The following is a 46,992-nucleotide window of genomic DNA, read 5'->3' as shown; positions in this document are numbered from 1 at the left end:
GTGTGGGGTTTCCCCATGTGAGAGTAGGTCATCGTCAAGATTAAATTCCGAAACCCCTATCTGCTGATGCAGGTAGGGGTTTTGTTTTGCCCGCCATAAAACTCTGCGAAAGCTCGTGATAAATTTGCACAGTTATTTTCGAGCTGGAGCACTAGAATAGCCCCACCTTAGCTGAGCCAGAGCTGTTTATGCCCGATCCGTCAGACACTGATAGGTTGTCAGATCTACCCCTGAGCGATCTGGTGGCGTGTCATGAATGCGACCTGTTGATGCGCAAGCCCCAATTGGCCCATGGCGAAAAAGCCGAGTGCCCCCGCTGTGGTTACGAGCTGTATGCCCACAGACACAATGTAGTCGAACGCAGCCTTGCCTTGGTGATTGCTGCCTTGCTGTTATTTGTGCCAGCCAACTTCTTACCCATCATGCAACTCAATCTGCTCGGGCAGTCCTCCCAGGACACCGTTTGGAGCGGAGTAGTGGGTTTGTTCGATACCGGCATGCAAGGCGTCTCGGTCGTCGTGTTTTTGTGCAGCATGGGCATTCCGCTGCTCAAGTTGCTTTGTCAGTTGGCGGTATTGCTGACCATTCGCTTGGATATTGGCCGTAGCTACGGTTTGTTGCTGTACCGCATTTATCACCATCTACGGGATTGGGGGATGCTCGAGGTTTACCTCATGGGCGTGCTGGTGGCCATCGTCAAGTTGGCAGACATGGCGGCCATCACCGTAGGCCTTGGCTTGGTGTGCTTCATCAGTTTGTTACTTGTTCAGGTCTGGCTGGAAGTGGTGATGTCACCGCATCAGATCTGGCAGGCGTTATCAGGAGAAGATGCCCATGCGGGCGATTGATGCCGGCATTCTGGTTTGTACGGAATGCCATGAGTTGAATCGGCAAGACGCCGAAACCGACAACCAAACCTGTACTCGCTGCGGCGCACGGGTCCATCCCCGTCGCCCGAACAGCTTGATGCGGACCTGGGCGTTGTTGATCACTGCCGCGATTCTTTATATCCCGGCCAATATGCTGCCGATCATGACCATCAACTCGCTGGGCCAAGGCGCTCCGAGCACCATCATGGCCGGTGTCATTGAGTTGGTTCAGCACGGCATGATTCCTATCGCCGCCGTGGTGTTCATCGCCAGTATCCTCGTGCCCACCTTCAAACTGGTGGGCATCGCCTTGTTACTGTTTTCCGTACAGCGGCACCAGCCCATGTCGGCGCGGCAACGCATCCTGATGTACCGTTTCATCGAGTTCATTGGGCGTTGGTCGATGCTGGATATTTTCGTGATCGCCATCCTGGTGGCGGTGGTGAATTTTGGACGACTCGCCAGTGTCGAAGCCGGTCTCGGTGCGATTGCTTTCGCCAGCGTAGTGATTTTGACAATGATTGCCGCAGTAACCTTCGATCCCCGACTGATTTGGGATAACACGGAGTCGGATAACGACCATGACTGATTTGCCTACCGCTAAAACCCGACCGGCTTCGAACTGGTCGGCCATCTGGGTCCTGCCGCTGATTGCGTTGATCATCGGCGGCTGGCTCGGCTGGCGGGCTTATAACGAGACCGGAATCGAAATCAATGTGCGCTTTGAGAGCGGTGAAGGGATTCAGGTCAACAAGACCGAGGTCGTCTACAAAGGCATGACGGTCGGCAAAGTCAAAGACCTCACGCTCGATGATGAAGGCAGCTCGAAGGGCGTTATCGCAACCATCGAGATGAACAAGGATGTCGGGCAATACCTCAAAAGCGGAACACGTTTCTGGTTGGTCAAGCCGAGCGTGAGCCTGGCCGGGATTACCGGCCTGGAAACCCTGGTATCGGGCAACTACGTGGCGATCAGTCCGGGCGAAGGCGAGTCGACCCGTAAATTCAAGGCCTTGGTCGAAGAGCCGCCGCTGTCGGATTCCAAGCCGGGTTTGCACCTGACTGTGAAGGCTGAGCGCTTGGGGTCGCTGGACCGCGGCAGTCCGGTTTTCTACAAGCAGATCCAGGTTGGCCAGGTGAAAAGCTACCTGTTGTCCGAAGACCAGCGCACTGTTGAAATCAAGATCTTCATCGAGCCGACCTACGCCAGCCTGGTGCGTAAACACACGCGTTTCTGGAACGCCAGTGGCATCAGCATCGATGCCAACCTCTCGGGCGTCAAAGTGCGCAGTGAGTCCCTGGCCAGCATTGTGGCCGGAGGCATCGCCTTCGCCACGCCGGAAAGCCGCAAGGACAGTCCACCGACGGATCCAAGCCTGCCCTTCCGCCTTTACGAAGACTTCGATGCAGCGGCAGCGGGCATTCGCGTGAAGGTCAAGCTCAGCGACTTCGAAGGCTTGCAGGCCGGTCGCACACCTGTGATGTACAAGGGCATTCAGGTCGGCAGTCTGAAGACCCTCAAGGTCGATCCGGATCTGGCCAGTGCCACGGCCGAACTGACCCTGGACCCGTTGGCTGAAGATTACCTGGTGACCGGCACGCAGTTCTGGGTCGTCAAGCCGTCGATCTCCCTGGCGGGTATCACCGGCCTGGAAGCCTTGGTCAAGGGCAACTACATTGCCGTGCGACCGGGTGACAAGGGTGGCGCGCCGCAGCGCGAGTACGAAGCCCGGGCCAAGGCGCCACCGCTGGACTTGCGTTCACCGGGCCTGCATTTGGTCCTGCTGACCGAAAACCTCGGTTCCCTGGAAGTCGGCAGTCCGATTCTCTACAAGCAGGTCAAGGTCGGCTCGGTGCAGAGCTACCAGTTTTCTCGCAAAAAGAAGCAACTGATCATTGGTGTACACATCGAGAAGGAATATGAAGGGCTGGTCAACGGCTCGACACGGTTCTGGAACGCCAGTGGCATTACGCTCACGGGCGGTTTGACAGGGGGGATCCAGGTCAAGAGCGAATCCTTGCAAAGCCTGATGGCCGGCGGGATTGCCTTCGAAACGCCGGAACCCAATGTGCCGCTGAAAAGACGCATTCCGCGTTTCCGGCTGTTTGCCGATCACGAAGCCGCACAACAGCGCGGCACCGTGGTGACGATCAAGGTCGACCGCGCCGATGGCTTGCGCAGTGGTACGCCGATCCGTTTCAAAGGGCTGGACGTGGGCAAGATCGAAGGTGTCGATCTCAGCGCCGACATGCAATCGGTGTTGCTCACTGCGCGTATCACCGAAGTGCCGGAGCGCATCGCCCGGGTCGGGTCGCAGTTCTGGGTGGTCAAGCCTGAGTTGGGGTTGATGAAGACCTCCAACCTGGAGACGCTGGTCACAGGCCAATACGTTGAAGTGCAGCCTTCGGTGAAAAACCTTGGGCCACAGAAAAGCTTCGTGGCCCTGGCCAACCCGCCGGAAAGCGCGATACCCGAGGCCGGTCTCAGCCTGGTGCTGAGCGCAGCCCGCCGTGGTTCGTTGAAGATCGGCGTGCCGGTCACCTATCGGGAAATCACGGTGGGCAAGGTCACTGGTTATGAACTCGGCCAGACGGCGGACCGGGTGCTGATCCATATCCTGATCGAGCCCAAGTATGCACCGCTGGTGCGCAGCGGCTCTCGCTTCTGGAACAGCAGTGGCTTCGGTCTGGACTTCGGTCTGTTCAAGGGCGCGACGGTGCGAACCGAGTCCCTTGAAACGTTGATCCAGGGCGGCATTGCGTTCGCAACGCCGGATGGTGAGCGGATGGGTAACCCGGCGCGACCGGAGCAAACCTTCCCGTTGTTCGACAAGTTTGAAGATGAATGGCTGACCTGGGCACCGAAGATCAGTCTCGGCAAGTAAGCTATTTGGATGTGATGCCTGTGGCGAGGGAGCTTGCTCCCGCTGGGCCGGTCCGACGCTTCGGGCGTAGCGGCCCCAAAGTCTGCGACCGCTGCGCAGTCGAGCGGGAGCAAGCTCCCTCACCACAGAGTATGCGATAACAAAAAAAGGCCGCGATCCAATGGATCGCGGCCTTTTTCACATCCAGAGATTCACATCACACCGAATCCAGCTCCGGCTCATCGGCCTGGACATTCACCGTGGCCTTCACCGCATCGTGACGACGGATGTATTTCCAGTCCGCTTCGTCGATGTAGATGCCGTTCGGGCCGCTGCCGCCTTCCAGGTCGATGGCGACACTGGCGCAGACTTGCGGCTTTACACTGGCAAGGATCGGCACGAAGCCCAGTTGCAGACTGGTTTCCAGCAGCGCGGCCTGGTTTTTCTCGTCGATGTCCGCCGCTTCGTCCAGGTAGTACGGCAGGCGCACGCGACCGGCCTGTTCGCGGTCCATCAGGTGCAGCAACAAGTACATGTTGGTCAGCGCCTTGATGGTCATGGTGGTGCCGTTGGACGCCGCACCGTCGATGTCGGTGTGGATCACCGGCTGGCCATTGACCTTGGTGATCTCGAACGCCAGTTCGAACAGGTCCTTGAGGCCGAGCTGGTTGTGGTTCGCCGCCACCAGCCGCGCCAGGTATTCCTTGGCTTCTTCGTTCTTGTTGTCCTGCTCGGCGCTCTGGCTGAGGTCGAACACCGACAGCGTCTCGCCTTCTTCGTACTGGCCGGCGCTGTGGATGATCTGGTCGATGTGCTTGAGCGCTTCCTTGTTTGGCGCCAGGACGATACGGAAGCTCTGCAGGTTGGACACCTGGCGCTTGTTGATCTCGCGGTTGAACAGCGCCAGTTGATGCTCGAGGCTGTCGTAGTCGCTGCGGATGTTGCGCAGGGTCCGGGCGATATCGGTCACGGCCGCACGACGCGCCTTGCCCAGGGTCAGGGCCTCGTCGGTGCGGTGGGCATAGGCGTTGATCAGCAGTTGCAGGCGCCGCTCCATGTCGTCTTCACTGTCGAACTTGGCCACGCCCTTGAGGCGCACTTGGGCATACAACGCTTCGATCTGGCCGTCGACCCGCAGCAGTCCTTGCCAGCTGTCCTGGTAATCGTTGAGCAGCGGCAGCAGGTTGTCCATGGAGTCATCGACCGGGTCCATGAACGGCGTGCCGAACGGCAGGTTCGCCGGCAGCAACTGACGGCGACGCAGGGCATCGTCGAGGCTGCGCTGCTTGGCTTCCATGTCGGCGATCTGCCGGCCCACCAGTTGCAACTTGGCGGACAGCTGCTGGACGCGTTCGGTGAAGGCATCGCTGGAGCGCTTCAGCTCGTCCTGGGCGGCTTCCATCTGCGCCAGTTGCTCGAGTTTCTCGCCTTCCTCGGCGCTCAAGGTCTGGGTGCGACGGAAATCCTCCAGGGCTTTCTGTGCGTCCAGGACCTGCTGGTACAGCGCCTCGGTCTGGGTCTTGCTCGCGGCGCGGTCGGCGGCCACGGCTTGCTGGGTCTTGAGCTGCTTGAGCTCTTTTTCCAAGCGCTCTTTCTGGTCCCGCAGCGCGGCACGGTCGGCCAGGGCTTGCAGGGCCGGCGGCTCGATGTGGGACAGGTCGATGGACAGGCCCGGCACTTCGAAACGCTCGCCCTTGAAGCCGTCGAGGATCAGCTCCATGGATTTGACCCACTCGCCGTTCTCGTCCAACGCGATGCCGTGTTCGCCCAGCGGCAGGCTGAACAGGGCGCTGTTGAACAAGCGCATCAGGCGTTCCACGTCCTGCTGGGAGAATTCTTCCCGCAGGCGGGCGTAGCTGTTGTTGTCGGCGTGATCGAGTTGTTGCTTGACCGACTTCAGGCGCTTTTCCAGGTCCCGCAGACGTTCTTCCAAGTCTTCGGCGCTGAACTGCCGGGACTGGGCCAGGGCGCCGGCCAATTCGTCGTGAGCGTCCTTGGCGGCGAGCAGTTGTTGCTCCAGGACCTTGACGTCATCCACCAGGGCAAAACGGTTCTTGAGCACCGACAGCTCGCCGATCCAGCGCTGGATGCCGCTGATTTCCCGCTCCAGGCGCATCAGCTCCTGGGTGCCGCCGCGCTGGTCGTTCTGCAGCGAATCCTGCTCGTTGCGGTAGTGTTCGGCCTGGATGGTCAGCTCTTCCTTGCGCGCACTGGCGTAGTCCGACCAAGTGCCCAGCAGGGAGTCGAGCAGCGGCGAGAGGCGATGCAATTTGCCGCGCAGGATATCGCGCTGCTTCACGCCATTGGCCAAGGCCTCCACCAGCGGACCGGCCGCCACGAGGGAGTTGTAGTCCTGCTCCATGCGTCGTACATCGCGGAAGGCTTCTTCGCACGCGGCGATGTAGTCCACGCTGCCGGAGCGCAGGCTGTGTTCGAACGCATCGAGGAACAGTTGCTTGAGCTTGGCCGCGGTGATTTCGCGCATGTGCAGCAGGTTGATAAACAGCGCGCGGAAGGTCTTGAGGCTTTGCTCGCTGGTGGAGCGCAGCGGGATCAGCGTCAGGTCCAGCGGGATCGAGGTGTGACCACCCACCAGCAGGCGGCGCAGTTCATCCGGCTTGAGTTCGTAGGCTTTCAGGCCTTCGCGCTCCAGGTTGGTGAACAGCTCTTTCTGGCGCAGGCAGGTGTCATTTTTCTGATAGTGGGCCAGGTCCAGTTTGCCGGCATAGGCAAAGAACTGGTGACCGAAACCACCGCCAGGGCCGCGACCGACCACACCAATCACGTGTGGGCCGTGGGGCAGGGCGACTTCCACCAGGATGTAGCTGGTGTCCGAGGCAAAGTAGAAACGTCGGGATTGTTCCAGGCTGTACTTGCCGAAGCTCATGTCCGACATGCGCGCCAGGATCGGGAACTGCAAGGCGTTGATCGAGGCGGATTTACCCAGGTTGTTCGCGCCATACACCGACAACGGTTCTTCCAGGGGGAACAAGCCCAGGCTGTAGCCGGCGGTGTTCAAAAGGGCAAAGCGGCGGATGCCGTAGCGTTCCTTGCTCATGCGTCGGTCTCCTGTTCTTCGGCAATGGCGCGGGCCAGTGCGTCTTCTTCGCTTTCACCTTCGAATTCGCTGAGGTCCAGCGGATCATCGGTCTGCAGCAGTTTTTCGTCGCTGCCTTCATCGATCAATACCGGTGCCGGTAGCGGCAGCACGCTGTGCAGGCTGGCGGCCAGGTCGCGGTCCTGCTGGACGGACAGGCAGACGTCGAGGAAGCGATGCATCGGCGGCAAGAAGCGGTACACGCCGTTTTCTTCGCTGGCAAAACCCAGTTGGGTCATGCGGCGCATGATTTTTTCTTCCAGCTCTTCCTGGGTCTGTACTTCGGCCTGGATAAACAGGTCGCGGTATTTCTCCAGCAATGAAGGCAGCTCATCGCGGCCCAGGCTGCCGCCGTCGAGCACGGCGATGGGGTCGCGGCCCTGGTCGGCCAGGTGCTCGACGAGGATGAAAGTGAACAGGGCCAGGCGCTGGGCGGTCTTGTTCACCGCCGCGGCGGCCAGGTCCGGCACGAAGTAGTAGAAACCACGGGTGTCGCAGACCAGTTCAAAGCCCAGGGCCTTGAACAGCGTGCGGTACTGGTCCTGGAAGTTCGACAACTGCGCGTACAGTTCCGGGTCGCGGCGGCTGACGTGGTAACCCTTGAACAGCTCGCGGAAGATCGGCGCCAGCTGGGACAGTTCGGATAGATCAAGATGCATGGGGAATGCTCGCAGAATCCTCGGCGGCGATGTCGCCGGCCGAGAGCAGGGCGAAGGAGCGCAGGCTGACCTGATGCTCGTGAGTGTGGTATTCGCGGCGTTCCAGACGCTCGCGCTTGAAACGTTTTTCCCGCGACAGGCGCGAGAACCAGTACAGCAATTCGTCGGTGGCGCCGTCCGGCTCCTGCTCCAGCAGCCAAGTCATCAAGTCCGGCATCGGCAGGGCGTCTTCGCAGCGCTCGACCATCTCGCGCACGGTGCGTGGCGCACGCGGCGCTTCGCCACCCTTGTGGGTCTTGTGGGACTTGGGGAAACGCGCCGGTTTCGGTTCGAAGCGGGCCAGGGCATAGACGTAGGCTTCAACCTGGCTGGCGCTGCCCAGGAAGGTGCTTTGCGGCCGGGTGAACAGCGGCATGGCCGCTTGCGGCACGGCGTCAATGCCTTTGCGGCGAATGGCCGCCAGGGCCAGGGCGGCACCACGGGTCACGGCGTTATGGCGGCGGGCCTCTTCACGCAACGGCAGAAGCAGTTCCCGGGCGTGGCGCAGGGTCAGCTGGGCGCTGGTCTGCATCTCCAGGATGCGCGCGTGGGTGCGCAGCAGCATGTCGTCGTCCACCAGGTGGCCGAGGCGCTGCTGTTCGGTGAGCATGCGCAACAGCACGTTCTCGACTTTGCGCACGCCTTGCTCGAACGCGCCATCGGCGTTCACCAACTGGATCATCGGCTCGACGTATTCGTCCCACGTCGCCAGCACTTCGGCATAGCGCTGGCGCAGCGGGATCTGCCGGTCACTGGTCTTGGCCCGTTCGGCGACGGCCACCAGCGCCTGTTCGTCGTTGGCCAGTTTCTTCAGGACGTCGCGCACGCGCATGTCGAGCAGGCGCAACTGGCGGGCCAGGTCGTTGCCGTCGCGCACATCGAAGGCATCCTGGATGTAGCCGGCCAGGCGTTCGAGGTGACGCAGGTAGGCTTCGATTTCCAAACACAGGCCCAGGCGGTGTTCGCGGCGCAGGTAGGCGAGGAAGTCATGGATCTGGGCGTTGAGCTCGAAGCGGTTCGGGCTTTTCGCCACCGGTACGAGGATGTCCAGGCGGATCCACACATCCAGCAGGTTGGTGATGTCCTGGGGCGTGCTGTCCAGTTGTTGGGCGGCCAGCTGTGAACGCAATTCGTTGAGGCTCAGGGTGCCCTGGTCGAAGTGCTCGCACAAAGGTTCCAGCAATGCCCAGTGTTCAGCGAGGGCGCGCAAGACGCGCTTGGGTTCGATCATCGCAATGGCCGTCGGGTTGGCAATTAAAAGCGGCGATTGTACTGCATCGGGCCGGTTGCGATTCACCCCTTGGACGGACTGTCGTTCCCTATTGATCGATAATTGACTCACAGGGAAGCGATCCGCGTCGAAGGGCGGTAGAATCGCTTCCACTTTCAGTTATCCACAAGTGGCCGACCCTTGCTTATCGAGTCCCGTCGCCGCGCCTATCTGACCGCCATGCAGGTGGTCAACTGGCTGCCGCGTACCGAATTGCCGTTCGCCGCCCCGTCGCGGCCCGAGCTGTTGGAAACGCCCGAGCCCGAGTACGTCGCGCCGGTCGTGACGGCGCCTGTGGCCAAGACGGTCGCCGAGCCGCCAGCGCCAGCCTCCGAGCGGCCCAAGATCGAAGTGCCGCGTCCGAGCCTGGCCTCGACCCGCACCAATGCCAAACCGGTGGAAGAGGTGGTCGAGGCACCGCCCAAGGCCCCCTATGTCGCCCCGCCGCGTTTCGCCCTGCAACTGCTGCGGGCCGGGCGTTGCCTGCTGTTGGTGGAGTTGCCCACGGGCGAGCCGTTTCAAAGCCGCGATCCGGCCTACCTGCTGCTCAAGGACATGCTGCGCGCCGCCGGTCTGCCGGACAGCCCGCAGATCATTGGCGAACCGGTGCGTTGGCCGCTGTTGTCGCGAGGCACCATGGACCAGGGGCCGGAAGCGGCGCGGGATTTCGTCCAGGGCTTCGTTTCGGCGCGGCTCGAAGACGAGCCCTGCGTGTGCCTGTGGCTGATCGGCCTGCCAGCGGTGAAGTTTGCCGGCGAGGCGGATGCCGAGGCGTTCAATCGCGAATTGCAGGTCGAAGGCCTGGGCTCGGCCTGGGCGTTGCCCGGGCTGGAATTGTTAATGGAAACGCCACAGCGCAAGGCTGATGTCTGGCAAGCCATGCGCCGGCTGATGGCGCGCTGGAAAGAATCGAATGAGTGACGCTGTATCGTTCCGCCCGATGACCGAGGCGGACCTCGACGCTGTACTGAAAATCGAATACGCGGCCTACAGCCACCCTTGGACCCGCGGGATATTTCTCGACGGGCTGGGCAAGTACCAAATCTGGCTGATGTTCGAAGGCCAGCAGCAAGTGGGCCATGGGGTGGTGCAGATCATCCTGGACGAGGCGCACCTGCTCAACATCACCGTCAAGCCGGAAAACCAGGGCCGTGGCCTGGGCTTGCGCCTGCTGGAACACCTGATGTCGATCGCCTACAAGGCCGAGGCCCGGGAATGTTTCCTGGAAGTGCGCGACAGCAACCGCACGGCGTTCCGGCTGTATGAGCGCTATGGCTTCAACGAAGTGGGCCGGCGCCGGGATTACTACCCGGCGGTGGGTGGGCGCGAGGATGCGGTGGTCATGGCGTGTACCTTGGTGGACTGAACGGCCACGACCCCTTGTGGGAGCGAGCCTGCTCGCGAAGACGGCGGCACATCCGACATTAATGCAAGCTGACCCACCGCCATCGCGAGCAAGCTCGCTCCCACAGGGCTGGTCAACGCTTGCCATCCAACGGATCGATATCGGCCATTTCCGCTTCGTCCAGCCCATCGCCTCCGCCAATATCATTTTCATTCACGACGCTCAGGTCCCAATCCGCCTGCTCGTCGTCGCCGGCCTCGGAGGCGTCCCGGGCGCCGTCTTCGCGGATGAGGGTTTCCGGGCTCATGTCGTCATCGGTGGATTGATGGTCATCCGTCGAGGCGCCGGTCATGCCCGCTTCACGCACGCGCTCACGCGGCATCAATTGCTCGCGTTCGTCATTGGGCAGTTCGTCGCCGATTTTCGCGCTGGGCTGTTCGTCGTCGAACTCCAACTCATGCATCGAGCCCATGCGATCCTCGTTGTCGTCGATGGGTTCCGGCTGCGTCGCATCGAAGGGGCGTCGTGAATCATTCATGGCAATTCCTCATACTGTGGGCCTTACTGGTGTCGACCGGCAGCGCAGCCAGGAATTCCAATGCATCACCGACGTGACCCCGACCGGCGGTCGTCTGTCACAGTTGCGCACTCTCTATCGAGGCTAGACAGCATGAACGAATTACAAGATCTGATTGATAACAACGCGCGTTGGGCCGATGCGATCAAGCAGGAGGATCCTGACTTTTTCGCCAAGCTGGCTCGTCAGCAAACCCCGGAGTACCTGTGGATCGGCTGTTCCGATGCGCGGGTGCCGGCCAACGAGATCGTCGGCATGCTGCCGGGTGATCTGTTCGTGCACCGCAACGTGGCCAACGTGGTGCTGCACACCGACCTCAACTGCCTGTCGGTGATCCAGTACGCCGTGGACGTGCTCAAGGTCAAACACATCCTGGTCACTGGCCACTATGGCTGTGGTGGTGTGCGTGCCTCGATGCAGAACCAGCAACTGGGCCTGATCGACGGCTGGCTGCGCTCGATTCGCGACCTGTATTACGAGCATCGCGAGGCGTTGGGCCAGTTGCCGACCGAAGAGGAGCGTGTGGATCGCCTGTGCGAACTCAACGTGATCCAGCAGGTCGCCAACGTCGGCCATACCAGCATCGTGCAGAACGCCTGGCACCGTGGGCAGAAACTGTCGATTCATGGCTGCATCTACGGCATCAAGGACGGACGCTGGAAGAGCCTGGACACCACGATCAGCGGTTTCGAGCAATTGCCGCCGCAGTATCGGCTGCGTCCGGTTGGCGCGCCCTGACTGAGGCTCGTCAGTCGCGGTGACATTGACGACGCCAGTGCCGTAGAAATGTCATTCCCTGCTCATTGGGCGGTTCGTCGTAGCCGGTAATCCAGCCATGACAGTTGTACGAACCACAGCGGCAGGCGAACTGCCGGTACAGTTTCTGTTCGGTACTGGCGTAGTCCATCGTCAGGCAGTCACCTTCATCGATACGGGCCAGTGACCATAACCACAGTTCGCTCATGTCGAGGAACACGTTCGGGTTGCAGGAGTGCAGCAGCAATCCGGCGAAGCGTGGGTCATACATGTGCACGTTCGGCAGGATTTGCAACGTGTCCCGGCGCCGTCGACTCACCAGCAACCCCGACACCCTGCACATCCTCGTCATGGGCGCGAAGGGCTTGCGGGCGATGATGCCGTGGCCGCGCCCGTCGGTCGTCTGATGCACTTCAAAGTCGCGCACAGAAGGGTAGCCCAGGCGGGTGCTGAGTTGTTTTTCCGGGTAGATGGAATCCCGGCGCTGTGAACAGGCGCTATCGCGGATGAACAGGCTCATGACAGTCCTTGTCGGTGATAGACACTCGACTTGTTGGCGCTGGCGATCCTGCCGGCGGTTCGTTGAAAGAAACTTTTGATAGCTTCGCCCAAGTCGGGGGCAGGATCTACTGTCGACTCTGACAGGAGCCAAAGGCGCTTTCCCGTGTCAGCGCAGGCTTACGCGGGAAAGCGCCCCGAGGTTTACACCGCCTCGGCAGGCAGCGGCATGGGCACCTTCAATTGTGGAAGTTGCGACTTGATCGCCGGTGTTTCGCATTTCTTCGCCGCGTCTGCCTCGCTCAGTTTACGCACCGAGGTGTAGAACAATTCGCAGGTCTTTTCCTTGTCCGTGACCTGCCAGGTCTGCGTGCACTGGTTCAGCAGGGTGCTTGGATCGGTGCCCGGCTTGCTGCCCATGCCGGCCTGCCAGCAGGCGGCACTCAAGTCCTGGCCCATGACTTTCAAGCCGGCGGCATCCGCCTTGGCTTCGTCGCCGTCGTAGTTTTCCTTGTCAGCGGCGTACCAGATATAGCTCGGGTGGTTGGAACCCAGGACCGGCACCTTGACCCCCGCCGTCGGCGTGATGGTTGCCAGGCCGAGCACGCCTATGGTCTGGCCGTACTGGGTCTTGATCCAGTTCCGAACGGGCGCTCCGAAGGCCACCATCGGCAATGCGGCGCCGCTGGCGGTTTGGGTAACCTCTTTGACCATGGTGGTCTGGTAATCGTTGAAGTAGCTGTAGAGCCCCTCCAAGGTGCTGCCAGCATTGGACGGCGCAGCGATGGGCGCAATGTCGATGATGGTCTGGTAAGCGGGTGTGTTTGGCGCGGCGATGCCGTTGACGGTGAGCAGCGTGGCCCAGCGATCAGTGGTCGCCGACTCCAGGTAATCCTGGGCCTGGGTCAGGGAGTAATCCGGCGGGAAGTGCAGCAACTCGACGCTCTTACGGTTCTCCAGGGCCATGCCCAGCGGCAGGAACAGGTACCAGTTGTAGGACCATTTCTTGTCGTTGTTGAGTTTGGTTGCGCCGTTGTACGCCAGGTCCCCAGCGTCGAGTAGGGCCTTCAGCGGTTGGCCATAGCTTTTCGGCACGCCGCTGATGTTGGCGTAGACGGTGCCGTTGTCGCTTTTGACGCTGACCTTGGCCGCGTCGTAGCCGTCGCGCTGGACACTTTGCGTCAGGTAATGCTCGACGGTCTGTTCCAGTGTCCAGTCGCGAAAACAAATGACGTTGCAGTTGTTGGGATAAGCGAAGAGACGGGTGACGCGTTCGGTGCTGCCAAGGTTTACGTCGATGTCGGCGGCGTGGGCGGCGGCGCTCAGGGTGAGGGCGGCAAGAGGAAGTACGGCGAGTTTGAACATGCTCAGATCCTTTTCAGCGTGGGGGCCCCAGGAAAACAGGGGTGTATCCATACTGAAACAGACCGAGCCGAAGAAGAAGTGGGCCGATGGAAATATCGGCCCTGTTTTAAGGCTTTATGGCATCACTGGCGGCAAATACGTCAATGTCGTCCCGAGCGCCCACAGCAGCGCCAGTACCAACGGCGTGTGCACCAGCAACTGCACGAAGGAAAACCCGATCAAGTCCCTGGCCTTCAGCCCCAGCACCCCCAGCAACGGCAGCATGTAGAACGGGTTGATGAGGTTCGGCAGCGCTTCGGCGGCGTTATAGATCTGCACCGCCCAACCGAGGTGATAGTTCAGGTCATTAGCCACTTGCATGACGTAGGGCGCCTCGATGATCCACTTGCCGCCACCGGAAGGAATGAAAAAGCCCAGCACCGCCGAATAGACGCCCATCAGCAACGCGTACGTGTCATGGGAGGCGATCTGGACGAAAAAGGTCGAGATGTGGTGAGCCAGGGTCTGGGCATCGCTGCCTTTGACCGTGGTCAGCAGCGCGGCGATCGAGCCGTACAACGGAAACTGGATCAACACGCCCGTGGTGGTCGGCACCGCGCGGGCCACGGCGTCGAGAAAGCTGCGCGGCCGCCAGTGCAGCAAGGCGCCGAGCATGATGAACAGGAAGTTATAGGTGTTGAGCCCGGAAATGGCGCTGATCGCAGGCTTGGTCGAAAATTCATGGAACAGCCAGCCGGCGGCCAGTAGCACCAGGGCGATGGTCAGCAGCGGGCTGTGCTCCAGCCATTCTCCCGGGCGGGTACGGGGCTGCAATGCCGGCATGCTGAAACTTGGATCGATTCCACACGCGGCGGCATCGCGGGCGCTGTTGGGGCCGGGAGCGGTGGCGTAGGCGACAATCAGCGAGATCACGATCAGCGCCAGCAGCATCACGCCGGACTGCCAGAGAAAAATGGTCTGGGTGAAAGGAATGACGCCGGTAATCGACAGGATCGAGGGGGGCAGGCTGGCCGGGTTGGCCTGTAATTGCGCCGCCGACGAAGACAACCCCAACGCCCACACCGCGCCCAGGCCCAGGTAGGCGGCGGCGCCGGCGGCGCGGTAATCCATCTTCAGGTCGGTGCGCCGGGCGAGGGCGCGCACCAGCAAACCTCCAAATACCAGCGACAGGCCCCAATTGAGCAACGACGCGACCATGGAAATCAGGGCCACCCACGCCACCGCAGAGCGACCGTTGGTCGGAATGCGCGCCAGGCGATCGATCAATTTGACGGCCGGCGGCGAGCTGGCGACCACGTAACCGCCAATCACCACGAAGGCCATTTGCATGGTGAACGGGATCAGGCTCCAGAAGCCGTCGCCGAACGCCATGGCCGCTGCCGTGGGCGTGGCGCCGATGAATTGCGTCGCCACGGCGACCACCAGCACCGCCAGCGCGGCGAAGACCCAGGAGTCGGGAAACCAGCGCTCGGCGAAACTGGAACAGCGCAAGGCGAAGCGGGCGGAACGGCTGTCTTCGATGTCAGTGGTCACGGCAATTACCTCGTTTTTATGATTATGAATATTCAAGGCTGCTTCAAAAGCCAGGCGCAACAGTAGAACAATCCAGTGACCGTGGGAGGCTGATCGGGTTCGGCGGGCGACGGTATATTTTCAGTACCGGCTCGCGGCGCTCTTTAGAAAAAAAACGCTGGGCCGATGGCAAGGGAACAGCCTATTCAATTCTTCTGCTGTCGGAGCTGCCCATGTTCAACAACCGCCTGAAGCAGGAGCTACTGGCTCTTCGCCAAGAACTGTCCAGCCTTGTGCAAGTCAAGGAAAGCCTGGATCGCGAAATGCTTGGCCTCACCCTGGATGCCGACGGACGGATTCAATCGGTCAATCAGAATTTCCTCGACGAGATGCGCTACAAGAGCCAGGACCTGATCGGCCGGGCTGTGGATGAGCTGGTGCCTGCGTACTTGAAATCCAATGAGTTCCAGGTTCGCTTCAAGTCGGCGCTCACCCGTGGCGAACACTTTTCCGGTGCCGTGCGCCTGCTGCGGGGCAATGGCCAGGAAGCCTGGCTGCGTTCAATCCTCCAGCCCGTACGGAATGCTGACGGGCGGGTCCGCTATTTTTCGATGTACTCCAATGACCTGACCCGCACCATCGAAGCGTCCCGGGAACATGAAAACCTCATCGGCGCGTTGGTGCGTTCAACGGCAGTGATCGAGTTCGATCTGGGCGGGCACGTACTGACGGCCAATGATCGCTTCCTCAACGCCATGGGTTACAGCCTCGCGCAGATCAAGGGCAAGCACCACCGCACGTTTTGTGAGCCTGAGGAATACAACAGCGCGGGCTATCAGCATTTCTGGAAACGCTTGAACAGCGGGGAATTCGTGGCCGGGCGCTTCAAGCGTCTCGACAGCAGCGGTCGTGAAGTATGGTTGGAGGCGTCCTATAACCCGGTGCTCGATGCCAACGATCGACTGTATAAAGTCGTGAAGTTCGCCACCAACATCACCGACCAGGTCAACCAGGAAAAAGCCGTCGCCGAGGCGGCCAATATTGCGTACAGCACCTCGCTGCAGACCGACAACAGCGCCCAGCGCGGCACGACGGTGGTGACCCAGGCCGTGGACGTGATGCGCGACCTGGCCCGGCACATGCAAACCGCCGGTCAAGGCATCGAGGCGTTGAATGAGCAATCCCTGGTGATCGGCACCATCGTCAAGACCATCAGCGGCATCGCCGAACAGACCAACCTGCTGGCGCTCAACGCCGCGATCGAAGCGGCCCGGGCCGGCGAGCAAGGCCGGGGCTTTGCGGTGGTGGCCGATGAGGTGCGCCAATTGGCATCGCGTACCAGCCAGGCCACCGATGAAATCGTCGGCGTGGTTCGCCAGAACCAGGACATGGCCCGCAACGCCGTGGCGCTGATGACCGACGGCCAGCACCAGGCCGAACACGGACTGGCCTTGGCCGCCGAGGCGGGGACGGTGATCGTTGAGATCCAGGACGGGGCGAAAAAAGTCGTCGATGCGGTGAGCCAGTTTGCCAATCAGCTATCGACTTGAGAAAACGGCTGAGCGAGCCGCCGCTATCGCGAGCAGGCTCGCTCCCACAGGATTTTCTGGTGCTCACAGACTGATCATTCCAGCCAAACACTCACCCTGTGGCGAGGGAGCTTGCTCCCGCTCGGCGGCGCAGCCGTCGTAAAACGGTTGACGCGGTCTGCCTGAACGATCTTGGTGATCCAATGGGGGCTGCTTCGCAGCCCAGCGGGAGCAAGCTCCCTCGCCACAGTATGCAACTCCCTAAGCTGCCTCAACTTGATCGACGAGTACTCAATCCCCCAGCGCTGCGCCTTCCCGTCGCGGATCCGCACCGCCGGCCAGTGAGGTTTTCCCCTGAGCATCACGCACCCGGACAATAGCCTGGGTGCCGCTGTTCATGTCGATTTCGCTCACCGTGTGGCCCTTGTCTTTCAGCGCCTGGACCAGCGTCGGGCTGAACTGTCCTTTCTCCAGTTCGGTGGGGCCATTGCGGCTGCCGAAGTTGGGGAGGTTGATGGCGGTTTGCGGATCCAGGTTCCAATCCAGCAGGCCGATCACTGACTTGGCGACGTATTCGATGATCTGCGAGCCGCCGGGGGAGCCGACAGCGGCCAGCAGTCTACCTTGATGATCGAAGATCAGTGTCGGCGCCATGGATGAGCGCGGGCGTTTGCCGGGTTCGACGCGGTTGGCGACTTTTTGCCCGTTTTCTTCAGGGATGAACGAGAAATCAGTCATCTGGTTGTTGAGCATGAAACCCTGGACCATCAGGTGCGAGCCGAACGCCGACTCCACCGTCGTGGTCATGGACACCGCACCACCCTGGTCATCCACCGCCACCACTTGCGAGGTGGAAATACGCAACGGTGAACGGTCCGGGGCGTAGGCTACCTGGATGCCCGGTGGTGTGCCGGGCTTGGCGACACCCATGCTACGAGGGCCGATCAGGCTGGCTCGGCTGGCCAGGTAACCTTGATTTACCAGTCCGTTGAGTGGCACGGCTACAAAATTCGGGTCGGCGATGTATTGGGCGCGGTCGGCGTAGGCCAGGCGCTCGGCTTCGGCGATCAGGTGCACCGCTTCGGGAGAGGGTTCAATGCCGGCGGGTTTATCGGTCTTGAGGGGTTTCAAGGGGGCGAGGGCGGCATTGCTGTCGCGCTGTTCCAGGGCCTGCAACGTCCCGAGGATCTGTGCCACGGCAACCCCGCCCGAAGACGGTGGTGGCATGCCGCAGATTTGCCAGCGCTTGTAGTCGGTGCACAACGCGGGCCGCTCCCGTGCGGTGTAGCCCTGGAGGTCGTTCAGCGAAAGGCTGCCGGGGTTGGCGTGACCCTGCACCTTGGCGACGATCTCCTCGGCAACCGGCCCTTTGTACAACGCATCGGGACCTTCGTTGGCGATGCGCTTGAGCACCCCTGCCAATGCCGGGTTTTTCAGGATGGTGCCAACTGCCTTCGGACTGCCATCGGCATTGAGAAAGTATGCCGCCATGTCCGGCGAGCCCGGCAAAGACGGGTCGGTCGCGATCAATGAATGCAGCCTGGGCGAAATCGCGAAGCCTTGTTCGGCCAACGCAATGGCCGGTTCGAACAACGTCGCCCATTGCAGGCGCCCATGTTTACGGTGGGCCAGTTCCAGTCCACGCAACACCCCGGGAGTGCCTACGGAACGGCCGCCAATTTGGGCGGCGGTAAACGGCATGGGTTTGCCGTCGGCTTGCAGGAAAAGTCTTTCGGTGGCGCCGGCCGGTGCCGTTTCGCGACCGTCGTAAGTGCGCACGGCCTTGCCATCCCACAGCACAATGAACGCGCCACCGCCAATGCCCGAGGATTGCGGCTCCACGAGGGTCAGCACCGCTTGCATCGCAATCGCCGCGTCGATGGCCGAGCCGCCGCGCCGCAACATCTCCCGCCCGGCTTCGGCCGCCAGCGGGTTGGCCGCGGCCGCCATGTGCTTGTCGGCGTAACGCGTCTGTACGTCGGTGCGGTAGCCGGACGTGATTTCCGGCGGGGCGGGCAATGCTGGTGTGGCGGTGGAGGAGGGCGGGGCCTTACAGGCGACGAGTGTCAGGGCGACAGCCAGCAACGAAACGGCTGACAGGCGATGAAGGTTCGGTTTCAGATCTGTAAGCACGTGTCGCTCCATCCGTGGACTGGGAGATAGAGCTCGACTGTAGCGATGGGAGGCGTGTGGCGCAAATCGACACGAGGCTGAGCAACGCCCAGTGTCGCTTTAATTTTCCGGCCTGTCCCTGATCATAGGGGCGTAAACAAATCCTGAAAGAACGGGTGTTTTTTCAAGGCATAAAAAAACGGCCTATCTTTCGATAGGCCGTTTTTAGTACTTGGTGGCTACATAGGCAATTGAACTGGTTATCTAAGTGGCTGTGTATTTTGATTTTTTTTTATGGGATACACGCGGGTATGCAGGGTGCTGTCTGCTGGGATGTTTTTTCCCTTCCCGCTCATCTAGGTATGGCAGCGGGGAGGGTGCAATCACGGGCCGACAAACGGCGTCTCAAAACGGTGAATGGCCAAGACAGCCACGACCGGATTACTGCCAGTCGTAGTGGATGCTCAGGGGTTCTCTAGGGGCTCAGGTATGAAGCCTTGCTCCCTGAGCGACTTGATGACTCCCCGAATCAGATAATTGTTGGAGAATCCAATCGTGTACTGCCTCGCTCCTGGGTTAAGCGGTAAAAGCATTCCTTGATCCACCAGTTTTTTTATCAGGTAGGTCCGTTGATTATTCGACTGCTGGGGGAGTACGGCTGCCACATCTGCAGATTTCACTATCTTCAGTTTTATTGCCGCCGAGAGCACCAGCTCCTCCGTCTCGGTGATCCACTCTCGTTCCCGTGCAAACGCGACAGCAGGGACGAGTATGCATTTGGTTAGGTAAGAATAATTCGTAAGACGGTCGACCTTTTCAAGCTCATCGCGAACGCCTTCCAGCACATAAGTACACCATTCTTCCAGCCCCTCCTTTGTTCCCTTGTCGGCTGTTGCAAGCATCGCGTAATAGCGCTCGCGGTCGTTGCAGAACACGGCTGTAGGATTCAAGACGCGACCGCCGGTGCTGACGTTGAAACCATATTTCATCAGCAGCGCGTAGGTGAGCAGCCTGACCACGCGGCCATTGCCATTACCGAACGGGTGTATCCATCCAAATCTATGGTGCGCCAGCGCGACTTTCATCAGGTCATATTTAGGGGAATCCTCCCTATTCACAAAGTCGACGAGCTCCTCCATGTACGCCTGAACTTGGATGAAGTCGGGCGGCAGGTGATCAGACTGTGAAATCTGAACCCCGCCGCTGCGGTAGGCGCCTGGCGTTTTGTCTCCTTCGCGCTGAAGGTCGTCGACGGTCATCGCGTGTAGCTCTCGAATCGTTTGCTCGGTCAGTACTGCGCCCGGCTCCATGATCTGCTCGATGTAATCCATTGCTTTCTCAATGTTTGCCACCTCCCGCAACTGATCAGTGTCCTGCGCCTTGCCTTCTACTTTGCTCTCAATGTAGTCCGCCAAGGTTGTGTGGTTGCCCTCAATGCGCGCCGAGCCGAGGCTTTCCAAGGCATGGAACAATGACTTGAGCTGGTAGAACACCTGTGGTGGCGTATCGCCTTCGAGTCTCAGTCGACGAAGGTGCTCCAGTTCGCTCAAGACATCTACTAGGTCAGAGTCAAAGGATGGATTGAGCAGCGCTAGGTCGTGATGGAAAAACTCAGCCATGATAATAACTATCTCAAAAGGCGTTATGGATTATCTGAAAACTGCTGGCGGTTGACGCCCGTGTCACCTGGCCCAAAGCCGAATAGTGAGGTTAGCATTATCTTAAATTCCATATTTACCTATGTAAAATCAGGCGAAATGCTAACTGGAAAAATGGTGATTCATGGACGGTTGCGAGCCCGTTGATCAAAAATGAACGGAGCGAACGGATAGACCCTTTTCGTAAACGAGGCGCTGACAGAATCATATGGCGAATCATCCAGGGCTGCCGAGCGTGATGCGCTGACCACCATGGAGCCACCAGAAAGCCGGCAGCTCGTTGTCGTCGATCACAGAGGCATTTCCCTGATGAGCTTCCGCTGGGCTGTTCCTTGCCTGAGTGCTCGTCGCGCGTCCTCGGTCAGTTGGTCGAGCGCCTGTTCCTCGAATGTTGCCGCCATGGCGTTGGCCTTTCTGATGATCAGCAGCGCCAGCTCGGCGGGTATCTTCACCTTTTCGGTTGGTAGGTAATCGCAATCGATCACAGACACGGCGCTGTCCTCCTGCTCGCGGGATGCTGGCGCTGGACCTGATTGACGCCAGCGGATGGTCTGCAGATGTTTATCAGCGCTCACGCGTAACTACCCCAAATCCAGGTAGTTCTCCGCTACCTACTCCGACGTGCTATCAGGAGGCTGGGCGCTCACAAAACATTAGACAGGTCAGCAGCGGTTCTCCGTCCTGTCACCGCTGGAAGCCGTGCACTACAAGGCTGCCAGGCCACGGAGCGGCATTCTACCGGCTGGAATCCGTCTAATGCCTGTCTAGAATTGGTTGGCGCGCTAGGGATTTATTTGGTCAGGCATCTCTCCGCCTCATCCCGTCAGCGTGGGCCTGGATATTGATCGGGCAAGTCACCTCGACAACTGCCTCTTAAATTTTTGACCAGAATGGTCCTGGCCTAGCTGCGCGTATGCCCGAAAAGCTTTGCCCTGCGTGGCTTCCAGCGTTCCAACTACTGGTATCGCCAGATAAATCCGTCAAGACCTGTCAAGAATTTCGTCAAGGCTCCGTCAAGGCTGGTCAAGGATTATGGCCGTGTTTGCCTGGTTCGGCGGTGGGCCACTTGTCCCTCAAGGGACTGTCGCCGCTCGTCCCTGTTTCTGGGCGAGGTAGCTTCCGGCCGCCTACTCAAGCCCCCGCCAGCCCTTGCTAGCTTTGGCCCATGGGCCGAGCTGGGTGAACTGCGGCCTTTCCAGCCGTCCAGAGCCAGTCCAGAATTTTAGCGTGCGTCACGACTGCCCAGGCTGCCGGCGACGGTCAGCTCAGCAATGCCCTGGCGAATAAACACCAAGTTGTCGTCGAGAGTTTCGAGTGCGGCTCCTACATTGGTCGCGATATCTGCAGGTCCGCGTTGCTCCACCCAGTTGAAACGCTCCTCAACCGCGGCACCGTATTTCGAGAAGCGTAGCACCGGCATCTGGAGAATTGTCAGGGGTGTGAGGCCTTTGACAGCCCTCGAGTGGGATAAGCCTCGGACGCCCACCCGGTGTGGGTTTCGTTTCATGTGTGTCTCACATTCCGTAAAAGGGTGGTCAAAATGTTCGAAGTCATTCAAACACTTGAGATCGGCAGGCTATCGCTCAAGCGGTGCGGGGATAGAAATTCACCAGGAGTCGGTATTCAGGAAAGAAAGCAGCGTAAAACCCTTCTGTTAGAACGAGCTTGGCAGTCACTTCTACCGCGTCCTTGTAACCAGCTTTTTTGAGCTCTGGCATCACCTCATCGGTAATTTCAACCAGCCGACGCTCCAAGCACTCAAGGCGATCATGCTCGATATCCATTTGGATAACTGAGAATATATTGTGCCCCGACGCCACCGTGCCGCCGCCAAGCGGGCCGTATGTGGTGTCATCTTCGGTAAGAAAGAAGGCGTTGGCGTGGATTTTCCTCAGCGCTGCTCGCTCCTCATCGGTGAGCCTTCCGCCTTTCACGCCTTGCATAACCCAACGAGCAACTGACTCGGGCCAGTTGCGATGAACGGTTTCGACTATTTCGCTGTTCGTCCACGAACGATGATCATAAACATCTATCGCATAAAAATACTCGTCAGTGATTCTGGCGAAGAGCAAAGGGCCTGCCCTTTCGACAAAACCGTTTTTGATCTGAGTTCCGAGGTGTAAGTGGTAAACCCCCCAGTCGTTCAGCATCAGATCTGTTTTTGTCGTATTTTCGATAAGTTTGCTCAGGTGCGAGGTTAGATCTTGACCATCTTTCACTTTTTGCTGAATTAGGTTCCAGCCAGCCTGGTGTTCTGCGGGGCACTGGAAGGTATCCGACACGAGTAGCGTCCTAGGTCTCGCGGATATGCGTCTTTGTGCTGCGTTGAAGTAATGAACGGGGACGTCTGTAGTAAGCCCTGTTGTGTCCATCCCCCATTCCTGGCTCATGATCTCCTTGAGTGTGTCGTGCCAGTCTGCCTTGAAGTCCATGATCAATTTCATTAGAGCGCCCTCCGGTTTGCGCATCTTGATCCTACGCGTTCGTCGGCTTTTGTGAAGGACCTGCAAGCTCGCCGCGCCACCTCCGTGGGTTTGTTCGGCAACTGGCCAGGTTGCCAGTGGAAACCACTGCAATACCTTGGAAACCTCAGTGGAAACCAGTAACTGGCAATTGCTTGCAATGGTAACTGTCAACGGGAACCAGTCTGGTAGCCAATGGCCGGGTTCGCACCAGCTTCGCGTAGGAGGGGCGAACCTCAGTGCGAATTTGCGGCCGGCACGCATCGGCGTGTGTGTACCGGTCTGCGTACCAGCGCTGCGCCGCTCGCTCCCGCAGGGATTTCGCGCGCTCCTGGGGGCGTGACGATCGTGCGTGAAGCAGTGCGCGAAGGCTCATTCATGGGGTTGGTTTTAGAGGGGCATTGGATGGCCAGGCGACCGAAGCGTCAGACTGAAACGCAAACGTTCTGGCTGCTGGCACTTTTTTCGCTGACGCTTGGTCGACCGGTGTACTGAAGCAACCGCGCAACACGCCGGCGGTGATGAGCGCGAGAAAAATTCTGTGATTTGGTTCGCCCTCAAAGTGAGATACAGAGGGAGGTAGCCAGAAACAAGAAAGCCCGCACGAGGCGGGCTTCTTGAGGTGATTCATAGACTGCTGTAGACATCTATGGATCGGTACTTGGTGGCTACACAGGGACTTGAACCCCGGACCCCAGCATTATGAATGCTATGCTCTAACCAACTGAGCTATGTAGCCAAGTGGCGCGCATTATTCGCCGGTAACGAAGATGTGTCAAGCGTAAATCTGAAATATTTCTCTGCGCTTTCAACCGCTTAACAATCCTCGCTGCAAATCCCCGTCAGCCGAGCTGAAATCTCCCTGTGTTGGCACTCAAGGCCTGGCTTCCCTGGCTCAAGGTATCGGCCGCCACGTTCACGGCCCGTGCGCCTTCGAGCAAGCGCATGGCCGCCTGGTCGACCTGTTGGATGTTGCCGCTGACTTCATCGGCGGTGCTGGCTTGTTCATCCACGGCGGTGGCGATTTGCGCCAGGGTGTCGGTGACGCTTTGCACGGCGCTGGCAATTTCGCCCAGTCGCTCGCCGAGGCCAGTGACGGCTTGGGCGTCGGTCTGGGCTTGGCCGCAGGCGGCTTCCATCAGGCTGACGGCTTCGTTGACCGTGGCGCGCAGGCTGTCGACGGTGCCGGCAATTTGTTGCGTGGAGGACTGGGTGCGTTGCGACAGGCTGCGCACTTCATCGGCGACCACCGCGAAACCGCGGCCTTGTTCGCCGGCGCGAGCCGCTTCGATAGCGGCATTGAGGGCCAGGAGATTGGTCTGCTCGGCGACGCCACGAATGGTATCGACCACCAGTTGGATCTGTTGCCCCTGTTCGCTGACCCGCCCCAGTGCGGCGGCGGTTTCGTTGAGCCGTTGGTTGAGCTGCTGGATACTCGCCGTGGTGCGCTGGCTGTCGCGGCTGCTGTCGGCGGCGATGCGCCGGGTTTGCTGGGCGCTGTCGGAAGCTTGTTCACAGCTCTTTGCCACGCCTTGGGAGGTGGCGGCCAGTTGCGTCGCGGCGGCGGCGATCTGGCTGATCTGTATTTGCTGGGCCTCGACTTCTCCCAGGGCGCCGCTGGAGTGTGTATTGAGGGTGCGCACGGCGTTGCTCAACTGCAACGTCTCGTGATCCACCCCCAGCAGGCTGTTGCGCAACTGCACCACGGCGACGTTGAGGGCGGTGCTGATCGCCGCCAGTTCATCGCGCCCTTGCACCGGTACTTGCAAGCTGAGATTGCCGTCGCGCAGGGCCTCGGCCAGTAAGGTGATACCGCTGGCGCTGCGCCGGATCGACGCTTGCAGGCAGACAAAAAGATACAGCGCGGCCAGCAGCAGGCAACCGAGGACCATCGCGACCAGGATGAACTGGCGAATCGCCGAGCCGTAGTAGTGGTCCAGTCGCGTATCCAGCGCCCCCAGCGATTGTTGCCGCAGGGTCGCCAGGTCGGCGAGGAGGGCATCCATGTGTTTTTCGAAGTCTTCCGGCTTCAGATTGATGGCGCCGCCGAACACGCCGTCATCCAGGACTTTGAGGCCGGCATCCAAGTGCTTGAGGCTGCCTTGGAATTGTCCAGCCCACGTCTGCAGGTCGCTGGGCAGGCGGGTTTCCAGCAATGTTCCGGTCTTGACCAGTTGATCCCGGGCGTCGCCGATACGGCTGCGCAGGTCCCGCAGTTGCAGGCGGCTCTGCAAGGTGAATTGGCCCGACACCACGGAGGCCTGGCCGACGCTGGCCAGACGGCCGACCCGTTCGATCAGGTCCGGCGTCTGCTGGGTGGAAATCTGAGTCAACAGATAAGTCTCCAGCCAGGAGGCGAGGGTCAGGCGGTTATCCATGACCATTTGTTCGCGCAACGCTTGCAGGGCGCTGAGCGCTGCGGTGAAGCGGTCATAGCCATCCGGCCACCAACCCACGCTGCCCAGGCTTTTCGAATCCAGGCCGTTGAGGCTGGTTTGCAGGGTTTGATAACGGGCGAGGGTGTCGGCTTCGGCCCCTGCGGTTTGCAGGGTAGAGGCCAGGTCACTGGCGGCCTGGTTGAGGGCCGGTTGCACTGCATCGTACGCCGCCATGGCGGCCAGCGTCGCGGGTGTCGGCTGCCGATTGGTCTCGGTGGCACGCCAGCGGGCGGCGCGGTTGCGCTGGGCGGTGAGCAGGTTGTCGAGGTTATCCAGGGCCAGCAATTGGCGCACCCCGGCGCGTTCCCCGGAAATCAGGCTGAGTTTGTCGCGATAATCCTGGCCGATGAGCCACAGGCTGCCCATGAGCGGCAGGATAAATAGCAGGAACAGCAATTGGAATTTGCGGGCGAAGCCGAAACGCCCCAACAACCTGATTCCCGGTGATAGAAAAGCCTGCATGCCCATACTCCCCTGAACACCCCTGCACTGTTTCTGTGCGTTTTTACACAGTGCTAAAACGGGTGCCCTTTTAAAAGGCCTCGAAAGTTTGTCCAAATCGGCTCGGTAGGCCAGCTCTGTAGCGAAACTTCCCATTCTCGGTCCCCTTTGTAAGGAGCCGCGTTGTAGCTCATTAACAAGGCAAGATTCAGACCATGGCGTTGGGCTATCACCTTGGAATTCGACAATTTTTCAAGGTCGATAGCAAGCTAAGGGGATAGCCTTGTCGCACCGAAAAATGGCACATTGACGCACCTGCCCGTGTGCACCCTCTGTCGTATGGAAACCCCATGGCTATCAGCAATACCCAGGCCGACACCTCGGCCGTTGCCGCTCCGGCGCAAAGCAGCCCGTTGGTCATGCGCATCATCGGCGCCGTGGCGCTGGCGCACTTGATCAATGACTTGATCCAGGCGGTGCTGCCGTCGATCTATCCAATGCTCAAGGACAGCTATGGCCTGACCTTCACCCAAGTTGGCTTGATCACGCTGACGTTCCAGTTGACCGCATCTTTGTTGCAGCCATGGGTCGGCTATCACACCGACCGGCACCCCAAGCCGTGGCTGTTGCCGGCCGGGACGGTGTGCACGCTGATCGGCATTGTGATGATGTCCATGGTCGGCAGTTTTGCCCTGATCCTGTTGGCGGCTGCGTTGATCGGCATTGGTTCGTCGACCTTCCACCCGGAAGCGTCGCGGGTGGCGCGACTGGCCTCGGGTGGCCGCTACGGGCTGGCGCAATCGACGTTCCAGGTGGGCGGTAATGCCGGCTCCGCCTTCGGCCCGCTGCTGGCGGCGGCGATCATCATTCCCTACGGGCAGGGCAATGTGGCCTGGTTCGGGCTGTTCGCCCTGTTTGCGTTGTACGTGCTGTACCGCATCAGCCGCTGGTACGCCAACCACCTGAACCTGTTCAAGCTCAAGCAAGGCCAGGCGGCCACTCATGGGTTGTCCAAGGGCCGAGTCTTGAGTGCCCTGGTGGTGCTGGGGCTGCTGGTGTTTTCCAAGTACTTCTATATGGCCAGTTTTACCAGCTACTTCACGTTCTACCTGATCGAGAAGTTTGACCTGTCGGTGGCCTCTTCGCAGTTGCACCTGTTCCTGTTTCTCGGCGCGGTGGCGGCGGGGACCTTTTTTGGCGGGCCGATTGGCGACAGGATCGGGCGCAAGGCGGTGATCTGGTTCTCGATCCTCGGCGTGGCACCGTTCACCCTGATCCTGCCTCACGTAGACCTGCTGTGGACCAGCATCCTCAGCATGGTCATCGGTTTCGTCCTGGCCTCGGCGTTCTCGGCCATCGTCGTGTACGCCCAGGAACTGGTGCCGGGCAACGTCGGGATGATCGCCGGCGTGTTCTTCGGGCTGATGTTTGGTTTCGGTGGGATTGGCGCCGCGTTGCTGGGGCACCTGGCGGACATCCGTGGCATCGAGTATGTGTACTGGCTGTGCTCGTTCCTGCCGTTGCTCGGGGTGTTGGCGATTTTCTTGCCGAGGACCCGGAAGGCTTGAGTGTTTGCGAACAACGAAAAACCATTGTGGGAGCGAGCTTGCTCGCGAAGGCGTCGGTATCTCCAGCATCATTTCAAACTGACCCAACACCGTAGCCCTGCATTCAAATCCAGTGATACGCCATAGCCTGGCTTTTTGTTATTCTCGCCGCCTTCTTTCATGGACGAATACCGGGACAAGCCATGGCTAACGACACCCCGTCACGCATCGGGACCCTACTGCTGGGCCTGCTTTTTTCTCTGATTGGCGTTGGCTTGTTGGGCATTGCCGTCAACCTCACCCTTGATCGACGCGACTTTCTCGCCCAGGCACAGACCGCCGATGGCATCGTCAGCCATTTGAATGCTGGTGGTTCGCATCCTGAAATCGCCTTCACCACCGTCAGCGGCGAAAAAATTTCCTATCCCCAGGGCGGTTTTATCTTCGGTTACCAGAAAGACCAACCGGTGCGCGTGCACTACTTGCCCGAGCAGCCGGCTGGCAGCGCCATCGTCGATTCCCCGTCAGCACTGTGGGGGACCTCCGGGGTGCTGGGGTTCATCGGTTTGGTGTTCACCCTTGTCGGCCTGCTAAAAGCTTTCCGTCAACGCAGCCGCGGTGCGGTTCATTCACATAAAGGACTTTGAACGTATGAGCTACAACATCCCTCTCCCGGTCAATGAAAGTCGCTGGCAGTACCAGACCGCCAGCGGTGGCGGTCTGACCGTGGTCATGGTGGCGGGCAGTGGCGGCTCGATTATCCTGCGTTCGCCCCAGGGCGAGGACGTCAGCTATCGCTATGGCGGTGTTGGCGTGGGTGTCGGGTTTGGCGCAAGGCTGCCACGCTTCGGCAAGATCAATATCCAGATCAAGGGCAAGGGTGTGGCTGCGGCCGGTGCGGCGGAGGCGTTTCCCAGCACCGGCAAGGTGTTTGTCAGCGACGCCTTGGTCAATCGCGACCTGACCAGCGACGACATCACGGGTCCTTGCATGTATACCGAGGTGGGCGTGGGCCTGGTGGTCGGCGGTTCGGCCACGGCCCTGCTGTTCGGGCTCGACCCCAAGTTGCTGGCGTTATCGGTGGCCTTGAGCGCCAACCCGGCGACTTCGCTCATTGCGGCGACCACGGTCAACCGGCAACTGGCGCGCTCGGCCAAGGGGGCGGTGGTCATGGCGGGTGTGAATGCTGGGTTGCAGGCCGGTGGTGGTGCGGCGATCTATATGGGTTACCTGTTCTAGTGAGAATGTCAGTCATTGCTTCGCTAGGGATTTTGTCGCTGATTCAAACATCGCTGTCCTTTGCGGATAATGCCAATGGGAAAAATATCTATTTGCAGCGATGTGTGATGTGCCATGGGGTGGACCTCAAGGGGACGGGGCCTTTGGCTCATAAGAGCAATCCTCCTACGCCTGATCTTACGACTTCGGCTTTCAAGGAGCGCCTTAGGGTTTATCCGGGGGTTATTGTGTCGTCGGTAATACTTCGACCCAATGGGGACTTGATTCCCAGGACGTTGAAAGAGAATGGTGTGAAGTTGGTGCCGTTTGATTGGGGGGTTAGGGACTTTCGCGATTTGAATGTATATATGCGTGGCGTGATTTTTAAAGGCCGGTGATTTTTTAGACTTTTGCTGCGTGCTGTTTATCTTGTGAGTGTCGCAGGATTTGTGTGTATATCCGTTACCTGAATAACGGATATACACACCATCACCATCACCATCACCATCACCATCACCATCACTGACACCGTCTTATGCAACTCAGACGTTAAAGCGGAAGCGCCCCTTTCCTTCGGCTTCCACAAACCACCGGTCGAACTCTGCTCGTGCCAACGCTGGGGCGGCGTGCAAATCCTTACTGCTCTACTAGAGTGACGAATCCAACACCCGTTAAAGGATTAACCCATGGCAACCAGCGATAGCACGATGGCAAATACCCATACCGTGATAACTGGCCCGGGCACTGTCCAGGTCGACCTCACCGGCCAGCTCGATAATAACCAGAGCATCATTATCCAACCGGACGGCAAGATATTGGTTGGAGGCTATACCGAGTACCTGGCATGGGGATACCCCGGAGCGCCAGGCGAAGAAAGCTACGGTTACGAACAGAAGCATTCCGTTGTCCGGCTAAACGCCGATGGTAGCCTGGACACCAGCTTCCATGAAGGTGGCATCGACATCGTACCTGCTGCGATAGCCCCGGCGTCGCGCTACGAGCTGACGGCGGTGCAGACCGATGGCAAGGTGCTTGTCGCCGTTGCGTTGAACACCGGCGTACAGGTGGAGCGCTTCAACAGCGACGGGACGCGCGATGCCAGCTTTGGCCAAAATGGCGCTATTACGGTCGACATCAGCCACGACTTCAAGGACATCGACCTGACGGCGAATACGGATGGCACATTCCAGGTCAGCGCCCGTGGATTTGATCAGGCCACAGTGACAAGGATCGGCAATGACGGCACTTTCGTCGAAGGCTTTGGCGAACATGGCGTGCTGACTGTCAAGATTCCCGAAGACGCTTACTACAACGGAGGGATTTCTACCGCGGTGCAGGCAGATGGAAGTGTTGTGGTCGGGGCTGCATACAATGCCGCCGGCGTGGGTGATCCGACGTACACCCTGCAGCGCTTCAACCCCGACGGTCAGCTGGATACCCGTTTTGGTGATGATGGTGTCCTCTCTTTGAACGCTGCCATGGGTTTTGGCGAAGACTCCGTGGTCACGGTACAGGCTGACGGCAAGATCATCGTGATGGGTCATGGCGAAGACGATACTTTGGCTACTGTCGCGCGGCTTAACGCTGATGGCTCCTTCGATGCCAGCTTTGGCTCCAAGGGTAGGGTGACCTTCGAGGCCGACACGCCTGTGGCGTTGACGGTACAAGACGATGGCAAGATCCTCGCCGCTGGCACGAGCAACGGAGATTTCAGCGTCATCCGTTTGAACGCGGATGGCAGTGTGGATACCGGCTTCGGCAGCCAGGATGGCAAGCTCCATGTGGACGGATACGCCGGCGAAGAAATCCTGCAGGGGAGCGATGCCGCTGAAATCATCCACGGCTTGGCGGGTGATGATGTGCTCCAAGGCAACGGCGGACGCGACGTTCTGCAGGGCGGCGCTGGCGCTGACATTTTCCGCTTCACCGAACTGAACGACAGTTTCCGCACGACCACGCAAAACAACAGCGACCGGGTCATGGACTTCGACGCCTCTCAGGACCGCATCGATCTGATTGGCCTGGGCTTCACTGGCATTGGCGACGGCCATGGCGGCACCTTGGCTGTCATGGCGAGCTCAGACGGCACTCGCACCTACCTCAAGAACTACGACGCGGATGCCTCTGGACAACGGTTTGAACTGATCTTGGATGGCAACCTGTCGGGGCAATTGGACAGCTCTAACGTGGTGTTCACCGCACCCACTGTCGAAGGGACGTCTGGTAAAGATACGATTACCGGTTCTGCCTTGTCGGAAATCATCTATGGCCTGGACGGCAATGACCGTATCAACGGCGGTGCTGGCGCTGATGTCATCATCGGTGGCGCGGGCGCAGACCGTCTCAACGGCGGAGATAGAGCCGACATTTCGTTGTGGACAGATAACCGTGAAAACGCCGACGTGTTCCGCTATCTCTCTACCGAGGACAGCTATCGTACGGACAGCCATAGCTTTGCCGATCTTATAGAAGGCTTTACCGTTGACGACAAGATCGATGTATCGGCCCTGGGCTATACCGGCTTCGGAGAGGGTACGGGCACTACGCTGGAGATGGTTTATAACAACGAACTGGACCGCACTTACCTGAGGGATGTGGAGGCGGATGCACAAGGCCACCGATTCCAGGTCGCGCTTGCTGGGGACTGGCGAGAAAGCCTTGATGAGAATGACATGATCTTTGCTCCCGACGCCGAGATAGGGCTGATCGGGGTAGCGCCCGAGGCCGATCCAGGGCATCTATTGACCTGACGTCGGCTCCAGAAGGTCGCGCGGCAGCGAGTAGCTGCCACGCGATGGGGTCTGAGGACGTTGATCGCCCCCAATGACCTGATATGAAAAAGCGTCAGACGTTGAAACGGAAGTGCATCACATCACCATCCTTGACGATGTATTCCTTGCCTTCCAAACGCCATTTACCCGCTTCCTTGGCGCCCGCTTCGCCCTTGTACTGGATGAAATCCGAGTAGGCGATGACTTCGGCGCGAATGAAGCCTTTCTCGAAGTCGGTGTGGATCACGCCAGCGGCTTGCGGTGCGGTAGCACCGACACGCACAGTCCAGGCGCGGACTTCTTCGACACCGGCGGTGAAGTAGGTCTGCAGGTGGAGCATCTCGTAGCCCGCGCGGATCACGCGGTTCAGGCCGGGCTCTTCCAGGCCCAGGGCCTCGAGGAACATGTCCTTCTCTTCACCGTCGTCCAGCTCGGCGATTTCCGCTTCGATCTTGTTGCAGACCGGCACGACCATGGCGCCTTCTTCTTCGGCAATGGCCTTGACCACGTCCAGGTGCGGGTTGTTCTCGAAACCGTCTTCAGCGACGTTGGCGATGTACATGACCGGCTTGGTGGTCAGCAGGTGGAAGCCCTTGATCACCAGCTTCTCGTCAGTGCTCATGTTCTTCATCAGGCTACGCGCAGGCTTGCCTTCGGTGAAGTGGGCGATCAACTGCTCCAGCAGGCCTTTCTGGACAACCGCGTCCTTGTCGCCGCCCTTGGCGTTACGGGCGACTTTCTGCAGTTGTTTTTCACAGCTGTCGAGGTCGGCGAAAATCAGTTCCAGGTCGATGATTTCGATGTCGCGTTTCGGGTCGACGCTGTTGGAGACGTGAATCACGTTCTCGTCTTCGAAGCAGCGCACGACGTGGGCGATGGCATCGGTTTCACGGATGTTGGCCAAAAACTTGTTACCCAGGCCTTCACCTTTCGACGCACCGGCCACGAGGCCGGCGATGTCGACGAATTCCATGGTGGTCGGCAGGATGCGCTTGGGGTTGACGATCGCCGCCAAGGCTTCCAGGCGCGGATCGGGCATCGGTACGATGCCGCTGTTCGGCTCGATGGTGCAGAAGGGGAAGTTCTCGGCCGCGATACCGGATTTGGTCAGGGCGTTGAACAGGGTGGACTTGCCGACGTTAGGCAGGCCGACGATGCCGCAATTGAATCCCATGGTGTTTCCCCTCGGATAAGTGTCAGGCCTTCTGGCTGTGCAGGTTTTTCATCGCACGGTTCCATTCACCGGCGAGGATATCCGGCAGCACGCCGAGGGCAAAGTCGATGCTGGCATCGAGTTTTTCCTGTTCGGCGCGAGGCGCACGACCCAGGACAAAGTTTGAAACCATACTGGCAACGCCCGGGTGGCCGATGCCGAGCCGCAGGCGGTGAAAGGTATTCTGATTACCCAGTTGCGCGATGATGTCGCGCAAGCCGTTGTGACCGCCATGGCCGCCGCCTTGCTTGAGCTTGGCAACGCCCGGAGGCAGGTCGAGTTCGTCGTGGGCCACCAGGATTTCTTCAGGCTTGATGCGGAAGAAACCGGCCAATGCCGCCACGGCCTGGCCGCTGCGGTTCATATAGGTGGTGGGAATCAACAGGCGAACATCCTGACCCTGGTGCGAGAAGCGCCCGGTCAGGCCGAAATACTTGCGATCGGCAGCCAGGCTGACGCCTTGTGCGTGCGCGATGCGCTCAACAAAAAGGGCCCCTGCGTTATGCCGGGTCTGTTCGTATTCAGCGCCTGGATTTCCCAGGCCAACGATCAGTTTAATGGCAGTCACGATAGGGGCCCTTCCTGGAGTGTGGATAACAATGTCGCAATCAGGCGTTGTTGCGACAGTGGACGAAAATGGCGGATCTACCGTTAAGTAAACTTCGCGTTCTCGCCCGCTGTCTCGCTACGTTCCAGTCCGCGATGTTTCCGGTCACTCCGGCGACAGAGTGAAATTACTCTGCAGCGCCTTCTTCAGTGGCTTCTGGAGCAACACGTGGAGCGTGGACGTTGGCAACAGCCTTGTCATCGCCGTGTGCCAGAGCAACAAACTCAACGCCTTTAGGGGCCTTGAGGTCGGACAGGTGAATGATCGTGCCGACTTCGGCGTCAGCCAGGTCGACTTCGATGAATTCAGGCAGGTCTTTCGGCAGGCAGGACACTTCCAGCTCGGAAGTCACGTGCGAGATCTCGCCGCCTTTCTTGACCGGGGCAGCTTCGTTGATGAAGTGCACTGGAACAACAGCAGTCAGCTTCTGACCGGCAACAACGCGGACGAAGTCAGCGTGCATCACGTGGCCTTTGGCCGGGTGACGCTGCAGGGCTTTGATCACAACGTTTTGCTTGGTGCCGCCAACGTTCAGCTCGATGATGTGGCTGTAGGCCGCTTCGTTTTCGAGCAGTTTGGCAACTTCTTTGGCCAGCATGCTGATGGACTCAGGGGCTTTGTCGCCACCGTAGACTACAGCTGGAACCAGGCTTGCGAGACGACGCAGGCGGCGGCTCGCACCTTTCCCCAGGTCGGAACGCACTTCAGCATTCAGAGTAAAATCGTTCATGTTGTATCTCCAAAATAGCCATTTCCGAATGACGTCTGCGACCGACGCCAAAGCGGTATGGGCAAAAAAGCCCCGCCCCAACATGAGTGTTGGGGCGGGGCGCTTTTCGTCAACGAGATCTTCTGGAAAGGGCAGGGCCCTTAACGGAACATCGCACTGATCGATTCTTCATTGCTGATGCGGCGAACCGCTTCGGCAACTACCGGTGCGATATCCAGTTGGCGGATACGCGCACAGGCTTGTGCTGCAGCGGACAGCGGGATGGTGTTGGTCACCACCAGCTCGTCCAGCACGGAATTTTCAATGTTCTCGATCGCTCGACCCGACAGCACAGGGTGTGTGCAGTAGGCAAAGACCTTGGCAGCGCCATGCTCTTTCAGGGCCTTGGCCGCGTGGCACAGGGTGCCGGCGGTATCGACCATGTCATCGACCAGGATACAGGTGCGCCCTTCGACGTCGCCGATGATATGCATCACTTCGGAGTGATTGGCTTTCTCACGGCGTTTGTCGATGATACCCAGATCCACTCCCAGGGATTTGGCAACAGCCCGTGCACGCACGACGCCACCAATGTCCGGGGACACGATCATCAGGTTTTCGAAGCGCTGATCTTCAATATCATCCACCAGGACCGGGGAACCGTAGATGTTATCCACGGGGATATCGAAGAAACCCTGGATCTGGTCAGCATGCAAATCAACCGTGAGGACACGGTCGATGCCGACTACGGTCAGCATATCAGCCACGACTTTCGCGCTGATCGCCACACGTGCGGAACGCGGACGGCGATCCTGACGGGCATAACCAAAGTAAGGAATAACAGCAGTGATACGAGTAGCCGAGGAACGGCGGAAGGCATCAGCCATCACGACGAGTTCCATCAGGTTATCGTTGGTCGGAGCGCAAGTCGGCTGAATAATGAAGACGTCTTTACCGCGAACGTTTTCATTGATCTCGGCAGTGATTTCGCCGTCGGAGAACTTACCGACAGAAATGTCACCGAGAGGGATATGCAGCTGACGTACGACACGCCGAGCCAGATCGGGGTTAGCGTTCCCCGTAAAGACCATCATCTTGGACACGCGCAGTACCTGAAGGCTGAGGGTATACCTGGATGAGTATAGGAAAATGGCAGGGGCGGCTGGATTCGAACCAACGCATGGCAGGATCAAAACCTGCTGCCTTACCGCTTGGCGACGCCCCTGTATCTGTTGCTGCGAGTGCCCAGCACTCGATTCCTTTTAGAGCAGGTCTTGCAGCTTGCGATGCAACATCGAAACGTTGCTTCCTTTTGCTACAAACCCTGTAAGGGTCTCTGTCAGAAGGGCCGAGACTTTATCAGCTTCAGCTTTGCTTGGGAAGCCCCCAAACACACAACTTCCAGTTCCGGTGAGTTTTGCTTCGGTAAATTTACCTAACAAATTCAAAGCGTTACGAACATCTGGATAACGCCTTGCTACCACCGGTAAGCAGTCATTTCGACTGTTTCCCTTGGGAACGGGGCGCACTTTAATGGGAGGAGAGTTACGTGTCAACAGTGGATCTGAAAAAATTTCTGCTGTACTTACAGAGACTTGCGGCACCAGCACCACGTACCAGGGTTCTTCGGGTTCCACTGGGGTGAGTTTTTCCCCAACGCCTTCGGCAAAAGCGGCGTGGCCACGCACGAAAACCGGCACGTCGGCGCCCAGGGAAAGGCCCAGCGCCGCGAGGCGATCGATGTCCCAGTCCAACTGCCACAAGTGATTGAGGCCCAGTAAAGTCGTCGCCGCATTCGAGCTGCCGCCACCGATGCCGCCGCCCATGGGCAGGATTTTTTCGATCCAGATATCGATGCCTAGCGCGCAACCGGATTGTGCCTGGAGTTTTTGCGCGGCCTTGACGATCAGGTTGCTGTCGTGGGGGACGCCTTCGAATTCGGTGTGCAGGCGAATCACGCCGTCGTCGCGCACGGCAAAGGTGAGCTCGTCGCCGTAGTCCAGGAACTGAAAAATTGTCTGCAACTCGTGGTAGCCGTCCGGGCGGCGACCGAGGATGTGCAGCATCAGGTTTAGCTTGGCCGGAGAGGGCAGGGTCAGGCGTGCAGCGGTCATGTCATTGCCCCAGCTTGCGCGGCTGCCATTGCTTGATCACCAGTGTGACGTCGAGGTTGCTGCCGTGCAGCTTGATGCGTTCGGGCAGCCAGTAGCCGTTCTGCTGGGCATAACTGAGGTATTCGATCTGCCAGTCGTCCTGTTCCAGGTTGGACAGGCGGCTGTCGGCGTCGAGTGTCAGGCGACTTTTACTGTCCGGTGCCGGCAATCCACGAACCCACCAGGTCAGGTGGGAAACCGGCAGTTTCCAGCCCAGTTGTTCTTCCAGCAGCGCTTCGGGGCTGGGCGCCTCGTAGCGCCCCTGGTTGGCGACTTCCAGCGAAACCTGGCCCGGTCGGCCGGTCAGGCGGGCCGCACCACGACCCAGCGGGCCCGACAGGCGAATATCGTAGTAGTCCTGGCGTTGCAGCCAGAACAGCGTGCCACTGCCCGAGTCTTTCGGGGCGCGGATGCCGATCTTGCCGTCGATCTGCCAGCCGTCCAGGCCGCTCAGTTGCTGCTTGTGCTCGCGCCACTGGGCCTGGTTGCCCTGGCCTTGGACGGATTCACGGGCGCCGAAGCCCGCGCAACCGGCGAGCAGGGCAATGAAGCTGAACACGATGAGATGGCGCAAAAACATAATCTTAAAGAGTCTCGGATCCGGTCAGGCGTTTGATGGTGCTGCGCAAGATAGGGCTGTCGGGCTGATCCTTGAGGAATCGGCTCCAGATCTGCCGGGCTTCGCGTTGTTTGCCGTTGGCCCACAGGACCTCGCCCAGGTGCGCGGCGACTTCCTGGTCGGGAAAGCGCTCCAGGGCCTGGCGCAACAGGCGTTCGGCTTCGTCGAGATTGCCCAGGCGGTAATTCACCCAGCCAAGGCTGTCGAGTACCGCCGGGTCTTCCGGATTGATCTGGTGGGCCTGTTCGATCAGCAGCTTGGCCTCGTCGTAGCGGGTGGTGCGATCCGACAACGTATAGCCCAGGGCGTTAAGGGCCATGGCGTTGTCCGGATCGCGCTGGATGATCAGGCGCAGGTCTTTTTCCATCTGGGCCAGGTCATTGCGTTTTTCCGCCAGCATGGCGCGGGTATACAACAGGTTCAGATCGTCCGGGTATTGCTTCAAGGCTTGTTGCAGTACGTTCCAGGCCTTGTCGCCCTGATTGTTGGCCGACAGGGTTTCGGCTTCGATCAGGTACAGCTGGATCCCGTAGTCGGGCTGGGAGTCACGTTGTACGGCGAGGCGACTCTGGGCATCGGCGGTCTTGCCATTGCTGATCAGGATATCGGCCTGGCGCAACTGTGCCGGCAGATAATCGTTGCCCGGGCCGACCTGGGCGTACTCGATCAGTGCGCTCTCGGGGTCGTTGCGTTCCTCGGCGATGCGACCCAGGTTCAGGTGGGCCGAGTCGACATGGCTTTCCCGGGCGATCAGGTCTTCCAGGTAACCCTTGGCCTCTTCCCAGGCCTTGGCTTCCAGGCAGACCAGCGCCAGGGAATAGCGCAACTCGTCGTCTTCCGGGTATTGCTGGACCAAGCTGGAGAACTCCACCTTGGCGTCGTCCATGCGGTTGTTTTCCACCAGCATGCGGGCGTAGGTGAGGCGCAGGCGCTTGTCGTCCGGATACTTCTTGATGCTTTTTTGCAGCAGCGGCAGCGCTTCGTCGCCACGGTTCAAGCCTTGCAGCAGGCGTGCCCGTAACAGGATCGGCGCCACTTCGCCGGCTTCCGGCGGGTTGTCTTCCAGCAGGGTGAGGGCACCCTGGGCGTCACCATCCTGTTGCAGCAGCAGGGCCTTGCCGAAAATCAGCTGGCCGTTGTTCGGGTGGCGCTGCAACAGGCGATCGAAGCTTTTCATCAGGCCGTTGCGGGTTTCCTGGTCGGTGTCGGCGGCGGACAGCGCCAGGAAATCGAAATGAGTGTCGCCCTTGCCCAGCAGGACTTTCTCCATATACACCATGGAGTCGTCGTAGCGCCCGGCCCGGGCCAGTTGCACGGCGGCGGCGCGCTGCGCTTCGAGGTCGTCCGGGGCATTCCTGGCCCAGATCAGCGCCGTATCGAGCGCGGGTTGGTCGGCGCCCAGGTATTCGGCAATGCGAAATGCCCGCTCGGAGATGCCCGGGTCCTGGGTATTGATGGCCTGGGTCACGTAGTTGTCCAGCGCAATGTCGAAGCGATTGCGCTGGCCTGCCAGTTCGGCGCTCAACAGGCTGAAGATGGTTTCTTCGCTGAAGGAGCCGTAGACCTTGGGTTTTTCAGGGGCCTGCACGCTGTCTTCGACGGGCGGCGTACCGTCCGTCGAAACGGGGGCCATGGACTGGCAGCCGCTGAGCACGGCGAGAGCGAGGAGCAACGCGGAAGATCTATTCATATAGGAAGAGGACGACTAACCTGCGGTCGGATCATCATGACACAAGCCTTGGGGCAAACATAACCGCCCCGTCGATTTACCCTCCAGGGCCGGGCGATAGAGATGGAGTAGTTGTTCTGGATCTGACGAAGTAGGACAATTGCCGGCTTCACGTCACCATCAGCGACCTTGAATGGCCTTCCTTGCACTCGGTATCAACCACAAGACTGCTTCAGTAGACGTCCGCGAGCGCGTGGCCTTTACGCCTGAGCAGCTGGTCGAGGCCTTGCAGCAGCTCTGCCGACTGACCGACAGCCGCGAAGCTGCGATCCTCTCCACCTGCAATCGCAGCGAGCTCTATATAGAACAGGATCACGTTTCGTCCGATTCAGTGTTGCGCTGGTTGGCCGAATACCATGATTTGAGCCTTGAAGAGCTGCGCGCCAGTGCTTATGTGCACGAAGACGATGCGGCCGTTCGTCACATGATGCGCGTCGCCTCGGGGCTCGATTCGCTGGTGCTGGGCGAGCCACAGATTCTCGGCCAGATGAAGTCGGCCTACGCCGTGGCCCGCGAGGCCGGCACCGTCGGCCCGCTGCTGGGGCGCCTGTTCCAGGCGACGTTCAACGCCGCCAAACAGGTGCGCACCGACACCGCCATTGGCGAGAACCCGGTGTCCGTGGCGTTTGCCGCGGTCAGCCTGGCGAAACAGATTTTCAGTGATTTGCAACGCAGCCAGGCGCTGCTGATCGGCGCCGGCGAGACCATCACCCTGGTCGCCCGCCATCTCCATGACCTGGGTGTGAAACGTATCGTCGTTGCCAACCGCACCCTGGAACGGGCCAGTACCCTGGCCGAACAGTTCGGTGCCCATGCGGTGCTGCTGTCGGACATTCCCGCCGAGTTGGTGCACAGCGACATCGTCATCAGTTCCACCGCCAGCCAGTTGCCGATTCTTGGCAAGGGCGCCGTGGAAAGTGCCCTGAAGCTGCGCAAGCACAAGCCGATTTTCATGGTGGACATCGCCGTTCCCCGGGACATCGAGCCGGAAGTCGGCGAGTTGGACGACGTTTACCTCTACAGCGTCGACGACTTGCACGAGGTGGTCGCCGAGAACCTCAAGAGCCGGCAGGGCGCGGCCCAGGCGGCGGAGGAGATGATCAGTGTCGGCGCCGAGGACTTCATGGTGCGCCTGCGCGAGCTGGCTGCGGTGGATGTGCTCAAGGCGTATCGTCAACAGAGCGAGCGCCTGCGCGACGAGGAGCTGCAAAAGGCCCAGCGCCTGCTGGCCAACGGCGGTAGTGCCGAAGAGGTGCTGGTGCAACTGGCCCGCGGCCTGACCAACAAATTGCTCCATGCCCCCAGTGTCCAGCTCAAGAAGCTGACCGCCGAGGGCCGCCTCGATGCGCTGGCCATGGCCCAGGAACTCTTTGCCCTCGGTGAGGGCTCACCGGATAGCTTTTCGGATAAAAAACCGCAATGAAAGCGTCACTGCTCAACAAACTGGACATCCTCCAGGACCGTTTCGAAGAACTGACCGCCTTGCTGGGCGATGGCGAAGTCATTTGCGACCAGAACAAATTCCGCACCTATTCCAAGGAATACGCGGAAGTCGAGCCGATTGTTACCACTTATAAACAGTTGCTTAAAGTGCAGGGCGATCTCGAAGGCGCCCAGGCGCTGCTCAAGGACAGCGACCCGGACATGCGTGAAATGGCCGTGGAGGAAGTCCGCGAAGCCAAGGAGCAATTGCTCGAACTGGAAAGCAGCCTGCAACGCATGCTGCTGCCCAAGGACCCGAATGACGGGCGCAACGTGTTCCTTGAGATCCGTGCCGGCACCGGCGGCGACGAGGCGGCGATTTTTTCTGGCGACCTGTTCCGCATGTATTCGCGTTATGCCGAGCGTCGCGGTTGGCGGGTGGAAATTCTCTCGGAGAACGAGGGCGAACACGGCGGCTATAAAGAAGTCATCGCCCGGGTCGAGGGCGACAATGTCTACGGCAAGCTGAAGTTCGAATCCGGCGCCCACCGCGTGCAACGCGTGCCGGCCACCGAATCCCAGGGGCGCATCCACACCTCGGCCTGCACCGTGGCGGTATTGCCTGAGCCGGACGAACAGGAAGCCATCGAGATCAACCCGGCGGACCTGCGGGTCGACACGTACCGTTCCTCCGGCGCGGGCGGCCAGCATGTCAACAAGACCGACTCGGCGATCCGTATCACGCACTTGCCCTCGGGCATCGTGGTCGAGTGCCAGGAAGAACGTTCCCAGCACAAGAACCGTGCGCGGGCGATGGCCTGGTTGTCGGCCAAGCTCAACGACCAACAGACCAGTGCCGCCGCCAACGCCATCGCCAGCGAGCGCAAGTTGCTGGTCGGCTCGGGCGATCGTTCCGAGCGGATCCGTACCTACAACTTCGCCCAGGGCCGGGTCACCGACCATCGCGTCAACCTGACCCTGTATTCCCTGGACGAGATCCTTGCCGGTGGTGTCGATGCGGTGATCGAGCCTTTGTTGGCCGAATACCAGGCCGACCAGTTGGCGGCGATTGGCGAGTGAGCACAGGTGAATAAATGACCATCATCGCCAGTCTGTTACGCGCCGCCGAACTGCCGGATTCACCCACGCCACGGCTGGACGCCGAGTTGTTGCTGGCCGCTGCCTTGGGCAAGTCCCGCAGCTTCCTGCACACCTGGCCGGAGCGGATCGTGCCCAGCGAGGCGGCGTTGCTGTTCTCCGAATACCTGCGGCGGCGGCGTTCCGGCGAGCCGGTGGCCTACATTCTTGGGCAACAAGGCTTCTGGAAGCTCGACCTGGAAGTCGCGCCCCATACCCTGATCCCGCGTCCCGACACCGAGCTGCTGGTGGAAACCGCGTTGGCCTTGTTGCCGGCAACACCGGCCCGGGTCCTGGACCTGGGCACCGGCAGCGGCGCGATTGCCCTGGCCTTGGCCAGCGAGCGCCCGGCCTGGAAGGTCACGGCGGTCGACCGGGTGTTGGAAGCCGTAGCCTTGGCCGAACGCAATCGCCAGCGCCTGGACCTGCGCAACGTTACGGTGTTGAGCAGCCACTGGTTCAGCGCTTTGGAAGGCGAGCGTTTCCAGTTGATCATCAGCAACCCGCCGTACATTGCGGCCAGCGATCCGCACCTGGCCGAGGGCGACGTGCGTTTCGAGCCGGCCAGTGCCTTGGTGGCCGGGCCCGACGGGCTCGACGATCTGCGCCAGATCGTGGCCGAGGCCCCGGCTCACCTGGAACCGGGTGGCTGGCTGATGCTAGAGCACGGATACGATCAGGCCGAAGCGGTGCGCGATTTGCTGAGCGCCCAAGGTTTCACGCAAGTCCACAGCCGCAAGGACCTCGGCGCTCATGAACGCATCAGTCTGGGGTGCCTGCCGTGCTGAACGATCAGGAGCTGTTGCGCTACAGCCGGCAGATTCTGTTGCAGCACGTCGACATCGACGGCCAGTTGCGTCTCAAGCAAAGCCGGGTGTTGATCATCGGGCTCGGCGGGCTCGGCGCCCCGGTAGCGTTGTACCTGGCTGCCGCTGGCGTGGGCGAGATGCACCTGGCGGATTTCGACAGCGTCGACCTGACCAACCTGCAACGCCAGATCATCCACGACACCGACAGCGTCGGCCTGAGCAAGGTCGATTCGGCGATGCGGCGCCTGGGGGCGATCAACCCCGAGGTTCGGTTGGTGCCTCACCGAGCGGCCATGGACGAAGACAGCCTGGCCGCGGCGGTCGGGGCGGTGGATGTGGTGCTCGACTGCTCGGACAACTTCTCGACCCGCGAAGCGGTGAACGCGGCCTGTGTCGCGGCGGGCAAACCGTTGGTCAGTGGCGCGGCGATTCGCCTGGAAGGGCAGTTGTCGGTCTTCGACCCGCGCCGCCCCGAAAGCCCTTGCTACCACTGCCTCTACGGCCACGGCAGCGAAGCCGAGCTGACCTGCAGCGAAGCCGGCGTGATCGGGCCGCTGGTGGGCTTGGTGGGCAGCTTGCAAGCCCTTGAAGCCTTGAAGTTGCTCGCCGGCTTCGGTGAACCGCTGGTGGGGCGTCTGCTGTTGATCGATGCCTTGGGTACACGGTTCCGTGAGCTGCGGGTCAAGCGTGACCCAGGTTGCAGCGTCTGCGGTGATCCACATGAGTGAAGCGCCGGTCGGTGTGCTCGACTCAGGTGTCGGCGGGCTGTCGGTACTGGGGGAGATCCGTCGACTGCTGCCCAATGAGTCGCTGTTGTACGTGGCAGACTGTGGGCATATTCCCTACGGCGAAAAGACCCCGGAATACATCCGGCAACGCTGCGCGATCATTGCTGACTTTCTCCTGGGCCAGGGCGCCAAGGCGTTGGTCGTTGCCTGCAACACCGCAACGGTGGCTGCCGTTGCCGACCTGCGCCGTGATTTTCCCCAGTGGCCCATCGTTGGCATGGAGCCGGCGGTCAAGCCGGCGGCCGCCGCAACCCGCAGCGGTATCGTCGGCGTATTGGCCACCACCGGCACTTTGCAGAGCGCCAAGTTCGCCGCGCTGCTCGACCGTTTCGCCAGCGATGTGCGGGTCATCACGCAGCCGTGTCCGGGTTTGGTGGAACTGATCGAAACGGGTGACCTGCAAAGCCCAGCCCTGTATCAACTGCTGCACCAGTACATCGAGCCGTTGCTGGCGGCCGGTTGCGATACGCTGATCCTGGGGTGCACGCACTATCCGTTCCTCAAGCCATTGCTCGAGAGGATGATTCCTGAACATATCAGCCTCATCGACACGGGGGCGGCGGTGGCCCGGCAACTTCAACGCCTGTTGATTGAGCGAGGGTTGTTGTCTGAAGGACCTGCCAGCGAAACGCACTTCTGGACGAGTGCCGATCCGATACATCTAAGAAAAATCCTACCAACGCTATGGCATTCGTCTGGCGTTGTGCGAAGCTTCGAGCTGTAAAAAAAACGTGAAAATTAGGTAATTCCTGCTGAACTTCTGTTTTAGCGTGGATTTCTATAGCTTTGAGTGTTTGTAACAAAATCGACTAAGTCTGTTCGGAAAAGGATGTTTCTAATGAAGCGCTTATTCTGCTTTGCCGCGTTTGCGGCTGCGTTGTTGGGGCACACTTACACTGCGCAGGCAGCGGGTGTGGAGTTTGGGGTGGGCCAGACCAGCGACTCGACCATGACCTATCGCCTGGGCATGCAGTTCGACTGGGACAAGAGCTGGTTGCAAAGTGACGTCGGCCGCCTGACCGGCTACTGGAGCGGCGCCTATACCTATTGGGACGGGGACGAAGCATCCAGCAACCACAGCCTGTCGTTCTCGCCCGTGTTCGTGTACGAATTTTCCGGCCAGAACGTGAAGCCTTACATCGAGGCAGGTGTCGGTGTCGCGTTGTTCGCCAATACCCAAGTGGAAGACAACAAGCTCGGCACGGCCTTCCAGTTCGAAGATCGCATCGGGTTCGGCCTGCGCTTCAATGGTGGGCATGAAGTGGGCATTCGCGCCACTCACTACTCCAACGCGGGTATCAAGTCGACCAACGACGGTGTGGAAAGCTACGCGCTGCATTACACGATGCCGCTGTAAAGCTCGAACCCTTGGCAATGTTGCTCACTTAAGGGTTGTTTGATTCATTGTGGCGAGGGAGCTTGCTCCCGCTGGCTGCGCAGCAGCCTATTTTATGAGCGCTTCGCACTCAAGCGGGAGCAAGCTCCCTCGCCACAGGTTTATCATCCTGCTGAGTGAATAGCGCTGCATGCCCTCAAAAGCCGAGCATCTTCTACCGATACGCCGTGGCAATGCCCTGGCGTTCTTCCAAGCATTCCGGTGCGCCCATCTCGAACTCGCGGCAGATCAGTGGGCGCTTTTCGTAGATGGTGCACATCATGCTGTCGCGATCCAGGGCAGCGCACCATCCGTCGTCAAGCCGCAGCATCACTTCCCCACCCCAATCGTCCGTGTCGATAAAACGCTCCGGGACCCCGGTGTCGGTGATCAGCATCACTTCCAACTGACAGCAGCACGCCGCGCACGTCGAGCACGTAACCGCCGGTGCCTGGATTTCATGGAGGGGGATGGTTTTCATGGTGCGCAGTGTAAGGCAATCGGCGGCTCAGGGGCGTCCCTTGATCGGACTGCCGTTTTTTGCCTGGCATGAGCCCGAGTCGGCTTGCAGGGTTTCGGTGGATGAGGGCAGGGGCCAGAGCCCGGTCATGGAGGCAATGGGGAGCGCAACTTCCCGGGGACGTTCGACCAAATGATCCAGCACCTGTCGCGCGGCTTCCTCTGGCGACCAGTGGCACGGGGCCGGGAAACAATCGTCGGGCTCCAGCGATGGGTCGTCGAACCCCGGGTGCACCAACGTCACATCGATGCCGGCGGGGGCCAGCTCTGCCCGAGCCGATTCGAACAGATGACGCATCCCGTTGCCCCCCGCTTCGATTTGCGAAGGCGGCAGGTAGGTTGCCAGGCTGGCGATACCCACCAGATGAGATTCAATCCCGGCGCGTAACAAGGGCATGGCCACTTCGATGCAGAAACTGGCGGCCAGCAGGTTGCTGCGCACGATATGCTCGATCAATGTGTGATCGGCGGGCTGCCCGTCAACGTACTCAGCCGTGCCGGCATTGAGGATCACCTGATCCAGCGCGCCCCATTGTCGAGTGATGTGTTCGCCGATCTCGCGCACGGTCTGGCTGTCGGTCAAATTGCCGGGCGCTATCAGCACCTGTCCGGGATAACGTATCGAAAGGGTTTCGCAGGATCGGGCCGAGTTCGAACTGACGGCCAGGTAGGCACCCGTCTCGAGTATCGCTTCAGCCAACGAAGCGCCGATTCCGTTTCCAGCTCCGGTAAGCCAGTAGCGCCGTGGCGGTCGTACACCCATTCCATACTCCTTTCGCTTGCGCAGGGCTCTGATACACCGCTTCAGTCGAGTTCCTGCGATTAGTAAGACTATATGTCATCGGATAAATAATGCATCCCGGAGACCGGTAATTTCATGTTCGCTAATCGCCCGTCCCTTCAAGGGCTGCGTCCTGTCGCGTCGGCAGGCTTCTGAACGCTGCCAGCGCCCGTGCCCGGGACTGGGCCAGATCAACAATCGGTGCCGGGTAGTTTGTATTGCCAAACAATTCGCCTTGCACATTAGGGCGGTGGACACTTCGTTTATCGAGATCGTTCAACTCAGGTAACCAATGTTTGATGAATAATCCTTCGCGATCGAATTTTTCCGACTGGCTCAACGGATTGAAGATGCGAAACCAGGGCGCCGAGTCGGTGCCAGTGGAGGCGCTCCATTGCCAGCCGCCATTGTTGGCGGCCAAGTCGCCGTCGATCAGGTGCTGCATGAAAAAGCGCTCGCCTTCGCGCCAATCGATCAACAGGTTCTTGGTCAAAAACATGGCCACGACCATCCGTAAACGGTTGTGCATCCAGCCGGTCTCCATCAATTGGCGCATGGCCGCATCAATGATCGGCAAGCCGGTGCGCGCCTGTTTCCAGGCCTCCAGTTCCGCGGGGGCCCTGCGCCACGCCAGCGCCTCGGTTTCCGGGCGGAACGCGCGATGACGCGACACGCGCGGATAGCCCACCAGAATATGTTTATAGAACTCACGCCAGAGCAATTCATTGATCCAGGTCACAACACCGGCACTTCCGCTTTCGAATTCTCCCTGGTTGGCTTGCAGCGCTGCATGCAGGCACTGACGCGGCGACACCACCCCAGCCACCAGGTACGCCGAGAGTTGGCTGGTGCCGGGCCGGGCCGGGAAGTCCCGTTCGTGCTGGTAATCGTCGAGGTGCTGGTCGACAAAACTGTCCAGGCGCCGCCGGGCTTCGGTTTCACCGGCGGGCCAGAGGGCGCGCAATGCTTCACTGGGCGGGGCGAATCCATCGACTTGCATCGGTACCGGGTCGCGGGCAATACCGGTGGGCGCCTGCCGCGGCGGTGTGGCGACCAGGCTCGGCAATGAGAAATGCAGGCGGTTGTAGCAGACCTTGCGGAACTGACTGAACACCTGGAAATAATTGCCGGTCTTGGTCAGCACGCTGCCGGGCTTGAACAGCAGTTGATCGAGGTGACTGTGAAACTCGATGCCCTGGTCATTCAAGGCATGGGCGACCTCGGCGTCGCGTCGCGTTTCATTCACGCCGTACTCTTCATTGACATGCACGGCGCTGATGTTCAGTTCGCGACATAGCGTGAGCAGCACGTGCGGAGCCTGGTGCCAATGCGCTGCCTCGCGGATCAAGAGCGGGACGTTCAATTCATCCAGGGCCGCGCTCAACGCGCCGAGGTTGCGCAGCCAGAAATCGATCTTGCACGGTGCGTCATCATGTGCACGCCATTGCTCGGGGCTGGTCAGGTACACCGCCACGCAAGGCCCTTGGGCTGCGGCGGCCGCCAGGGCGGTGTTGTCGCGCAGGCGCAAGTCGCTGCGCAGCCAGATCAATCGCATGCTGTTCTTCATCTAAAGGAGTTCTCGGCGACTCAGTTCGCGGTGAGCCGATAGCGGGTCTTCGGCCCAGGACACCTCGATCATCGAGACGCCTGTGGATAGCCGGGCGTGGTGGATCGACGCGGCTGGGCCGGCAATGATGATTGGGCAATCAATTGCGCCCAATAGCCTGGGCAGTTGGGACAGGTTGAGGGCGTGACTGGAATACAACAGGACGCCACGGGCCTTGAGACGTTCGACCGCCAGGGCCAGCTCGCCCGCCGGGAGCGGGCTGTCGAGCACTTCCACTGGGCAATCGGCGCTGCTGGCCAGCCAGGCGGTGAGCCACAGGTGCGGCTCCAGGGGCAGGTCCGATTGATTGACCAGCAACAGGGGCGCGCCGCGCAGTTGGCGGTTGTTGTGATAGATCCGGCTGCCGAACTTGCTGCGCAGCCACGAGTACAGGAAGACGCGTTCCAACTGCGCACCGAACTGGCCTTGCCAGCGCAGGTGCAGGTCGGCCAGCAATGGCAGGAGTAATTGCTCGCACACGGTCCAGGGTGGATACAG

The 46,992-nt window shown here is 60.0% G+C and carries 43 protein-coding genes and 2 tRNA genes (1 of these 45 running past the window's edge); 19 read left to right on the top strand and 26 right to left on the bottom strand.

The genetic code is table 11. The features are described from left to right. Positions 1-188 precede the first annotated feature (188 nt). Genes HU767_RS14420 through HU767_RS14410 form a run of 3 tightly spaced genes read left to right on the top strand, consistent with a single transcriptional unit; the run spans position 189 to position 3,754 of the window. Positions 189-848 (top strand): paraquat-inducible protein A, encoded by a 660-nt coding sequence (locus HU767_RS14420; protein ID WP_186729802.1) that lies wholly within the window; start codon positions 189-191, stop codon positions 846-848. Further along, positions 835-1,458 (top strand): paraquat-inducible protein A, encoded by a 624-nt coding sequence (locus HU767_RS14415; RefSeq protein WP_186704986.1) that lies wholly within the window; start codon positions 835-837, stop codon positions 1,456-1,458. Before HU767_RS14420 ends, HU767_RS14415 begins: the two co-directional genes overlap by 14 nt. After that, positions 1,451-3,754, top strand: a complete 2,304-nt coding sequence (locus HU767_RS14410; protein WP_186729801.1) for an MlaD family protein — start codon at positions 1,451-1,453, stop codon at positions 3,752-3,754. The genes HU767_RS14415 and HU767_RS14410 overlap by 8 nt, the downstream gene beginning before the upstream one ends. A gap of 196 nt (positions 3,755-3,950) precedes the next feature. Here the strand turns inward: HU767_RS14410 and mksF are convergent, their stop codons facing one another. Genes mksF through mksB form a run of 3 tightly spaced genes read right to left on the bottom strand, consistent with a single transcriptional unit; the run spans position 3,951 to position 8,759 of the window. Beyond that, entirely contained in the window at positions 3,951-6,791 is a 2,841-nt protein-coding gene (gene mksF / locus HU767_RS14405; RefSeq protein ID WP_186729800.1) for an Mks condensin complex protein MksF, read from the bottom strand. After that, positions 6,788-7,489, bottom strand: a complete 702-nt coding sequence (gene mksE / locus HU767_RS14400) for an Mks condensin complex protein MksE (protein WP_186729799.1) — start codon at positions 7,487-7,489, stop codon at positions 6,788-6,790. The genes mksF and mksE overlap by 4 nt, the downstream gene beginning before the upstream one ends. After that, positions 7,479-8,759, bottom strand: coding sequence for an Mks condensin complex protein MksB (gene mksB, locus HU767_RS14395; RefSeq protein WP_186704989.1), 1,281 nt, complete (start codon positions 8,757-8,759; stop codon positions 7,479-7,481). The genes mksE and mksB overlap by 11 nt, the downstream gene beginning before the upstream one ends. A gap of 180 nt (positions 8,760-8,939) precedes the next feature. Between mksB and HU767_RS14390 the strand changes: the two genes are divergently transcribed. Both HU767_RS14390 and rimI read left to right on the top strand, forming a co-directional pair. Then, a complete protein-coding gene (locus HU767_RS14390; RefSeq protein WP_186704990.1) occupies positions 8,940-9,719 on the top strand; it encodes an energy transducer TonB in 780 nt (259 codons plus the stop codon). Beyond that, positions 9,712-10,164 carry a ribosomal protein S18-alanine N-acetyltransferase gene (rimI, locus tag HU767_RS14385; protein WP_047229376.1) on the top strand — a complete coding sequence of 151 codons (453 nt, stop codon included), beginning with the start codon at positions 9,712-9,714 and terminating at the stop codon, positions 10,162-10,164. Before HU767_RS14390 ends, rimI begins: the two co-directional genes overlap by 8 nt. A gap of 112 nt (positions 10,165-10,276) precedes the next feature. Here rimI and HU767_RS14380 read toward each other — a convergent pair whose 3' ends face one another. Continuing rightward, positions 10,277-10,681 carry a serine kinase/phosphatase gene (locus tag HU767_RS14380; RefSeq protein WP_186704991.1) on the bottom strand — a complete coding sequence of 135 codons (405 nt, stop codon included), beginning with the start codon at positions 10,679-10,681 and terminating at the stop codon, positions 10,277-10,279. On the opposite strand from HU767_RS14380, the gene HU767_RS29085 reads away from it, so the two are divergent. Continuing rightward, the gene (locus HU767_RS29085; RefSeq protein WP_264083867.1) at positions 10,680-10,808 is read left to right on the top strand and encodes a hypothetical protein; all 129 of its coding nucleotides are present in this window, start codon (positions 10,680-10,682) and stop codon (positions 10,806-10,808) included. The two genes, HU767_RS14380 and HU767_RS29085, sit on opposite strands and share 2 nt — an antisense overlap. Positions 10,809-10,813: 5 nt before the next feature. Continuing rightward, on the top strand, positions 10,814-11,458 hold the full coding sequence (gene can, locus HU767_RS14375) for a carbonate dehydratase (protein WP_186704992.1): 645 nt from the start codon (positions 10,814-10,816) through the stop codon (positions 11,456-11,458). Positions 11,459-11,468: 10 nt separating this feature from the next. Here can and HU767_RS14370 read toward each other — a convergent pair whose 3' ends face one another. From HU767_RS14370 to HU767_RS14360, 3 genes are all read right to left on the bottom strand, one after another. Next, positions 11,469-11,996, bottom strand: coding sequence for a lysine methyltransferase (locus tag HU767_RS14370; RefSeq protein WP_186729798.1), 528 nt, complete (start codon positions 11,994-11,996; stop codon positions 11,469-11,471). A 182-nt stretch (positions 11,997-12,178) separates the two neighbouring features. Further along, positions 12,179-13,339, bottom strand: coding sequence for a hypothetical protein (locus HU767_RS14365; protein WP_186704994.1), 1,161 nt, complete (start codon positions 13,337-13,339; stop codon positions 12,179-12,181). Positions 13,340-13,453: 114 nt separating this feature from the next. Continuing rightward, a complete protein-coding gene (locus HU767_RS14360; RefSeq protein WP_053125223.1) occupies positions 13,454-14,872 on the bottom strand; it encodes a TIGR00366 family protein in 1,419 nt (472 codons plus the stop codon). A 212-nt stretch (positions 14,873-15,084) separates the two neighbouring features. On the opposite strand from HU767_RS14360, the gene HU767_RS29080 reads away from it, so the two are divergent. Beyond that, positions 15,085-16,401, top strand: coding sequence for a PAS domain-containing methyl-accepting chemotaxis protein (locus HU767_RS29080; protein ID WP_186704996.1), 1,317 nt, complete (start codon positions 15,085-15,087; stop codon positions 16,399-16,401). Positions 16,402-16,671: 270 nt separating this feature from the next. Here the strand turns inward: HU767_RS29080 and ggt are convergent, their stop codons facing one another. From ggt to HU767_RS14320, 7 genes are all read right to left on the bottom strand, one after another. Then, positions 16,672-18,525 carry a gamma-glutamyltransferase gene (gene ggt / locus HU767_RS14350; RefSeq protein WP_186729797.1) on the bottom strand — a complete coding sequence of 618 codons (1,854 nt, stop codon included), beginning with the start codon at positions 18,523-18,525 and terminating at the stop codon, positions 16,672-16,674. Between the two features lie 431 nt (positions 18,526-18,956). Continuing rightward, positions 18,957-20,111, bottom strand: a complete 1,155-nt coding sequence (locus HU767_RS14345; protein WP_186729796.1) for a Fic family protein — start codon at positions 20,109-20,111, stop codon at positions 18,957-18,959. Positions 20,112-20,440: 329 nt separating this feature from the next. Next, a complete protein-coding gene (locus HU767_RS14340; protein WP_189674332.1) occupies positions 20,441-20,725 on the bottom strand; it encodes a hypothetical protein in 285 nt (94 codons plus the stop codon). A gap of 647 nt (positions 20,726-21,372) precedes the next feature. Beyond that, positions 21,373-21,570 (bottom strand): hypothetical protein, encoded by a 198-nt coding sequence (locus HU767_RS14335; RefSeq protein ID WP_186729795.1) that lies wholly within the window; start codon positions 21,568-21,570, stop codon positions 21,373-21,375. A gap of 163 nt (positions 21,571-21,733) precedes the next feature. Next, positions 21,734-22,594, bottom strand: a complete 861-nt coding sequence (locus HU767_RS14330) for a hypothetical protein (protein WP_052311126.1) — start codon at positions 22,592-22,594, stop codon at positions 21,734-21,736. Positions 22,595-23,274: 680 nt separating this feature from the next. Continuing rightward, positions 23,275-23,351 (bottom strand) — tRNA-Met (locus HU767_RS14325). A 103-nt stretch (positions 23,352-23,454) separates the two neighbouring features. Beyond that, complete coding sequence (locus HU767_RS14320; RefSeq protein ID WP_186729794.1) at positions 23,455-25,512, bottom strand: methyl-accepting chemotaxis protein; 2,058 nt, start codon at positions 25,510-25,512, stop codon at positions 23,455-23,457. 329 nt (positions 25,513-25,841) lie between these two features. Between HU767_RS14320 and HU767_RS14315 the strand changes: the two genes are divergently transcribed. The 5 genes from HU767_RS14315 to HU767_RS14300 all read left to right on the top strand — a co-directional run bounded on the left by HU767_RS14315 (position 25,842) and on the right by HU767_RS14300 (position 31,006). Next, positions 25,842-27,059 carry an MFS transporter gene (locus tag HU767_RS14315; RefSeq protein WP_186704999.1) on the top strand — a complete coding sequence of 406 codons (1,218 nt, stop codon included), beginning with the start codon at positions 25,842-25,844 and terminating at the stop codon, positions 27,057-27,059. Positions 27,060-27,241: 182 nt separating this feature from the next. Continuing rightward, on the top strand, positions 27,242-27,685 hold the full coding sequence (locus HU767_RS14310) for a DUF3592 domain-containing protein (RefSeq protein WP_186729793.1): 444 nt from the start codon (positions 27,242-27,244) through the stop codon (positions 27,683-27,685). A 4-nt stretch (positions 27,686-27,689) separates the two neighbouring features. Then, entirely contained in the window at positions 27,690-28,277 is a 588-nt protein-coding gene (locus tag HU767_RS14305) for a hypothetical protein (RefSeq protein ID WP_186705001.1), read from the top strand. Further along, positions 28,277-28,654, top strand: coding sequence for a c-type cytochrome (locus HU767_RS28825; RefSeq protein ID WP_346343467.1), 378 nt, complete (start codon positions 28,277-28,279; stop codon positions 28,652-28,654). Before HU767_RS14305 ends, HU767_RS28825 begins: the two co-directional genes overlap by 1 nt. A 288-nt stretch (positions 28,655-28,942) precedes the next feature. Then, the gene (locus HU767_RS14300) at positions 28,943-31,006 is read left to right on the top strand and encodes a calcium-binding protein (RefSeq protein WP_186729792.1); all 2,064 of its coding nucleotides are present in this window, start codon (positions 28,943-28,945) and stop codon (positions 31,004-31,006) included. Positions 31,007-31,100: 94 nt separating this feature from the next. On the opposite strand, the gene ychF is transcribed toward HU767_RS14300, so the two are convergent. From ychF to HU767_RS14260, 8 genes are all read right to left on the bottom strand, one after another. Next, positions 31,101-32,201, bottom strand: coding sequence for a redox-regulated ATPase YchF (ychF, locus tag HU767_RS14295; protein ID WP_060740647.1), 1,101 nt, complete (start codon positions 32,199-32,201; stop codon positions 31,101-31,103). 22 nt (positions 32,202-32,223) lie between these two features. Continuing rightward, positions 32,224-32,808 (bottom strand): aminoacyl-tRNA hydrolase, encoded by a 585-nt coding sequence (gene pth / locus HU767_RS14290; RefSeq protein WP_003185374.1) that lies wholly within the window; start codon positions 32,806-32,808, stop codon positions 32,224-32,226. Positions 32,809-32,974: 166 nt separating this feature from the next. After that, the gene (locus HU767_RS14285; RefSeq protein WP_060740648.1) at positions 32,975-33,577 is read right to left on the bottom strand and encodes a 50S ribosomal protein L25/general stress protein Ctc; all 603 of its coding nucleotides are present in this window, start codon (positions 33,575-33,577) and stop codon (positions 32,975-32,977) included. A gap of 140 nt (positions 33,578-33,717) precedes the next feature. Next, positions 33,718-34,659 (bottom strand): ribose-phosphate pyrophosphokinase, encoded by a 942-nt coding sequence (locus tag HU767_RS14280; protein WP_003171603.1) that lies wholly within the window; start codon positions 34,657-34,659, stop codon positions 33,718-33,720. Between the two features lie 47 nt (positions 34,660-34,706). Continuing rightward, a tRNA-Gln gene (locus HU767_RS14275) sits at positions 34,707-34,781 on the bottom strand. A 37-nt stretch (positions 34,782-34,818) separates the two neighbouring features. Further along, a complete protein-coding gene (ispE, locus tag HU767_RS14270; RefSeq protein ID WP_186705003.1) occupies positions 34,819-35,670 on the bottom strand; it encodes a 4-(cytidine 5'-diphospho)-2-C-methyl-D-erythritol kinase in 852 nt (283 codons plus the stop codon). 1 nt (position 35,671) lies between these two features. Beyond that, complete coding sequence (gene lolB / locus HU767_RS14265; protein WP_186705004.1) at positions 35,672-36,289, bottom strand: lipoprotein insertase outer membrane protein LolB; 618 nt, start codon at positions 36,287-36,289, stop codon at positions 35,672-35,674. 4 nt (positions 36,290-36,293) lie between these two features. Beyond that, on the bottom strand, positions 36,294-38,018 hold the full coding sequence (locus HU767_RS14260; RefSeq protein ID WP_186705005.1) for a tetratricopeptide repeat protein: 1,725 nt from the start codon (positions 38,016-38,018) through the stop codon (positions 36,294-36,296). A 172-nt stretch (positions 38,019-38,190) separates the two neighbouring features. On the opposite strand from HU767_RS14260, the gene hemA reads away from it, so the two are divergent. From hemA to HU767_RS14230, 6 genes are all read left to right on the top strand, one after another. After that, entirely contained in the window at positions 38,191-39,480 is a 1,290-nt protein-coding gene (gene hemA / locus HU767_RS14255; protein ID WP_186705006.1) for a glutamyl-tRNA reductase, read from the top strand. Continuing rightward, positions 39,477-40,559: a peptide chain release factor 1 gene (gene prfA / locus HU767_RS14250; protein ID WP_186729791.1), complete on the top strand. Its 1,083-nt coding sequence runs from the start codon at positions 39,477-39,479 to the stop codon at positions 40,557-40,559. The genes hemA and prfA overlap by 4 nt, the downstream gene beginning before the upstream one ends. 14 nt (positions 40,560-40,573) lie before the next feature. Next, positions 40,574-41,404: a peptide chain release factor N(5)-glutamine methyltransferase gene (prmC, locus tag HU767_RS14245; protein WP_186705008.1), complete on the top strand. Its 831-nt coding sequence runs from the start codon at positions 40,574-40,576 to the stop codon at positions 41,402-41,404. Next, the gene (locus tag HU767_RS14240; protein ID WP_186705009.1) at positions 41,398-42,153 is read left to right on the top strand and encodes a molybdopterin-synthase adenylyltransferase MoeB; all 756 of its coding nucleotides are present in this window, start codon (positions 41,398-41,400) and stop codon (positions 42,151-42,153) included. Before prmC ends, HU767_RS14240 begins: the two co-directional genes overlap by 7 nt. Next, the gene (gene murI / locus HU767_RS14235) at positions 42,146-42,937 is read left to right on the top strand and encodes a glutamate racemase (protein WP_186705010.1); all 792 of its coding nucleotides are present in this window, start codon (positions 42,146-42,148) and stop codon (positions 42,935-42,937) included. Before HU767_RS14240 ends, murI begins: the two co-directional genes overlap by 8 nt. A gap of 114 nt (positions 42,938-43,051) precedes the next feature. Beyond that, positions 43,052-43,570 (top strand): acyloxyacyl hydrolase, encoded by a 519-nt coding sequence (locus HU767_RS14230; RefSeq protein ID WP_186705011.1) that lies wholly within the window; start codon positions 43,052-43,054, stop codon positions 43,568-43,570. A gap of 193 nt (positions 43,571-43,763) precedes the next feature. Here HU767_RS14230 and HU767_RS14225 read toward each other — a convergent pair whose 3' ends face one another. The 4 genes from HU767_RS14225 to HU767_RS14210 form a co-directional block, all read right to left on the bottom strand. Continuing rightward, positions 43,764-44,069 (bottom strand): YkgJ family cysteine cluster protein, encoded by a 306-nt coding sequence (locus tag HU767_RS14225; protein ID WP_186705012.1) that lies wholly within the window; start codon positions 44,067-44,069, stop codon positions 43,764-43,766. Between the two features lie 27 nt (positions 44,070-44,096). Then, positions 44,097-44,870: an SDR family oxidoreductase gene (locus HU767_RS14220; protein ID WP_186729790.1), complete on the bottom strand. Its 774-nt coding sequence runs from the start codon at positions 44,868-44,870 to the stop codon at positions 44,097-44,099. A gap of 121 nt (positions 44,871-44,991) precedes the next feature. After that, positions 44,992-46,443 carry a deoxyribodipyrimidine photo-lyase gene (gene phrB / locus HU767_RS14215; protein ID WP_186705014.1) on the bottom strand — a complete coding sequence of 484 codons (1,452 nt, stop codon included), beginning with the start codon at positions 46,441-46,443 and terminating at the stop codon, positions 44,992-44,994. 12 nt (positions 46,444-46,455) lie between these two features. Further along, a protein-coding gene (locus HU767_RS14210; RefSeq protein ID WP_186705015.1) for a MerR family transcriptional regulator crosses the window boundary here: on the bottom strand, positions 46,456-46,992 show its 3' portion. Its footprint extends 408 nt past the window's final position; only the last 537 of its 945 coding nucleotides appear in the window; its start codon lies off the right edge, out of view; the stop codon is at positions 46,456-46,458.

Source organism: Pseudomonas sp. SWRI179, assembly GCF_014268705.1.
GTDB classification, from domain to species: domain Bacteria; phylum Pseudomonadota; class Gammaproteobacteria; order Pseudomonadales; family Pseudomonadaceae; genus Aquipseudomonas; species Aquipseudomonas zanjanensis.
This window is presented reverse-complemented; position numbering and strand designations above follow the sequence as displayed.

Coding starts and splice junctions, on each gene's coding strand:
- HU767_RS14420 (WP_186729802.1), top strand. CDS start 189: ATGCCCGATCCGTCAGACACTGATAGGTTGTCAGATCTACCCCTGAGC.
- HU767_RS14415 (WP_186704986.1), top strand. CDS start 835: ATGCGGGCGATTGATGCCGGCATTCTGGTTTGTACGGAATGCCATGAG.
- HU767_RS14410 (WP_186729801.1), top strand. CDS start 1,451: ATGACTGATTTGCCTACCGCTAAAACCCGACCGGCTTCGAACTGGTCG.
- mksF (WP_186729800.1), bottom strand. CDS start 6,791: ATGAGCAAGGAACGCTACGGCATCCGCCGCTTTGCCCTTTTGAACACC.
- mksE (WP_186729799.1), bottom strand. CDS start 7,489: ATGCATCTTGATCTATCCGAACTGTCCCAGCTGGCGCCGATCTTCCGC.
- mksB (WP_186704989.1), bottom strand. CDS start 8,759: ATGATCGAACCCAAGCGCGTCTTGCGCGCCCTCGCTGAACACTGGGCA.
- rimI (WP_047229376.1), top strand. CDS start 9,712: ATGAGTGACGCTGTATCGTTCCGCCCGATGACCGAGGCGGACCTCGAC.
- HU767_RS29085 (WP_264083867.1), top strand. CDS start 10,680: ATGGCAATTCCTCATACTGTGGGCCTTACTGGTGTCGACCGGCAGCGC.
- HU767_RS14380 (WP_186704991.1), bottom strand. CDS start 10,681: ATGAATGATTCACGACGCCCCTTCGATGCGACGCAGCCGGAACCCATC.
- can (WP_186704992.1), top strand. CDS start 10,814: ATGAACGAATTACAAGATCTGATTGATAACAACGCGCGTTGGGCCGAT.
- HU767_RS14370 (WP_186729798.1), bottom strand. CDS start 11,996: ATGAGCCTGTTCATCCGCGATAGCGCCTGTTCACAGCGCCGGGATTCC.
- HU767_RS14365 (WP_186704994.1), bottom strand. CDS start 13,339: ATGTTCAAACTCGCCGTACTTCCTCTTGCCGCCCTCACCCTGAGCGCC.
- HU767_RS29080 (WP_186704996.1), top strand. CDS start 15,085: ATGTTCAACAACCGCCTGAAGCAGGAGCTACTGGCTCTTCGCCAAGAA.
- ggt (WP_186729797.1), bottom strand. CDS start 18,525: ATGGAGCGACACGTGCTTACAGATCTGAAACCGAACCTTCATCGCCTG.
- HU767_RS14345 (WP_186729796.1), bottom strand. CDS start 20,111: ATGGCTGAGTTTTTCCATCACGACCTAGCGCTGCTCAATCCATCCTTT.
- HU767_RS14335 (WP_186729795.1), bottom strand. CDS start 21,570: ATGCCGGTGCTACGCTTCTCGAAATACGGTGCCGCGGTTGAGGAGCGT.
- HU767_RS14330 (WP_052311126.1), bottom strand. CDS start 22,594: ATGAAATTGATCATGGACTTCAAGGCAGACTGGCACGACACACTCAAG.
- HU767_RS14320 (WP_186729794.1), bottom strand. CDS start 25,512: ATGCAGGCTTTTCTATCACCGGGAATCAGGTTGTTGGGGCGTTTCGGC.
- HU767_RS14315 (WP_186704999.1), top strand. CDS start 25,842: ATGGCTATCAGCAATACCCAGGCCGACACCTCGGCCGTTGCCGCTCCG.
- HU767_RS14310 (WP_186729793.1), top strand. CDS start 27,242: ATGGCTAACGACACCCCGTCACGCATCGGGACCCTACTGCTGGGCCTG.
- HU767_RS14305 (WP_186705001.1), top strand. CDS start 27,690: ATGAGCTACAACATCCCTCTCCCGGTCAATGAAAGTCGCTGGCAGTAC.
- HU767_RS14300 (WP_186729792.1), top strand. CDS start 28,943: ATGGCAACCAGCGATAGCACGATGGCAAATACCCATACCGTGATAACT.
- ychF (WP_060740647.1), bottom strand. CDS start 32,201: ATGGGATTCAATTGCGGCATCGTCGGCCTGCCTAACGTCGGCAAGTCC.
- HU767_RS14285 (WP_060740648.1), bottom strand. CDS start 33,577: ATGAACGATTTTACTCTGAATGCTGAAGTGCGTTCCGACCTGGGGAAA.
- ispE (WP_186705003.1), bottom strand. CDS start 35,670: ATGACCGCTGCACGCCTGACCCTGCCCTCTCCGGCCAAGCTAAACCTG.
- lolB (WP_186705004.1), bottom strand. CDS start 36,289: ATGTTTTTGCGCCATCTCATCGTGTTCAGCTTCATTGCCCTGCTCGCC.
- HU767_RS14260 (WP_186705005.1), bottom strand. CDS start 38,018: ATGAATAGATCTTCCGCGTTGCTCCTCGCTCTCGCCGTGCTCAGCGGC.
- hemA (WP_186705006.1), top strand. CDS start 38,191: ATGGCCTTCCTTGCACTCGGTATCAACCACAAGACTGCTTCAGTAGAC.
- prfA (WP_186729791.1), top strand. CDS start 39,477: ATGAAAGCGTCACTGCTCAACAAACTGGACATCCTCCAGGACCGTTTC.
- prmC (WP_186705008.1), top strand. CDS start 40,574: ATGACCATCATCGCCAGTCTGTTACGCGCCGCCGAACTGCCGGATTCA.
- murI (WP_186705010.1), top strand. CDS start 42,146: ATGAGTGAAGCGCCGGTCGGTGTGCTCGACTCAGGTGTCGGCGGGCTG.
- HU767_RS14230 (WP_186705011.1), top strand. CDS start 43,052: ATGAAGCGCTTATTCTGCTTTGCCGCGTTTGCGGCTGCGTTGTTGGGG.
- HU767_RS14225 (WP_186705012.1), bottom strand. CDS start 44,069: ATGAAAACCATCCCCCTCCATGAAATCCAGGCACCGGCGGTTACGTGC.
- HU767_RS14220 (WP_186729790.1), bottom strand. CDS start 44,870: ATGGGTGTACGACCGCCACGGCGCTACTGGCTTACCGGAGCTGGAAAC.
- phrB (WP_186705014.1), bottom strand. CDS start 46,443: ATGCGATTGATCTGGCTGCGCAGCGACTTGCGCCTGCGCGACAACACC.